The organism is Croceicoccus sp. Ery15 (assembly GCF_020985305.1).
In the GTDB taxonomy this organism is placed as follows: domain Bacteria; phylum Pseudomonadota; class Alphaproteobacteria; order Sphingomonadales; family Sphingomonadaceae; genus Croceicoccus.
Genome location: NZ_CP087588.1, coordinates 284,433 through 339,834 on the forward strand (window position 1 = coordinate 284,433; position 55,402 = coordinate 339,834).

Consider the following 55,402-nt stretch of genomic DNA (forward strand, 5'->3'; position numbering starts at 1 on the left):
CATCGGCCAGAACCACTTCCATGCCACATTGCATGATGAAGTGATCGCCATAAGGCGTGTAGCCGGCACCGTGTTCGAGCGCGTTGCCCATCACGCCACCCCAGCCCGGAGCCGCCGGATCAACCCAAAGCTTGCTGCCGATCTGGCGCAAATGGCGGTGAAGCTGATAATAGGAAACGCCTGGTTCGACCAGCGCATAGCCGTATTTCTCGTTGACTTCGAGAATGCGGTTCATCCGCTTGAGGTCGAACATGACATAACCGGACTGGCGCGGGGCCGGGCCGCCATAGGCGAAATTGCGGCCGTTGCCGAATGTCCAGATCGGCAGCTGGTAAGCGTTGAATACCTTCAGCGCCTGCTGAATCTGTTCCATGTTGGCCGGTGCCACAGCAGCCGAGGGCAGCAACTCGCCATCGGCTAGCGGTGAATAGGCATCGCGGTAGGTCGACAGCGGAAGCTCATCGACAAAGACCCATTCTTTGCCGACGATCGCGGCCAGTTCGTCAAGTGCCTTGCGAAAGGTCGGGGCATCGACGCCTTGGGGCATGCGCGTGCTCACGAGTGTTGTACTCCCGCTTCGAATGCCCATGAAACGAGCATGCCGGGGCTCTTGCCATCGAGGCCGCAATGTCCTGACTGGCACCGCAGTTCGGCATCCTGGCGATCGCCGACGAGCGCATCCTGCATGTGGTGGGCAAGAACGCTGGGCCAGCCGACGCTGGCCCGCGCAAGCAGCTTCGGCGCGCCAACAGTCTGGTGTTCCCAGCGCAGCTTGCGGTATTGATGGGTCCACTGCAGTAGCGGGCGGGCGCCGCCGGCCACCAGGATCTGCTCGGCGATCATCGCCGCGGGATCGGAAGTAAGGCCGACCAGCACGCCTTCAATCGCTTCAAGTTCATGCAGCAGGCCGTTGAGCGAGCGGTCGATCCGGATCACTCTTGCGGCTCGCCCCGAGTTGACGAAAGTTTGGGCAAAGAGCCTGCTTTCGGGAACTTCCGTCTCCTCGATGACGATGATCTTGCGCGGCCGCTGCGCCAAAGCGCTGCGGCCGATTCCCAGACCGGCAACGACAGCACCCACGGCGCCACCGCTCATGACCGTGCGACGGCTGACATCCCACGCCATTCTCAATTCCCTTCCATTTGCCCAGCACCCGAAACAAGGCTTGCCGCCTCTTTGCTAAGGCCTTGCCAGCGTTTCTCCGACTTCGCATGAAGCCCGAACAGATCCAGTACCCGCATGCAGCTGTGATCGACCACGTCGGCCAGCGAGCTCGGCCGCGCATAGAAGGCCGGCACCGGGGGGAAGATCACCGCCCCCATTTCGGTGCAGGCCGTCATGTTGCGCAGGTGCGCCAGGTTGAGCGGCGCTTCGCGGGTGATCATCACCAGGCGGCGCCGTTCCTTCAGCATCACGTCGGCCGCGCGGGTGATGAGGTTGTCGGACAGGGCGTGCGCCACCGCGCCCAGCGTGCGCATCGAACATGGCGCGATCGCCATGCCTTCGCACACGAACGAACCGCTGGCGATCGAGGCGCCGACGTTGCGGACGTTGTGCACCACATCGGCCAGCGCTTCGAGCCGAGCCTTGCCTTCGGGCAGTTCCTCGCGAATGTTGAGCAGCGCCGCCGGAGACATCACCAGATGGGTTTCCCAACCGCCCGTCTCGCGCAGCAGCTCAAGCAGGCGAAGACCATAGACCGAGCCGGTTGCGCCGGTAATCCCCACGACCATGCGCTTCAAGGCAGGAGACTTTCCTGCGCGTTTTGGGCGGTCAAGGTCGCGTAAGGCCTAGCCTTGAAGGGCATGCTGAATTCCATCTCCCGATCTTTTGTCGACATCATACAATGCATTCCGCATTGAGCAACAAAAATCTTGATTCCTTGGGACCGCATTCCGCTTACACCGGACTCTCGGGCCGGACCCCAACACTGATAGTCTTCATCTCCAGGAATTCTTCAATACCGTGTCGCGAACCTTCTCGGCCCAGTCCCGATTCCTTGATGCCGCCAAACGGGGCGGTCTCGGTCGAGACGATGCCGCTGTTCAAGCCGACCATCCCGGTCTCAAGGCCTTCGGAAACCCGCCAGGCGCGGTCAATGTCGCGGGTGAAGGCATAAGCCGCCAGCCCCGAGTGCGTGGCGTTGGCAAGCGCCAGCGCTTCGGCCTCGGTTTCGAAACGGAACACCGGGGCAACCGGCCCGAAGGTCTCCTCGTCCGCCAGTCGCATCGCCGGGCTCGCTCCGGTCAGTACGGTTGGTTGGAAGAACAGATCTCCGGCCTCGTGTCTCTTGCCGCCGGTGACCAGCTGGGCACCTTGCGCCGCGGCATCGGCGACATGCCCCTGAACCTTGGCCAAGGCTGATGCGGTGATTAACGGTCCCTGGTCGGTTGCGCCTTCAAGGCCGTTGCCGACCCGGAACGCGGACACCCTGGCGGCCAGCGCCTCGACGAAGCGGTCATGAATGCCGCTCTGCACGAGGATCCGGTTGGCGCAAACGCAGGTCTGTCCGGTGTTACGGAATTTCGAGGCGATCGCCCCCTCGACAGCCTGATCGAGATCGGCATCGTCGAACACCAGCAGCGGGGCATTGCCGCCCAGTTCCATCGAAACCCGCTTGAGCGTGGCAGCGCATTGTGCGGTCAACAACTTGCCAATCGCGGTCGAACCGGTGAAGGTGAACTTCGTAACATCGGGATGGCTGGTCAGGACCGATCCGATTGCGGGCGCATCCCCGCAGACCACGTTGAACACGCCGGGCGGAATGCCCGCTTCGAGGGCGAGCTTCGCCAGAGCGAAAGCGGTCATGGGGGTGAGTTCGGACGGTTTGAGGGTCACGGTGCAGCCCGCCGCCAGTGCAGGCGCGACCTTGCGGGTGATCATCGCGGCGGGAAAGTTCCACGGCGTAATGGCGCCCACCACGCCGACTGGCTGACGGATCACGACGATCCGCCGGTCAGCGCTGGCCGGAATGACCTCGCCATAGACACGGCGCGCCTCTTCGGCGAACCACTGGATGAAGCTTGCGGCGTAATCGACCTCGCCCAGCGCTTCGGCCAGCGGTTTGCCCTGTTCGGCGGTCATCAGCAAACCAAGATCGTGGCGATGGAGCCGGACCAGCGCCAGCCAGTCATGCAGCAGGCGCGCGCGTTCCTGAGCGGGCCGCTTGCGCCAATCGATGAAAGCGCGGGCATTGCTTTCAATTGCCCGGCGCGTCTGGGCAGCGCCCAGCTTGACGACATTCGCCAGCGTTTTGCCGGTTGCCGGGTTAGTGACCGCGTAGGTAGAGCCGGCACAGATCTCGGCGCCGTCGACAAGCGGTTGGCCGGTCAGGAAATCGCTGCGCTCGAGCGGGGGGATCGTAACGCCCAAGACATTGCTCCTTTAGCCGCAAGACAAGTTGCCAATACCAAATTTGGGCGGCGAGGTGTCTCGCAGGCTCTTGGTCGGTGCCACCAGAAGGGTGAGGGCGGCGGCGGACCGCCGCCCCCGGGGGTGGTAAGTGTCAGTACTTATAGGCGAGCTTGAGGAACCATTCACGCGGGCGTGAATAGGTTGCCACCGCTGTCCCGGCGACGAACGGATCGACGTAACCGCCCTGGATATAGCGTTCGTCGGTCAGGTTGGTCACACCAGCGGTCACGGTGAAGTGCTCGCTCTTCTCGGTGAACGAAGCACTGGCGCCGAAGACGCTGTAGCCAGGCTGGCGCAGTTGCGGGCTGTTGATCGCATCCTTGAAGGTTTCGCTCTGGTACGACCAGTCTCCGCGCAGCGCCAACCTGCCCATGTCGCCTTCATAGACGTCGGCGTTGAACGAGGCCGATCCGGTCCATTCCGGCACGAAGGCGAACTTCGAGTCCAGGTTCACGGGGAACGCCAACGGATCAATGGAGCGGTAATAGGCATCAAGATAGCCAACGCCGAAGGTCAGGCTTAGCCAATCGGTCGGACTCGCCTCGCCTTCGACTTCGAAGCCTTTGATGCGGCCGGAACCGGCGTTTCGTGCCCGGGGGGCGATGCCTTCGCTGACGACGACCTGGATGTCATCGTAGTTTGACATGAACGCGGCGAGGTTCAGGCGCAGACGGCGATCCAGCAGCTCGGTCTTGAGGCCGAGTTCGTATGATTCCACGAATTCGGGCCTGAACTCCGGCGCAACCTGATCAGCCGGGAAGACCCGCTGCGTGAAGCCGCCGTTCTTGAAACCCTTGGAATAGGAGGCATAGACAAGGATATCGTCGGTGATCTTGTAGTCAGCCGAAATCGCCGGGGTCCATTCCTTGGCCTTGACGGCAACCTGGACCGCCGGCATGCTGTGGTTTCCACCAGGGTTAGTGGCGGCTGGTTCGCAGCCTCCAGGCAGCGGGAAGCCGAACAGCGGGCTCGCCGGATCGGTCACCAGCAAGGGCTCTGGCTGGCCGGTCACGCACTGGCTGAAGGCGATGAACACGCCTTCGGGGTAAGGGATTATGCCGGCCTGCCCAAGCGGAGCAGTGTAATCAACATTGATGGTCTGGAACGAAGGATCGAACCGCTTGGTCTCGTCGGTATAGCGGATGCCCGGCGTGATCGAAAGGCGATCGGTCACCTCGATCGTTGCCTGCAGATAGGCAGCATAGCTGTCGTTGTCGATCTTGCCGCCGCTGAAGAAGTCAGCGAAGCCGAACAGCAGGTTGTTCTTGTCCTGGCCCTTTTCCTTCAGATAATAGCCGCCCAGAACGAACTTCACCCGATCATTCAGGACACTGCCGGTCAACTGCAGTTCCTGCGAGGCCTGCCACAGGTCGATATTGTTTGTCAGGGTGAGGTAGGGATGTGGCGTTCCGTCGAAGTCGAACTGGATCGTGGCCTTCTGATCGCGATATGAGCTGATCGACTTCAGGGCGATGTCACCGAAATCATAATCCAGCGTCAGGTTCGTGCCCCACAGGTCGAAATCCGACTGGTTCTTGGCCCCGGACCAGGTTGAATCGATATCGCCGGTGATCCACTGCGTGGTGGCGCAGCGCGGATCGTTGACCGGTGCTAGCTCCCCGTCCGCACCGCAGAAACCTGCGCCGCCCTGCAACTTGTTCCAGGCATAAGTCGAACTGGGGAAAACCACGGTTCGGCCATTCAAGTCGACAACCTGCAGCAGGTTGGGCGATTCGAAAAGGTCGACCAGCGTCGACGCAGCCATTTCTTCGCGCCGGATATTGATATCGCCGCTCAGGTTGACGGTCAGCTTGTCGGTCGGCTCCCACTTGAACGCAATGCGTCCGCCGAAGCTGTCCTTGTTGCCCTGGCGGCCGCCGTCGAACAAACGCTTCTGGTAGCCGTCGCGGGTTTCATAGGACGCGACGGCCCGCATTGCGAGAATGTCGCTCAGCGGCACGTTGACCATGCCCTTGAAATCGGCGCGGTTGAACCGGCCGGTCGCCGCTTCGAGCTTCATGTCGAAATCGTACTGCGGTTCGACCGAATTGACGACGATCGCGCCGCCGATGGTGTTCTTGCCGAACAGTGTGCCCTGCGGCCCGCGCAGGACCTGGACGCTCGCAATGTCGGCCATGTCGAGCAGCGCGCCAACCGAGCGGGCGACATAGACGCCATCGACATAGACGCCCACGCCCGGGTCGACGGTGATATTGAAATCGGTCTGGCCCACGCCGCGGATGAACGAGGTGATCGAGGCGCTCGAACCCGAAATGTTGGCGACCGGCGAGATGTTCACGTTCGGCGCGAATCTTGCGACTTCAGCCACGTTGGTGATCTGGCGTTCCTCGAGCATTCCGCCGGTCATCGCGGTGATCGCGACCGGCGTTTCCTGCAGGTTCTCGGCCCGCTTGCGCGCAGTCACGATGATCTCTTCGAGGCCGCCGGTCTGTTGCTCCTCGGCCTGAGGCTCACTTGTTGCGGCGTCCTGCGCATGCGCCGCCATCGGTGCGAGCCCGATTGATCCGACGATCGCCGAGGCGCTGGTGCGCAGGACGACCTTCCGGAAATTGAACGATTGGTTTGTCATTGGCGTCATTCTCCCTCTTGTTATGTCACTTTACAACTTGGTCTCGATTGAAATTCCAATCTTACGAGGTTGTTCATAGAACCCGTCGGTGCTGAGTGCGCCGGGCCGGACCGTCTGCAGCACCTTCTCGTTGGTGAGGTTGGTGACCCACAACCCGATCTTGAATCGCTCGCTCTCGGGCGTCCAACTGACCGACCCGTTGATGAGCGTGTAGGACGGTTGCGAGAAGAGGTTCGCGAAGTCGTAATAGACCCGTGAGCTCCAGGACAGGTTACCTGCGAAAGTGATACGACCATCGCCGACGTCACTGCCCCAGTCGATGCCGAAGTTGCCGGACCATTCGGGGGCCCGGGTCATGACATTGTCCGAAGCGTCGAATGTCACCACGTCGTTGCCGCCGTCGGCGCGCGGAAAGAAGCCCTGGGCATCGGGGAAATCCTGATAACGGGCGTGGGTATACGCTACCGCGCTCCGCAGCGTCAGGTCTGCTACGGGACGGACGAAAACCTCGAACTCGCCGCCGTAGATTTCCGCGTTGGCGGCGTTTTGCAGGATGTAACTAGGACCGATGGCGTCTTTCGCCTGTAGCTGGAGATCCTGGTAATCGTAGTAGTAAATCGACAGGTTCGTCCGCAACCAGTCGAGCGGATCGGATTTGATGCCGAACTCTGCGGCGCTGATATTCTCGGGATCGACCGCCGTCGCGCTCGCTGCGGCCATATTGAACACCCCGCTCTTGAACGCGGTGCTGTAAGTGGCGTAAACGCTGGTGTTATCGGTGATCTCGTAGCGAACGCCGAGTTTGTAGTTGAACTTGTTGAAGGTCTCTTCGGCGTCGTTGACGACGACGTTTCCATTGATTTGCTGTGTAAAATTGCGCGTTTCGGTGGTGTAGCGGGCGCCGATTGTCAAGAACAGGCCGGAGAGCAACTCATAGGTTCCTTCCGCGAAGCCCGCGAATGAGCGGCCTTCAAGCTCAGGTTCCACCGTGGGACCACTAAGAGGAAGATCGGGACTTGCGGCAGTCCATGGCTGGAGGAAGGCGTTCCCCCCGAACTGATAGAAATAGCCCCCGACGAGCCACTGGAATGGACCCGGATCAGCCGAATTTAGCTTAATCTCTTGGCTGATGGATTCGACATTGAACTCTGCTAGGAAATTGCCGAGCTCGATGTTCGAGGCGTCGGAATCGGTGTCCTGATCCCAGCGCAGCAACATGTACCCTGTCGTCGTATCTAGCGCGACAGACCCGAGATCGAGCCGTGTGTGGAGCGCCGCCGAGTAGCGCTTTAGGTCGAGAGTCGGCTCCTTCGTGAGCGAAGCCTGCCAAGCGTCCGTCGGAAGGATGACGCCGGCGAACCTGCGGCCTGCCGTATTGCCATCAAGCGGCTGAGGAGAGTTCGTGGTGCCTTTTTGATCGAAATACTCTCCGGTCAAGATAATGTCGAGGGCGTCGCTGGCTCTAAAAAGTACCTTGCTGCGGAGATCGATGACCCGCTGGTCACCCAAGCCACCTCCCCGTATCAAGTCGGTAATGTATCCCTCATTCTTACGGTAAAGTCCGGCGAAATCGGCTGCGACCGAGTCGCTTAAAGGACCGGTGACATAAAAACGGGCATCGTAATCTCCCGCATCATTCCGCATCCGCCCCAAGCGCGCCGTCGCTTTACCCCGGAAATTAAAGCTTGGATCGGGCGTGATTACATTGATCAGCCCGCCGGTCGCGTTTCGGCCGAATGTGGTGCCTTGCGGTCCCCGCAGGACCTCGACACGCTCGACCTCGACCAGGTCGATCCAGTTCGCAGCCGATTCCGGTTGATAGACGCCGTCCACATAAGTCGCTATATTGGGTTCGTCGCCAATTGAGATACCCGTCGAACCGACGCCGCGGACGACCGGCTGGAACACGCCCATGTTGCGGCTGCCGACGAAACCGGGCACCACCTGCGTCAGCGTCCTGACCGTGGAGACGTCGGCAGAGGCCAACGCGTCGCCAGTGATCGCGGTCACCGCCACCGGCACGTCTTGGAGCCGCGCTTCGCGACGAGTGGCGGTGACGACGATGTCGCCCAGACCGGTTTGATCTTCGGCCTTTGCTTCTTGCGCTTCAGGGGTGTCGGCATCCTGCGCCAGAGCCAGGTGCGGCGTCAGCGCCGTTGCCGTGAACAAAACGATCGAATACGCTTTTCTGTTTTTCACTCTACCCTCCCAAGTTTTACTAACTTTGAAATTATTCCTATTGGTTCAAGTATTCAGAAAGAAAATCCAACCTGTCATTTCCCCAGAAAATCTGGTCGTCGACAAACATCATTGGGGCACCGAACACGCCGCGCTGGATCGCCTGGCTCCGGGCCTTGCGATATTCGTTCTGTCCGATCGGAGAATCGACGAATGCCAGCAGCGCATCGGCATCGAGGCCTGCCGCTGTCGCGCAAGCGGCGAGTTCGCCGCGGTCACGCGGATCGATGCCCTGGCCCCAGATCCGGCGATACGCGTCGGTCACGAACTGTTCAGCCCTGCCGTGCTTTCGGGCGTACAGGACCGCGCAATTCCAGTGTGCGCAGTCGAAGCTGGCCGGAAAGTTGAGGGGCACGCCATAGCGCTCGGCCCAACGTTCGAGATCGGCTTTCATCACCTTGATCTTGGGCAGGACCTCGCGGTTCGAGGGTCCATAGTTGCCGGCGGCAATCTTGGCTTCGGGTATGTCGATCGGCCAGTAGTCGACCTCGCACCCCGCCGCCCGGGCGATTTCCGGCAGCTTGAGCTGCGCAAGGTAGCTGAACGGGCTGATGAAATCGAAGTAGAAGTCGATCGTGCGGGTCATGCGGGCTCAAGGTCGAATCCGACCATCTCCCGATAGTTGTCCCAGAAGCCGATGATCGCGCCCTCGGTGACGAGATGGTCGGCATCCTCCGCTCGGCCGCCACCCATCGCGATGTAGGACGTCGCGCTTGCCTCGCCGACGATGGCGTCCTGGACAATTTCCACCGCTTCGCCGTCTTCCATCGAAATGAGCCCGGCGGGGCCGATCAGGTTGGCTTGCTTGAGCCGGATGGCCTGCATTTCCGCATCGTCGTCCTGGTAGCCGAAATGGGTCCAGACGAGCTCGAATTCATCCGGCCCGTAGGTCACCGTCTGGCGCACCGCGAGCGTGTTCTGGATCTGCTGAAGGACCAGATTGGGGTAGACCGCAAGGATCACCAGCGTGACGTTATCCGCGAACTCCTGCCGACCTTTCAGCAGCGACATGTCCTGCAGCTTGAATTCGGTGTCGAAGGTGCGCGCATCGCCATAGGCCTGCTTGTCGGCGGCATCGTCGTTGCTGGCCGCGATCGAATAGAGCAGCGAGTGGCGTTTGTTGGCATCCATCAATGCCTCACCTGTCTGGGTCGAGCGATAGAGACCAAACGTGTTGTGGAACAGGTGCAGCAGGCTGGCGTGGTAGGGATCGCGGGTGTTCTCGGCGTAGAGCTTCCAGTTCCCGCGTATCCGCTGGCGCTGGTCGCCCAGCACGGTGATCGGCTTGCACATGATCCGCTCGATCTGCTCAACCACGATCGGACCGAGGAAATCGCGGCAGGATTCGACAGTTTCGGAGAAAGAGGCAAACACCAGACCGCCAACGGTTTCGGTGCGCAGCTGGCGAAGATTGTGCTGGGACATGTCGAAATCGCCCGGCATCCCGCCCTGTCCCTTAAGGCCGCGGCGGAAGGGAACCCCGATCAGGTTCCCCTTCAGATCGTAGGCCCATTGGTGGTAGACGCATTCCAGGCTTGCGCGGTTGCCGCGCATTTCGCGGCAGACCAGGGCACCGCGATGGGCGCAGCGATTGACCACGACATGCAACGAGCCGTCGCTGTCGCGCGTGAGGATCACCGGTGTTTCGCCCACGAAGGTCGATTTGAAATCACCCGCCTGCGGAACTTCAGCCTCAAGTCCGACGAAGGACCAGCAGTTACCCTTGAAAATGTTCTCCTGTTCGCGATCGTAGTACTGGCGATCGGTGAAAACGCGGTACGGAACCCGGCATCCTGCAGTGGACGGGGCTTGATCGAAGGCGTCTGTTTGCTGGCGAATGGACATAATTGGGTGCTTTCAACTTTGCAGCTAGATCGGGCGGACCATCATCGTATCGATGAGGTGGGTGTCGAAGATCGCGGTCTTGGAAAGGAAGCGCGGGGCAGCCCCGGAAACGTCGATTTCATCGACATATTTTCCGGAATTGTAGATCGACGTCTGACCGTCGTTGCGCGTCATCAGGACCACATAGTTGGTCTGTGCGGTGACGATCTGCCCGCTCGTCGACTTCACGCGGGTCGGACCGAGAATATGCCGGTAGCTGTGCGCGGGAAAAATGTTGGCGCGGCGCAAAGACACGATGCGATCGACCAGCATGCCGCGGCTGTCGCAGAACACCGCGGCCAGATTCAGCGAACGATTGTGGTTCTCCGCAGAGATCACACTGTATCGACAATTTTCCTCGAACAGGTCGGGCCATTCTTCCAACCGGTCGTCATCGATCAGTTCCGCGTGAAGCGCATTGACCTGCGCAGCGGCATGCTGTAACTGCATCTGCTCAAGGGTGGGAAGGCCCATCATGCCGCCCCTTCGGGCTTCGTGATGCAGACCCAGCCATCCTCGATTTCGACCGGATATGAGACGATCGCCACCTGGCAGGGAAAGGCATTGGCCGCCCCCGTCTTGATGTCGAACGAGCCGCCGTGAAACGGACATTCGATGACATCGCCGTCCTGGTACCCGTCGGTAAGCATGGCATTGCCGTGGGTGCAGAGATTGTCGGTAACGAAGATCTCGCCATCGACATTGTATACAGCGAGCGCAGGCATCCCTTCGGCGAAGGCCGCGACCGGCTCACCGTCCTTCACGTCGGCGACTTCACAAAGGCGTAAGTTTTTCGACATGGTCGATCTGTTTCCCTGTCAAGAACTGATTCAAATTGAGATTGTCAGAGCAGCGGAATGTCCATCCCGTATCCGGCTGCCTCGTTCCCGTGCCCGAAGATGTCGCGGGTGTAGTATTCCTGCTGGCTCGGCGCCTGGCGCGCACCCCAGCCAAATTCCCACAGCCAACCCGACGGGTTAGCGCAGTAAAAAGTCAAGGCCTGGTCGTTGGCGTGCTTGCCCAGCTGGAGCGCGACGTCGATCTTCTTCTCACGCACAATGTCATGGGCCATCCCGAGATCGTCGAGATCGGTGTATTCGAACATCAGGTGGTTGATGCGCTTTTCCATCGGTCCGAGGCCGAAGGCTACCGAGTGCTGGCGCTCGTTGCAGTGCATGAAATAGGGCTGGGCGACCATGCCGTTGGGCAGGTGGAGAAGGTATTCAACCGACCCGCGCAGGCCGAGCAGTTCATAGAACTGGGCCGCCGCCTCGACATCGTCCTGGCGCAGGATGCAGTGCCCGATCCCTTGCGAGCCGGTCAGGAACTTGCCGAACATCGGGCGTCCGGGATGAAACGGCTTGTGCGTATCGACCTGGGGGCCGAAGAAAATCTCGGTCGGGTTGCCGCCCGGATCGGCCAGCTTGAGCAGCCCGAGAACCCGGCGTTCGCGCGCCTCGGCTTCGGTGCCCACGGTGAAGGGGATTTTCGCCGCGCTCAGCTTTTCCTGCATCGCGGCGAATTCCTGCGGCCCGGCCACGCGCCAGCCCATGTAGGCCAGGTCATCGCTGCCATCAGCGTGCAGGACGATGCGGTGATGCCAAAGGTCCATCCGCAGATAGAGCCGGTCCCCTTCGCCTTCATCGACGACTTCCATGCCGGCGACTTCGGCGGCGTAAGCGCGCCAGGCAGCGAGATCGGAAACGGTAAGACCAAGATAGCCGAGTTCGGTGACGACCGACATAGTTCAAATTCTCCCAATTCACCCCAAAGCGGGGACATTTTGCGTTTTTCTGGTTGCGATTTTCTGGCCGCCTTGCTTCGATTCGAGCCGCCAGTTTCAGCCAATTCTGCGTAATCACCTACCAGTTTCTGCACAATCACCTACCAGAACGTTTTTCATTGTGCAATACGTTGCACGAAATGATGGGATGCGGTAGTAGCCTTGTGCGATCTGCGGTTGATTCGCGGAGGTATGGGGTACCCGACGCACAGAACGGGAGAGGATTGATGGAACTCACTGAGAAAATCGGCGGCAGGATTGCCGACTTGCAGGGCTTGAAAGAGCGCATGCGCGCTTGGCTCAAGAAGGATCACGAGCGCGGGATCTTCCAGCTGGACCGCGCCGCTTTCACCGAAGCTGCGCTGTTTGAGCTCGAGATGAAGTACATCTTCGAGCGCAACTGGGTCTATCTGGCGCATGAGAGCCAGATCGCTAAACCTAACGATTTCATCACGACCAAGATCGGGCGCGTTCCTATCCTGGTCACCCGTGACAAGACGGGAGAGGTCCGAGCCTTCGTCAATGCGTGTTCGCACCGTGGCGCGCGCATTTGCCGCGAGCGGGCCGGGAACAAGCGCAACCACATGTGCCCGTTCCATGGTTGGACGTTCTCGTCCGGGGGCGACCTGTTGGACGTCACCGATGAGAGCATCGGGGGCTATCCGGAGGCATTCAATCGCGCTGATTTCGGGCTTCAGCCGGTCGCCCGGGTGGAAAGCTACCGTGGCTTCATTTTTGGCAGCCTCTCCGCCGATGTCGTCCCGCTGGTCGATCACCTCGCCGGCGCGCGGGATTTCATCGATATCTTGGTGGACCAGTCGAAGTCCGGCGCAATGGAAGTTTTGCCCGGAACCAACCGCTACCGCTATCACGGCAACTGGAAGATGCAGGTCGAGAACGGGCTCGACGGTTATCACGTCATGACCACGCACGCCAACTACTTCATGACGGTTCAGCGCCGCGTCGAAGGCGTTTCGAAGAACGAAACCAAGGCGATTAGCTTCGACGGCTTCACCGCGCGCGATGGCGGGTCGTTCTCGTTCCACAACGGACACACTGTGTTGTGGGCCGACTATGCCAACTACATGGATCGCCCCAATTTCGAGATCCTCGACTGGCTCGAAGAGTCCTACGGCGCCGAAAAGGCCAAGTGGATGAACAAGCGCATCCGCAACCTGCAGCTGTTTCCCAACGTCTTCCTGATGGACCAGACCAGCACGCAGATCCGCATCATCCAGCCGCTGGCGGTGGATGAGACCGAAGTCAGCACGGTGTGCATCGCCCCGGTCGGCGAAAGCGCCGAGGCGCGGGCCCTGCGGCTGCGTCAGTATGAGGATTTCTTCAATTCGACCGGCATGGCGACCCCGGACGACCTGACCGAATTCAACAACTGCCAGACCGGCTTTGGCGCCGGCGAAGGCCGCTACAACGAGATGTCGCGCGGTTCGACGCGCTGGGACACCGGCCCGGGCAAGTTCGGCGAGCCGCTCGATTTAAATGTGGTGCTGAGCAGCCCGGCGGTTGCCGACGAAGGCCTCTATGTGGCGATCCATGACGAGTGGCTCACGCTCATGGAAAAGGCCATCGACAGCGAGTGCAGCGAGCTTGCCGCCTTCCTTGAGCGTTCGCTGGAGAAGGCATGATGACCGCATTCCATTCGCGCTGGCTGGCGGTTTCCCGCTTCATCGGTCAGGAAGCCATGGCGCTTGACGACAAGGACTGGGATGCCTGGCTGGCGCTCTATCACGAAGATGCGGAATACTGGGTTCCAGCCTGGGACGATCACGAACGGCCGACTGCGGATCCGCAGAACGAAGTCTCGCTGATCTACTATCCCAACCGGGGCGGGCTTGAGGATCGGGTGTTTCGGATCAGGACCCGGCGCTCGGCGGCGAGCACGCCGCAGCCACGCACGGTTCACCAGTTCTCCCTGCTGTCTGCTGAGGAGAGCGATGGCCAGGTGCATGCGCGGACGTCTTGGACCACGGTTTCGGTGCTGGAAGGAAAAGTCGCCACTCTCAGCGGGTGGGCCTTCTATGACCTCGAATCTCGGGATGATACGTTCGTGATCCGCCGCAAGAAGACGGTTGTCGTCACCGACCTGTTCCAAGAAATAGCCGATGTCTACAGCCTCTGAGCGGGTGCGCCCCGTCGTCGGGACGATGATCGGCGATCCCGCCGGGATCGGACCGGAAGTGGCGGTCAGGGCGCTGGCCGACGGTGCCGTCCACGCGGATTCGATCCCCGTGCTGGTCGGGTCTGCTGCGGCGGTAGAGCGGGCGCTCGATTTCACTGGCATCAAGGCACGGCTGCGGGTGATGCGCAGCTTCGAAAAACCCAGCGACGATCCCGCGATCATCGACGTTATCGATACCGGCGCGCTGCCCGATGGCGTTCTGCCCCTGGGCGAGGACACCGAGGCCGCCGGGCACGCCACCGCGCAATGGCTGGATGAGCTCGACGCGTTGGCCCGCGACGGTTCTTTCGCCGCCACGATCATGGGGCCGATCAGCACTGGTTCGCTTAAACTGGCCAAGAAGCTCGACAGGGTCATCAGCCCGACCCCGGGCGAAAGCTATCTGGTGCTGCTGACCGGGCCGCTCAGGGTTGCGCATCTCACCGACCACATGTCGCTGCGCCAGGTGATCGACGTCATTTCAGCCGATCTCGTCGCCACGGCGGTGGGGCAATTGCACGAAGCCATGCGATCGTGGGGCATCGCCCGCCCGCGGATCGCGGTTGCCGGCCTCAACCCACATGCCATGGGTGACGAGGATCGCCTTGAGATCGCACCCGGGGTCGAAGCGGCGCGGGCCAGGGGCATCGATGTCGAAGGGCCGATCGCGCCCGATTCGGTCTTCCGCCAGTGCATCGAGGGCCGTTACGACATGGTCCTCGCGATGTTCCACGATCAGGGCCACATCGCTGTCAAGACCTGGGGCTTTTCGGGCAACAGCGTGATCATCATGGGGCCGCCGTACCTGCACATGTCGGTGGCCCATGGCACCGCCTACGACATCGTCGGTACCGGCAGAGCCGATGCCGCGATGATGCTGAGCGCGATGCGCATTTGCGGACGACTCGCTTCGGGCCGCGGTTTCGAACAAGCTTAGGAGGAAAGAACATGAACGCCAAAACCATGCCTGTCGCTGCGGGGTCGGAGCCGAATGCGGTCGATTACGCAGTCTATCACAGCCAGGCGATCTTCACTGCCGAACAGGAAAACATCTTTCGCGGACAGACCTGGTGCTACCTCGGCCTCGAAGCCGAGCTGGCCAACAGCGGCGATTTCCGTTCGACCCATGTCGGCAATACTCCGGTGGTGGTGACGCGGGCAACCGATGGCACCATCCATGCCTGGGTAAATCGCTGCGCCCACAAGGGCGCAACCGTGTGCCGCTCGCTGCGCGGTAATCAGGCCGACGGGGCGTTCGTATGCGTCTATCACCAGTGGGCCTACGACGCGACCGGTGCGCTTGTCGGCGTGCCGTTCCGGCGGGGGATGAAAGGCGTGGGCGGGTACCAGGCCGATTTCGATCCAGCCGAGCATTCGCTGGAAAGGCTGCGAGTGGAATCCTTTGCAGGCATGGTGTTCGGCACATTCAGTCCGGCCATTGCCCCGCTTGAAGACTTTCTCGGTCCGGTGATGCGCAAGTATATTTCTCGCGTCTTCCAGCGCCCGGTGAAGGTGCTGGGTTATGCGCGGCAGTTCATGGCCGGCAACTGGAAGCTCTATTCGGAAAACAGTCGTGACAGCTACCACGGGGCACTGCTTCACCTGTTCTATCCGACCTTCGGCATATACCGTCAGAGCCAGGAAAGTGCAGGCGAGCTTTCGGAAGAAGGCTTCCACAACGTGTTCACGGTGTCGAAGCCCAAGGGCGATGTCGACTACGGCTCGTTCGGTGACGAGGCCAACCGCGAGATGCAGGGTGAGGCCAAGTTGCAGGACGAGCGCCTGCTGGCATTCCGCCCGGAGATCGCTGATGATGTCGGACTGCACATCCAGTCGATCTTCCCGTCTGTCGTTGTCCAGCAGATCCAGAACACGCTCGCCACCAGGCAGATCGTGCCCCACGGGACCGACAGGACCGAGCTGGTCTGGACCTATTTCGGTTATGCCGACGACGACGAGGAAACGACCCGCCACCGGCTGCGCAACCTTAATTTGGTTGGGCCATCCGGGCTGATCTCGATGGAAGACGGAGAAGCGGTGGAGCTGTGCCAGCAGGGGACGATCGGCGCCGAAGGCAAACGCAGCTTCGTCGAAATGGGCGGCGACGACGTGCGCCAGTATTACGCGCCGATGGGCATGGATGAAAATTCGGTGCGGGGGTTCTGGAAGGGCTATCTCGGGCTGATGGGCAATGCCCTGGCCGATCTCGCAGCGGAGGGCCGGGCATGAGCGCTGCAGCCGAAGTAGCGCAAGTCGCGCAAAGTGCGATCGACGATTTCAACGCGGCTTACGGGCTTTGCCTTGATGATGACCGGCTCGAGCAATGGCCCAACCTGTTCGTGGATGATTGCCTCTACCAGGTGATCGCGCGAGAGAATGTCGATAACGGCTTGCCAGCGGCGGTGATGTATTGCGACAGCAGGGCGATGCTGGTCGATCGGGTGGTCGCGCTGCGCAAGGCAAACGTCTTCCCCGAACATTTCAACCGGCACCTGATTGGGCGTGCGGTAATCACCGGCGTGGAAGGCGACGAGGTTTCGGCTGAAGCCAGCTATGTCGTCTTCCAGACCCGTAATGATGGTGAAACGCGCATCTACAATGCCGGCAAATATGTCGATCGGTTCGATCTTAGCGGTGGAACCGTTCGACTGAAAAGCCGGACCTGCATCTATGACACGCTGCGCATCGCCACGCTGTTGGCGACCCCGATCTGAGCCAATCCCCAATTTCCTGTTTTCCCCAGAAGGAGACTATCCATGAAGCTGTTCATTAGCCCTGGTGCCTGTTCGCTCGCTCCGCATATCGCCCTGCGCGAAACCGGCGCCACTTTCGATGCGGTGAAGGTCGATCTGGCGACCCGCAAGGTCGAGACCGGAGACGATTTCCTGACGGTCAACCCGTCGGGCAAGGTTCCGGCGCTGACCCTCGACAGCGGCGAAACCCTGACCGAAAATCCCGCGATCCTGCTTTACATCGCCGACCAGAAGCCGGAAGCCGGCCTGGCGCCGCGCGACGGCACCATGGACCGGTACCGCCTGCTCAGCCGGCTGAGCTTCCTGGGTTCGGAGTTTCACAAGGCCTTCGTGCCCCTGTTTACGCCCGGCACCAGCGATGAAGCCAAGGCAGCCGCTACGACCGCAGTCAAGAATCACTTGACCGCGCTCGATAAGGATCTTGCCGGCAAAGAGCACTATGTGGGCGCCGATTTTAGCGTGGCCGACATCTACCTGTTCGTGATGCTGGGCTGGCCTGCCCATGTCGGGATCGACATGAGCGCCTATCCCGCGCTGGGCGCCTATTGCGGTCGGATTGCGCAGCGGCCTGCGGTTGGGGCGGCACTCAAGGCTGAAGGTCTCATCTGATCGAAGAGCGCGGGGCGGCGGCGATTGCCGTCGCCCACGTCGTTCTTCATTTGCAAATGCGTTTCAAATAGTGCAATGGATGAGGCTGCTGGCGACAGAGACGGCGATTCGGCGTTCAGGTCCAGCCGAATGCAAAATCATCGAGGCGGGAAAGGATCGGAGGGTAGAATGGCAGACGCGACTTTGGACACGACCCGTCCGGAAATTGGCAAGTCGCTGGTTGTCGGCGGAAGCTCGACCAATTACCACGACGTCGGCGAAGGCGACCCGGTGCTGCTGGTCCACGGATCGGGCCCCGGTGTGACAGCCTGGGCCAACTGGCGGCTGAATATGCCGATCCTCGCCGAGGATTTCCGGGTCATCGCGCCCGACATGTTCGGCTTCGGCTATTCGGACAGCAAGGGCCGGATCGAGGACAAGCAGGTCTGGGTCGATCAGCTCGCCGGCTTTCTCGACGGGCTGGGAATCGACAAGGTTTCGATCGTCGGCAATTCTTTCGGTGGCGGGATCACACTGGCGTTCATGATTGCCCACCCCGATCGGGTCGAGCGCGCCGTTCTCATGGGACCTGCAGGGCTCAACTTTCCGATTACCCCTGCGCTCGACAAGGTCTGGGGCTATGAACCCTCGGTCGAAGCGATGCGCGAATCGCTCAAGTACCTTGCCTGGGATCACAGCCGCCTGACCGAGGATCTGATTCAGTCGCGCTATGTCGCCAGCGCCCGGCCCGAAGCACATGAACCCTATCATGCAACGTTCGGCGGCGCCGACCGCCAGGCCAACGTGGCGATGCTCGCCAGCCGCGAAGAAGACATCGCCGCGATTGAGCACGAAACCCTGATTTTGCACGGTATTGCCGATCAGGTAATCCCGCTGGATTCGACCGTGCGCCTCGCCACGTTGTTGAAGCGGGCCGACCTCCACCTTTTTGCCGAATGTGGCCACTGGGTCCAGATCGAGCGGATGGCGAGTTTCAATCGGACTGTCGCAGAGTTCTTTAAAAGTGGCCTCAAGGCCTGATCGGAGAGGAGTAAACGTCATGGCTCTAACAGGTGTCATTCGTCCTGGTTACGTGCAGCTCAGGGTTCTCGACCTGGACGAAGCCATTTCCCATTATCGGGATCGCATCGGCCTGAATCTTGTCAGCCGTGACGGCGACCGCGCTTTCTTCCAGGCCTTCGACGAGTTCGATCGTCATAGCATCATCCTGCGCGAGGCCGATCATCCCGGCATGGACGTCATGGGCTTCAAGGTCGCCAAGGATTCAGATCTCGATCACTTCGCGGAACGCCTGCTCGATTTCGGTGTGCATGTCGATGTGGTCCCGGCTGGCGAAGATCCAGGGGTTGGCCGCAAGATCAGGTTCAATACGCCCACACAGCATGTGTTCGAACTTTACGCCGAAATGGAACTTTCGGCCACCGGTCCGGCGACCAAGAACCCGGATGTTTGGGTGGTTGAGCCACGCGGGATGCGCGCTACCCGCTTCGATCACTGCGCGCTGAACGGCGTGGACATTGCCGCCTCGGCGAAGATCTTTGTCGATGCGCTCGATTTCTCGGTGACCGAGGAATTGGTCGATGAGGGCAGCGGCACCCGCCTAGGCATTTTCTTGAGCTGCAGCAACAAGGCGCATGACGTCGCCTTCCTCCACTATCCCGAAGACGGCAAGATCCACCATACGTCGTTCAATCTGGAATCGTGGCACGACGTCGGTCACGCAGCCGACATTATCAGCCGCTACGACATTTCGCTCGATATCGGGCCGACGCGTCACGGGATCACCCGCGGCCAGACGATCTATTTCTTCGATCCCTCGGGCAATCGCAACGAAACCTTCAGCGGCGGTTACATCTATTATCCCGACAATCCGCAGCGCATGTGGCAGGCAGAGAGCGCCGGCAAGGCGATCTTCTACTACGAGAAGGCGCTCAACGACCGCTTCATGCAGGTGAACACCTGATCATGGACGGGGTGGTTTCGGTCCGGACGGTAGGCCACGAACTGGCGCTCAAGGCAGCGGCTGCCGCCGTCGCTACGGGTGCGGCGGCGGGCTGTCCGGTCGTTGCCGCGGTGGTCGGTGCCGGGGGAGATCTGGTCGCGTTCGTCCGCGCCAGCGGCTCCCCTTCGCCATCCGCAAAGATCGCGCAAGATAAAGCTTACAGCGCCGCCAGCTTCCGCGTCCCGACGCCGGATCTCTATGCGATGGTTTCCGGCAATCCGGCCCTGCGCGACGGAATCGTCGCGCAGCCGGGATTAGCAATGTTCGGCGGCGGCCTGCCGATCGAAATCGCCGGTGTATTCGTCGGTGCGATCGGTGTTTCCGGCGGGAGCGAAGCGATGGACGTCGAATACGCCAACGCCGGTCTCGCTGCGATCGGCGCAAGGCAATTCTGACGCACCATGGCCTCCGGCCAACTTAGGTATTATGCTCCAATGACCTCAACTTCCTCCTCACCGGTCACCGAAACTATCCTGAACTTCATTGACGGTTCCTATCGCAAAGGTAGCGAGGGTAAGTCGTTTCCCAACGTCAATCCGGCCACCGGTTCGCAGATCGGGCTTGTCCACGAAGCAAGCCAGGCCGACGTCGCAGACGCCGTGGCTGCGGCCAAGGCAGCGCTTACCGGGCCATGGGGCAAGATGACCACGGCCGAGCGGGTCAAGCTGATCGCCGCCGTGGCGACCGAGATCGAACGCCGAGCGGATGATTTCCTGGCTGCCGAAGTGGCCGACACCGGCAAGCCGCGCCACGTTGCCTCGCACATCGACATTCCGCGCGGGGCCGCCAACTTCCGCATGTTCGCGGATGTCGTCTCGACAATGCCGGGCGAAAGCTTCAACACATCGACCCCCGATGGCGGCCAGGCGCTCAACTATACCGTGCGCAAGCCCAAGGGTGTGGTCGCGGTGGTCTGCCCGTGGAACTTCCCGCTGCTGCTGATGACCTGGAAGGTTGGCCCGGCGCTGGCCTGCGGCAATACCGTGGTGGTCAAGCCGTCCGAGGAAACGCCTCGGACCGCTGCCCTGCTGGGCGAAGTAATGAACGCGGTGGGCATGCCCAAGGGTGTCTACAACGTCGTCCACGGATTCGGTCCGGGTTCGGCCGGCGAATTCCTCACGTCCAACCCCGATGTCGATGCCATCACCTTCACCGGCGAGACCGGCACCGGACAGGCGATCATGCAGAAGGCCGCGATCGGCGTTCGCGACATTTCGTTCGAACTCGGTGGCAAGAACCCGGCGATTGTGTTCGCCGATGCCGACCTCGACAAGGCGGTCGAGGGTCTGTCGCGCTCGGTCTTCCTGAACACGGGGCAGGTCTGCCTCGGAACCGAGCGGGTCTATGTCGAACGACCGATCTTCGACGCCTTCGTGGCGCGGATGGCGGCGGCGGCGCAGGGCTTCAAGCCGGGCGTGACCGGTGATCGCGCCTATCTCGGCCCGCTGATCAGCGCCGAGCACCGCGAGAAAGTGCTGGGTTACTATCGCCGTGCGGTCGAGGACGGGGCCACCGTGGTCACCGGCGGCGGCGTTCCCGAAATCTCGGGTGCGGAAGCCGGTGGCTTCTTCGTGGAACCGACGCTGTGGATCGACGTCGCCCACGGCGATACCGTGATGCGCGAGGAAATCTTCGGACCGTGCTGCGGTATCGTGCCGTTCGACAGCGAGGACGAGGTGATCGCACTTGCAAACGATACGGTTTACGGCCTGTGCGCCTCGATCTGGACCGAAAACATGTCCCGCGGACACCGCGTGGCGGCGGCGATGGACGTGGGGGTGTGCTGGGTCAATTCCTGGTTCCTGCGCGATCTGCGCACGGCTTTCGGCGGGTCCGGCCATTCCGGCATCGGCCGGGAAGGCGGGGTGCACAGCCTCGAATTCTACACCGAGATCACCAACATTTGCGTGAAGCTGTAAGACGATGACAATTGACTCCAAGACTATCGAACAAGCGGCCTTGGCCCTGCGCGGCGCGGCCGAAACGGGGAAGCCTGTCAGCCCGATCCGCGACCTGATTTCGGCTGGTGGCGTCGAAGCCGCCTATGCCGTGCAGGAAGCCAACACCAAGCACTACCTCGCCAATGGACGGCGCCTGGTCGGCCGCAAGATCGGGTTGACCTCGATCGCGGTCCAGCGCCAGCTTGGGGTGGATCAGCCCGACTATGGGATGCTGTTCGCTGACATGGACGTGCCGGAAGGCATCCCGGTGTCGCTCGACCAGGTGATCCAGCCCAAGGTTGAGGCCGAGATTGCGATCGTCGTTGGGCGGGATTTGCCCCACCCCGACATGACGACCGCCGAAATGATTCGCGCGGTCGAATATGTCGTTCCGGCAATCGAGATCGTGGACAGCCGCGTCGCAAACTGGGACATCAAGATCTGGGACACGATCGCCGATAATGCCTCGAGCGGGCTGTTCGTGCTCGGCGCGGTGCCGCGCAAGCTCGACGGGCTCGATCTGCGCAGCTGCGGCATGGTCATGGAAGCCAAGGGTGAGCCGATTTCGGTCGGTGCCGGGATCGCCTGTCTGGGCAGCCCGATCACCGCCTCGCTGTGGCTGGCGCGGGTGATGGCCAAAGCGGGGCGTCCGTTACTCGAAGGCGATGTAATCCTGTCGGGCGCGCTCGGGCCGATGGCCGGGGTTGCACGCGGCGATGTGGTCGAAGCCCGGATCAACGGACTCGGAACGGTCCGCGCCGCGTTCGCCGCTGACTGAATTCAAATTGGAGGCTGGTCAAATGGCCAAGATGAAGTGCGCAATTATCGGCTCCGGCAATATCGGGACCGACCTGATGATCAAGCTGCTCAAGGGTTCGGATACACTGGAGCTAGCGGCGGTTGTCGGGATCGATCCGGCCTCCGAAGGGCTGGCGATGGCCAGCGAACGCGGCGTCCCGACGACCCACGAAGGAATCGAGGGCCTGTGCCGGATGCCGCAATATGCCGATATCGGCATCGCCTTCGATGCGACCTCGGCCTATGCGCACAAGGCGCACGACGAAATCCTCGCCCGTGACGGCAAGCTGATGGTCGACCTTACCCCGGCCGCGATCGGCCCGGCGACCATTCCCCCGGTCAACCCGGCGGTCGATGCCGCGGTGCGCAACATCAACATGGTGACCTGTGGCGGGCAGGCGACGATCCCGATCGTCGCGGCGGTCTCGCAGGTCGCCAAGGTGCACTACGCCGAAATCGTCGCGTCGGTTTCGTCGCGCTCCGCCGGTCCCGGCACCCGTGCCAACATTGATGAGTTCACCCGCACAACGGCGCGGGCGATCGAAACTGTCGGCGGCGCGGCCAAGGGCCGGGCTGTGATCATCCTTAATCCCGCCGAACCGCCGATGATCATGCGTGATACGATCTTCACGCTGTCGGAAATGGTCGATGAGGACAAGGTGCGCGATTCGGTCCTGGCTATGATTGCAAGGGTGCAGTCGTACGTGCCGGGCTACCGGCTCAAGCAGGAAGTACAGTTCGAACGCTTCGGTTCGAACCGGCCGCTCAATATCCCCGGCTACGGTGAATTCGAAGGACTCAAGACCAGCGTGTTCCTCGAGGTCGAGGGCGCGGGCGATTATCTGCCCAACTATTCCGGCAACCTCGACATCATGACCGCTGCCGCCAAGGCGGCAGGCGAGAGCCTGGCCAAGACTCATATGGAAAAGACTGCAGCATGACCTTTGATCCAACATCTGATCGGCTCTACATCCAGGACGTGACCTTGCGCGACGGGATGCACGCCATCCTGCATATGTATGGCACCGACAGCGTCCGCACGATCGCTAAGGCGCTTGACGAGGCAGGGGTGGATGCGATCGAGGTCTCGCACGGCGATGGCCTGAACGGTTCGACCTTCAATTACGGATTTGGCGCCCATACCGACTGGGACTGGATCGAGGCTGCCGCCGACGTAATCAAGAACGCGGTGCTGACAACGCTTCTGGTGCCCGGTATCGGCACCGCCGAAGAACTCAAGCGGGCCTATTCGATGGGAGTGCGCTCGGTCAGGGTCGCGACCCACTGCACCGAGGCCGACGTCGGCAAGCAGCACATCGGCATCGCGCGCGATCTGGGCATGGACGTATCGGGCTTCCTGATGATGAGCCACATGATCGAGCCCGAGGCGCTCGCCCAGCAGGCGCTGCTGATGGAAAGCTATGGCGCGCATTGCGTCTATGTCACCGACAGCGGCGGGGCGCTCGACATGGATGGCGTGATTGCACGTCTCCAAGCCTATGACCGGGTGCTCAAACCTGAAACTCAACGCGGCATCCACGCGCACCACAACCTGTCGCTGGGCGTGGCCAACTCGATCGTCGCCGCTCAGGCCGGCGCGGTGCGGATCGACGCCAGCCTTGCCGGGATGGGCGCGGGCGCCGGCAACGCGCCGCTCGAGGTGTTCATCGCCGCGGCCAACCGCAAGGGCTGGAAGCACGGCTGCGACGTGATGGCGCTGATGGACGCGGCGGACGACATCATACGCCCGCTTCAGGACCGTCCGGTGAGGGTCGATCGCGAGACGCTCAGCCTGGGCTATGCAGGCGTCTATTCAAGCTTCCTGCGCCATGCGGAAAAGGCAGCGGAACAGTACGGAATCGATACCCGCGAGATCCTCGTCGAATTGGGCAACCGCCGGATGGTCGGAGGCCAGGAAGACATGATCATCGACGTTGCACTTGATCTGATCAAAGCCAAGGCGAACTGAGATGGACAGGCTTGCACGCTACGCCGAAACCCTCGACACCGCTGCTCGCGAGGCGAATGCTACGCCGCAGATCACGCCTGTAGATACGGAGTTCTCCGTTACCGAGGCGTACCAGGTGCAGAAGCTCTCGGTCGATCGACGCCTGTCGCGCGGCGAGCGACGCATCGGCGTGAAGATGGGGCTGACCAGCCGGGCCAAGATGCAGCAGGTCGGTGTCGATGAGGTGGCTTGGGGGCGGCTGACCGATGCCATGCTGATCGAGGAGGGCTCGGCCATGTCGCGCGCTCGCTACGTCCATCCCCGGGTTGAACCCGAAGTGGCTTTCCTGATGAAGGCACCTCTGGTCGGCAAGGTGACGGCCGCCGCAGCACTGGCGGCGGTCGAGGCGATCGCCCCTGCAATGGAGATCATCGACAGCCGATACGAGAATTTCAAGTTCGCGCTGGAAGACGTGATCGCCGACAACACTTCCTCGTCGGGGCTGGTGATCGGATCCTGGCACGATCCCCGGATCGATTTTTCGAATCTGGGCGTGATCCTCGAAATCGATGGCGAAGTGGTACAGGTCGGGTCGACCGCGGCGATCCTTGGCCACCCCATCCGTTCGCTGGTTGCTGCGGCCCGGCTGGTTGCCGAATCGGGCGAACAGATCAACGCCGGTGACATCGTCATGGCGGGGGGCATTACCGCAGCGCCCAACCTGGCACCGGGTCAGACTGTGCGGACGACAGTGCAGAATCTCGGCGCGGTCATGTTCCAGGTGGAAGACTGACATGCCGATCATTGAGGTCAACCTGCTCGAAGGGCGTCCGCCCGAAGCCAAGGAACGACTGATCCAGGCGCTGACCGACGCGGCCATCGACGCGATTGGAGCGCCGCGGGAATCGGTTCGGGTCATCCTGCGTGAAATGGCGCCGGCCCATTTCGCGGTAGGCGGGCAGAGTCTTGCAGCCAAGGCCGCCGGTGCGAAGCAAGTCAAGGTCGAAGAAGATTGGTCGGATGACAGCTGATTCACATCAAATCACATTGGTCGGTGGCGGACAGTTCCCTTGCCGGGGGGATGAACCCGTACTGACCGCGATGGAACGTAGAGGGGCTGACCACATAAGCATTGGATGTCGCGGTGGTGGTTGCGGAGTTTGCCGAGTTCGCGTCGTCGAAGGCAAGTACCGGACAGGGAAGATGAGCGCCGCCAAAGTTTCCGCGACAGACCTGCGCCAAGGCTATGCGCTCGCCTGTCGGCTCTACCCATTGGATAACCTACTGATCGAAGTTTCATGAATTGAAGGGAGAATTGTGATGGCTACGCAGTTGAAAAGTGCAGAAAACGAATACGGGATCAAGTCCGAGTACGGCCACTATATCGGCGGCGAGTGGATCGCCGGGGACAGCGGCAAGACCATCGATCTGCTCAATCCCTCGACCGGCAAGGTGCTGACCAAGATTCAGGCCGGCAACGCCAAGGATATCGAACGCGCGATTGCCGCCGCTAAGGCGGCGTTTCCCAAGTGGTCGCAGAGCCTGCCCGGCGAGCGCCAAGAAATCCTGATCGAGGTTGCGCGTCGTCTGAAGGCACGCCATTCGCACTATGCCACCCTCGAAACTCTCAACAACGGCAAGCCGATGCGCGAATCGATGTATTTCGATATGCCGCAGGCAATTGGCCAGTTCGAACTGTTCGCTGGTGCAGCTTATGGCCTGCATGGCCAGACGCTCGATTATCCCGACGCGATCGGCATCGTCCACCGCGAACCGCTCGGCGTCTGCGCGCAGATTATCCCATGGAACGTGCCGATGTTGATGATGGCGTGCAAGATCGCGCCCGCGCTGGCCTCGGGCAACACTGTCGTTCTGAAGCCGGCCGAAACGGTCTGCCTTTCGGTGATTGAATTCTTCGTGGAAATGGCTGATCTGTTGCCGCCGGGTGTGATCAACGTCGTCACCGGCTATGGCGCGGATGTGGGCGAGGCGCTGGTCACCAGCCCCGATGTCGCCAAGGTCGCCTTCACCGGGTCAGTAGCGACTGCGCGCCGGATCATCCAGTACGCCTCGGCCAACATCATCCCGCAGACGCTCGAACTCGGCGGCAAGTCTGCACATATCGTTTGCGGCGATGCCGATATCGACGCGGCGGTGGAAAGCGCTACCATGTCGACCGTGCTCAACAAGGGTGAGGTCTGTCTGGCCGGTTCGCGCCTGTTCCTGCACCAGTCGATCCAGGACGAGTTCCTGGCCAAGTTCAAAACCGCACTTGAAGGCGTCCGCCAGGGCGATCCCCTCGATATGGCAACCCAGCTGGGTGCCCAGGCGTCGAAGATGCAGTTCGACAAGGTAGAAAGCTACCTGCGCCTCGCAACCGAGGAAGGGGCCGAAGTTTTGACCGGCGGCAGCCGCGCCGATGCTGCAAATCTGGCGGGTGGCAACTTCATCAAGCCGACGGTGTTCACCAATGTGAAGAACACAATGCGCATCGCGCAGGAGGAGATCTTCGGGCCGGTGACCAGTGTCATCAGCTGGAACGACGAAGCCGACATGATGCAGCAGGCCAATGCCACCACCTACGGCCTGGCCGGCGGCGTGTGGACCAAGGATCTTGCCCGCGCCCACCGGATCGCGCGCCAGCTTGAAACCGGCACGGTCTGGATCAACCGCTACTACAACCTCAAGGCCAACATGCCGCTGGGCGGTTACAAGCAGAGCGGCTTCGGGCGTGAATTCAGCCATGAAGTGCTGAATCACTACACCCAGACCAAGTCGGTGGTGGTCAACCTTCAGGAAGGCCGCGTCGGGATGTTCGATCAGTGATCGAGAACCCGCGATCTTCGGGAGGAACGATGTGACTGCAAGGCTTGAAGGACAAGTGGCGCTGCTAACCGGCGGCGCCACCGGGATCGGTGAGGCGGTCGTCGCGCGCTTTATCGAAGAAGGCGCCAAGGTTGGCGTCCTGGTCAGGGATGCCGCCCAGGCCGACTTGGTGCGTACGCGGCATGGCAACGCAGTAGTCGTGATTGAGGGCGATGTCCGCAATTATGTCGACAACGAAAAGGCGGTCGTCGCAACCGTGGCCGCGTTCGGCAAGCTTGACGTGTTCGTCGGCAATGTCGGGATCTGGGATTTTATGACCCCGCTTGCGGACATGGAACCCGAAAAGCTCTCGGAAACGCTGGACGAGATCTTCGGCGTCAACGTAAAAGGCTACTTCCTTGGTGCCCGTGCCGCAATTCCGGAGTTGCGTAAGACCAAGGGCAGCATCATCTTTACTGCCTCGACTTCAAGCTTCTACACCGGCGGTGGCGGTACGCCCTATGTGGCGTCGAAGCACGCCGTGCTGGGCCTGATCCGCCAGCTCGCCTGGGAACTAACCCCCGACGTCAGGGTCAACGGCGTGGCGCCAGGCGGCACCCGAACGCCGCTGGGCGGTACCCATGTGGGCGGAACAGCCGATGTTCACATGGAAGATATGGAAGGGCTCGACGCGATGATTGCCGGGATGACGCCGCTCGCGCGGATCGCCGAACCGGATGATCACTCCGGCCTCTATGCCTTGCTGGCCTCGCGTCGGGACTCGGCCTACATGACAGGAACGGTTTTGCTCAGCGACGGTGGAATCGGCATTGGCAAACGCCCCGGAAGCTGAAGCGGCTTAGATCTCTCCACCCTTGGCGGGTGCTCGCTTCGTCGAGCGCCCGTCCTTTTTACGTGCGATTGCTGCGATCGAGAAAGCGGTCAGCCGAAATGGCCGAACGTGAGATGCCGGCGGCGAGCAATTGCGCTTCGGCAAAGTCGATCATCGCCGGTGGGCCACACAGATAGGCTTCGTGCGCCGCCAGATCTGCAACGCCCGCAATCTGCTCGGTGATCAGCCCACGCGCCCCTGCCCAGTCGCTGTCTGGCTCTTCATCCGACAAGGCCGGGACGAATTCGAAAGGGGCCATCCAGCGTTGACGAAGGGCCGCAATTTTGTCGAGGGCATAGAGATTGGACTGACGGCGCGCACCGTACAGCAGGTGCACCGCCCGGTCTGCGCCCCGGTCAAGCGCCTGCTCCAGAATCGAGATAATCGGCGCTAGACCACTACCCCCGGCGATGCAAAGAATGGGGGCAGTGCTGTCCTTGAGAGCGAATTGCCCATAGGGGGCGGCAACCTTCAGCTCCATTCCGGTGCGATCGGTGCAGAACAGCCAGTCGGTAAATGCGCCGCCCGGAACGTGCCGGATGTGAAAATGCAGTTGCTGGGTGGGGCCGCCAACCGTCGCGAAGGCGAATGAATAACTGCGTGCACCTTCGATGCCGGGAGCGGTCAGATCAGCGTATTGTCCGGGAGTGAAGGCCAGTGGCCGATCCAGTTCGATGGTCAGCCCGATGATATCCTCGCACAGCCGTTGTGCAGCGACGATGGTGCCGCGATATGTAGCAATGGCGATCCCTTGCGAGAGTGGCGCATCAACCGCGATTGTCAGATCCGAGCGCGGAATGGCCTGGCAGGCGAGGCGAAAGCCGCTGCGCAGTTCGTCGCCCTCAAGTGCAAGGGCCGACGGGCTCAATTCGCCGATCTTGCCAGACACGAGCTTGAACTTGCAGGTACCGCACGAGCCGACCTTGCAATCGTGCGGCATGGCCAAACCCGCGTCCAGCATCGCTTCAAGAAGTGTCTTGCCCGCCGGTATGTCTAGCGTGGTCGGCGATCCTTCCACGGTTACGGTGTTCATCTTGGATTTGCGCAGGAAAGAAAACATTGTCGGGTTTGTCCGAAATGGGCGGGCGGAATCCGCAGTTGCGGATTGTCGCCCGAATGAGGGTGGACGATTGGCCTGGCGTTCAAGTGCTGGCCAGCCAGCGCGGCCAACCAGCCTGTGCGTTGGCCTGATCCGCCAGCTTGCGTTCGCCGGGGGTGGCGAAACATTCGTCCCAGTCCTTGAGGCGCGGTTGCGCGATGAAGCGGAACCAGACCGGCGGGATCAGTCCGGCGGCGAAGCACAGGAACAGTGAGGGCATCTGCGGTGCCTGCGGTTCGGGCTTCAGCGCATAGAAGGGGATATGCCCGTCAAGGTGATGGTTGATGTGGTTTGTGATTTCCGCACCGATCGGCCGGACGATCGCTCCGAGATGGTTCCAGGCGTGATGGAGCTCGATCGGCGCCCCTTCGACCCGGATCAGGCCATAGTGCTGGAAATAATTGAACCCTTCCACGAACATCTTTGCCAAAAGCATGGCACCGATGGCAGTCAACGCAGCGGCAAGCCCCGCCGTCAGACCCACATAGGCGACAATGCCGCCCGAAAGCAGCGGAAACAACCACATCACATTCCGCCAACCGAGCCGAGGATGGCCCAGCTTGCCGAGGATTTCGACCGTCTTCTCCCATGAGTCCTTGTAAGAACCCCAGGTCGCCTGGAACACGAAGCTGTAGATGGTCTGCCCGCGCCGAGGGGTATCGCTTTCCTTTGCCGTGTCGAGATGTACGTGGTGGGTGACGATATGGGCGATATCGCGATTGGGGTCGCCGTAGAATGCACTCAGACACTTGGCGACATAGCGTGGAAACCAGTGGCGGCGGTGCATCAGCTCGTGCGCTACCGGCAGGGTCGGCACCGCCGAGAGCCAGCCCAGGCTGAGCAGCGATCCGGCCAGTTGCCAGCTTGAATTGTCGGCGCCGGTGATCGGGTTGATCGCGGTCGCAACCGATCGGGCAAAGGCCCAGACGAGCAGGATCATCAGGGGCAGTTGCAGGTACATCGCGATGTCACCGAGCATGGCGGCGCCCTTCGCGCGGACTTTGTGATCGGGCGGCAGCAGCAGGTCCAGAGCCATTAGAACCGGGAATGTAGCCGCGCCCAGCCAGACGTAGCTACCGCCGAGCATGAATCCGATAACGCCCGCCAAGGTCATGACTGGGATGAGAAAATAGCGTAGTCCGTCCTTCGGATTTCTCCCGAGTTATTTTGCTCTGGCCTTGACCGTCGAGGCAAGGGTGAGGGCGGCGGCGGTGCGCCGCCCTCGGGTATAGGGTCTTAGTATTTGTAGGCGAGCTTCAGGAACCACTCGCGCGGACGCGAGAAGCTTGCGGTGGCGGCGCCGCCGATGTCGAGATCGACGTACCCGCCTTGGATGTATCGTTTATCGGTCAAGTTGGTGACGCCGCCAGTCACGGTGAAGTGATCGCTCTTCTCGGTGAACGAAGCACTGGCGCCGAACACGCTATATGCTGGCTGAAACAATTGCGGGCTATTTACCGCATCCTTAAAGGTGTCGCTTTGATACGACCAGTCACCACGAAGCGTCAGTTTGCCGGCTTGCCCTTCATAGACATCCGCATTGATAGCTGCCGAAGCTGCCCATTTGGGTACGAAAGCAAATTTCGAATCCGTGGTGACGGGGGCGGCTGATAAGTCGATGTCGGTGTAATAGGCATCCAGATAACCTACACCAAAGGTCAACTGAACCTGATCGATTGGAGCCGCTTCGCCCTCGACCTCAAATCCCTTGATCCGGCCGGCACCGGCGTTGCGAACCTTCGGAGCGATCCCTTCGTTCACAGTGATCTGCATGTCGCTGTAATCGGAAAGGAACGCCGCGATGTTCAGGCGCAGGCGCCGGTTGAACAGTTCGTTCTTCAGGCCGATTTCGTAGGATTCGACGAATTCCGGCGTGAACGAGGGGGTCGCGATTTCAGCCGGGAAGATGCGCTGGCTGAACCCGCCGTTCTTGAAGCCTTTCGAATAGGACGCATAGATCAGCGAATTGTCGGTTATCTTGTAGTCCGCCGAGATCGCCGGGGTCCACTCCTTGGCCTTGGCCGAAACCTCGATGGCCGGCATCGTGTGGTTGCCGCCCGGGTTGGTCGCCGAAGGCGTGCAGTTCGGTAGCGGGAAACCGGCCAGCGGGCCTGACGGGAACAGGTTGGCCGCCGGGTTTGCCTGTCCGACGAGGCACTGGCTGAACGCGACGAATGCGCCCTGCGGATAGACCGATGCCAGCACTGGATCGAGTTGCGAGCGGTCGTTGAAGATCGTCTGCACAGACGGGTCGAACCGCTTGGTCTCGTTAGTGTAGCGGATGCCCGGCGTGATCGAGAACCGGTCGGTCAAATTGAAGGTGGCCTTCAGGTATGAGGCATAGCTGTCGTTGTCGATGTCGCCGCCACTAAAGAACTGGGCAAACCCGAATTCCATCGGGGTGTAGTCAGTGCCCTTTTCCTTGAGATAATAGCCGCCCAGAACGAACTTCACCCGGCCAGCCATCAGGCTTCCGGTAAACTGCAGTTCCTGCGAGGCCTGCCACACATCGATATCGCTCGCGATCCGCAGGATCGTATGCGGAGTGCCGTCGAAATCGTATTCCATGTGCGAAGTCTGGTCGCGGTAGGCCGAAATCGACTTCAGGCTGAAATCGCCGAAATCGTAATCGAGCGTGAGGTTGGTGCCCCATAGATCGAAGTCCGACCGGTTGACGCCGCCAGCCCAGGTGGTGTCGATGTCGCCAGTGATCCAGCGGGTGCTGGCGCAGGCCGGGTTGCCGGTCGGCGCAAGGGTACCCGGAACGCCAAACCCGCCCCAAGGTGCTCCGCAGCTGCCATCGGTGACGCGGATCTTGTTCCAAAAATACATCGAGCTGGGCGCGGCGATCTGGCGGTTGGTGCCCCCAGGGGGGCGCTGTTGGGAATCTCCACAAAACGCAACGGAACCGGCTGGTCTCGCAGTTCGATCAATGAGATAGCCGTTTGTTCCTCGCGCCGGATATTGATATCCCCGCTCAGGTTGACGGTCAGCTTGTCGGTCGGCTCCCACTTGAACGCAATGCGTCCGCCGAAGCTGTCCTTGTTGCCCTGGCGGCCGCCGTCGAACAAACGCTTCTGGTAGCCGTCGCGGGTTTCATAGGAAGCAACCGCGCGCATTGCGAGAGTGTCGCTCAGCGGCACGTTGATTATGCCCTTGAAATCGGCGCGGTTGAACCGGCCGGTCGCCGCTTCGAGCTTCATGTCGAAATCGTACTGCGGTTCGACCGAATTGACGACGATCGCGCCGCCGATGGTGTTCTTGCCGAACAGTGTGCCCTGCGGCCCGCGCAGGACCTGGACGCTCGCAATGTCGGCCATGTCGAGCAGCGCGCCAACCGAGCGGGCGACATAGACGCCATCGACATAGACGCCCACGCCCGGGTCGACGGTGATATTGAAATCGGTCTGGCCCACGCCGCGGATGAACGAGGTGATCGTGGCGCTGGAACCCGAGATGTTGGCAACCGGCGAGATGTTTACGTTCGGCGCGAATTTTGCGACTTCGGCCACGTTGGTGACCTGGCGTTCCTCGAGCATTCCGCCGGTCAACGCGGTGATCGCGACCGGCGTTTCCTGCAGGTTCTCGGCCCGCTTGCGCGCAGTCACGATGATCTCTTCGAGGCCGCCGGTCTGTTGCTCCTCAGCCTGAGGCTCACTTGTTGCGGCGTCCTGCGCATGCGCCGCCATCGGTGCGAGCCCGATTGATCCGACGATCGCCGAGGCGCTGGTGCGCAGGACGACCTTCCGGAAATTGAACGATTGGTTTGTCATTGGCGTCATTCTCCCTCTTGTTGATGTATTTTTATTTATAAGCGTGGATAGACTAAACGTAGATATTCAGATTCTTGCTCAGCATCACGTTGTGCTTGAGGATCGCACGGCGTTTGACCAGTTGAAAGCTGTTGCCGACCTGGCGCCAGATATCGATACGGTTGCCGATCAGCGAATCCTCGTCGCGTTCGTTGCGATTGCGATAGGCATAGAAGTCCGAATAGACCCGGAACTCGTCGGCGTTTTCGGTAAGCTCCACCTCGACGTTGGTGATGATATGGGTGCAGCGCGTCGCCGGATCCTCCGACCAGGCCGTTCCGGTCTCGAGCCGCGAAAGCCGCTTGAGGATTTCGGGCTTGCTGTCGTTGTAATAGGCCATCCGGGTCAGGTCGGTCACCTGATCGGTCTTGTCCCGGCGGTAGCGGGTTTCGATTCCCGGCATGTGGTAATGCAGGTCTTCCGCCAGCATCTCTGCCCAGTCGGCATAGTTCTCGGTGTCGAGCAGGCGCGCTTCGCGATAAAGCGTCTGGGCCAGCGCGTGGGTCAGTTCGAGCGATGCGGCAGTGCCTTGGCGTGTGCGCTCGAGGGTTGCGGTGTCGGTCATGGTTGTGATTCCTCTCAGAGCGCGAACAGGCCGGGCAGGTCGCGGGTTTCGGCCACGTTGCCAAGCCTCGGTTCGGGGCGTGTCGGCATCTTACCGAACTCGTCATGGGTCATCATGTCGAGCCAGCGCTGGTAGAAGCCGCGCTGGTTGGCGTCGTTGTACTGGCCGCGATAGACGATGCCCGGCAGGGTATCATGTTCGATCTGGCGGCCGATGCCGCAGCGATAGTGCAGGCGCTCGTGCCTGGTGACGACTCCGCGGTTGACGGTGGTGCAGTTTTCCCAGTTCTCCCCGTCATCCATCTCGAAGGTGCCACCGGGGCCGAAGGTCTGCATGACGCCCTTGGTGACTTCTTCCTTGATGTCATCAGGCATGTTCTTGTTGACGATCACCCAGGTCTTCAATTCGAACTGCATCGGTCCCTTGGGCTGCCATTGGCGGAAGGTGGAGATGCCGGGCAGGAACGAGACATTGGGGAAGATTGAGGCCGAGGCGACCGAGCCGAAGATCTTGGAGCGCATCTCGCCCAGGCGTTCAGCCATCTTGGGGCGGATCTTGTTGTAATAGTCCATGACCTTTGGACGGCCGAGCAGGACGAGATCGCCAACGCCCTCGGTGCCGAATTCCCAGCCGTGACCGTTCACGCTGGCATGATAGGAGTATTCCATGTCGATCGGCGGGAAGGGCATGCCATCGTTCATCGAACGGCAGCCGGAATCGTGCGTCCAGCCGGCGTGGTAAGCATCGCCGATGAAGTTCTCGACCCCGAACTTCCAGTTCGCGCTCATCACCGATTTGATGCAGCCGCCAATGAATTCGGTGCCGCCTTCCTCGTTGTCGAGGATCATGTCGAGATACCAGCGGAAATCGCCCAACCATGCCTCCAGGCTCGGCGCATCGCCGTTGAAGGTGGCGAACACCAGGCCCTTGTAGCTGCTGACCTTGGCGACGTTCTTGAGGCCATGGTTCTTGAAGTCGATATCGCCATTGTCGTAGCAATATTCCTCGTGCATGCCTTTGAGGTCGCCTGCGGTGTCAAAGGCCCAGCCGTGGTAATTGCAGACGAACCGACGAGTGTTGCCGGCATCGGCGAAGCAGACCTTGTTGCCGCGGTGCGGGCAGGAATTGAGCATGACCCGGATCGAACCATCGGCCTGACGCGCGACGATCACCGCGTCTTCGCCCATATGGGTGGTCAGGAAATCTCCGGCCTTGGGGATCTGGCTTTCGTGGGCGACGAACAGCCACGACCGGGCGAAGATCCGGTAAAGCTCTTCCTCATAAATATCGGCGTCGGAAAAGATCCGCCGGTCGAGCCAGCCTTCCTTGAGGTCCATGTAGCGTGAATAATCCGGCTCGCGGCCGATCCGTTCGAAGCGCATGGTTTAACCTCCCAATTGTGATGTTTGAAATTGCAGTTCAGAAGAAGGCGTTGAGATTGCTGTCGGGCAGCACGGAATGGTCGAGCACGATGTCGCGCGCCGCGAGCAGCCAGGCCTGGCCTTCGCCGCGCCACAGGTCGGTGCGCGCGGCGGTGAGCACGCGGGTGGTGCCGTCGATCCGGTTGCGGTGCATGATCAGCACCGAATGGACCCGCACCTCGTTCTCCGCAGGTCTGGCCACTACCTCGACGTTGGAGATGGCGCGGCGAATGAAGTTGGGCGGGTCTTCGGCCCAAACGAAGCCGGATTTCAAGCGATCCACCCGCAGCTTGAGACGGCCAAGATCCTCGTTGAAGATCACGCCCGGGCCGACCGGCAAGGGGGGCGAACGATCCGCACGAAACCGGCGGCTCTTCAATTCCATGCGATAGCAGATGTCTTCGTTCAGCATGGCCAGCCAGCCGTCGAAGTCTTCATTGTCGAGCAGCCGCGCCTCGCAGTGGAGCGCCTGGGTGACCGCGACGATTACCTCGACCGGGGGAGGCGACAGGGGCCGGTCAAGCATGTTCGGCCTCCTGCGCTGTCAGCGAGTTGATGTTGTAGGTGGGCACCTCGGCCCAGGTTTCCGCCATCATGTGCTCTTGCCAGCGGCGGTAGAAATAACGCTGGTTGTGTTCGCTCACCAGGCCGGCGGCGATATCGCCGGGCAAGCCCTCGCGCTTGCCCGAGCGGCCCAGCGCCATGTTGGTGTAGACATCCATTTGCGCCGTGCGCCAGCCGCGCGACTGTTCAGTGCAGGCGGTCAGATTGTCGCCATCGTCGTTGTCGAACAGGCCTGCCAGGCCGAAGGTCAGGCACTGATTTTCGAGGATCTGCGCTTTCACCGCCTCGGGCATGTCGTTTTCGGCCATGGCCCAGGTCCACTGCTCGATCTGCCCGGGACCCTTGGGATGATAGACCCGGAACCAGTTGAGGCCGGGCAGCAGTTGCAGGTTGGGGAAGATGGTAATGTTGACCTGCGCTCCCCAGACCTGCTTGCCACGCACCTCGCCCAAGCGGTCGATCACCGTCTGGCGGTTGGCTTCCAGGTATTCGAGGATCGGTTTGGGATCGGGATAGAAGGCATAGCCGGAAACGCCGTCGAGCGCGCTCAGGACCATGTGCCCGTTCATGCCGGCGACCGACAGTCCGCCATCAAGATCGACGCCCGAATTGCCGACGTTGAGCCCCGTGAGGTCCATGGACTGCACGGCTGACATCGCGCCGGCATGGGCCCAGCCAAGGTGATAGCCATCGCCGCAGACGTTCTCGACCGGCAGCTTCCAGTTGGTGCCTAGCACCATCTTCTGGGTTTCGCCGAGCAGCGCTGATCCGCCCGGCATGGCATCCAGCCAGACATCGAGGAAAAATTTGGCATCGCCCAGATAGTCTTCGAGGCTGGGCGAATTTGCGTCCCAGCAGCCGAAGACAAGACCCTTGTATTCGGACACTTTAGTCACGGGAACCAGCCCGAACTTGCTGCGGTCTAGCTTACCAAAATAGGCCTCGTTTTCCAGCGGAACCCCGGCGAGCGCCCCATCGGGGGCAAACGACCAGCCGTGGTAGTTGCAGGTAAACGCCCTTGCGTTGCCGCGGTCGGCGCGGCAGACGCGGTTCCCGCGGTGGGTGCAACTGTTCAGGAACGCCTTGATCGACCCGTCCTTCTGGCGAATGACGATGACATCGTCTTCGCCCATGAACGTGCGGAAATAATCGCCTGTTTTGGGAATCTGGCTTGTATGGACTAGAAACAGCCAGCAGCGTCCAAAGATCCGTTCCAGTTCTCACCCGAGATGGGCCGCATCTGGCGCGATGGCGAGCGTTGCGTCTTGCTAAGCAATTCTGCCCTTGCCGGGCTTCGGGGACACATGGTTTCCCAGTTAGGACTGGACGCGGCCAGCAAGTTCTTCTGGGAGCTCGGCTTTGCCGAAGGTGCGCGGTGTGCAGTCGGCGCGAAGGAACTACGACCCGATCGAGACTTTCTCGATGCATTTGCCGTAGGACCCCAGGCCCATGCTTTGACCGGTTTTGGCTGGACCCAGATCGAAGCGCTCGAAAACGACAAGTCCCGCGGACACTTCGAAGGACGGTTCCTGGTCCACGATTCAATCGAAGCCGCCATTCACCTCAACGCCGAAGGCCGCGCCACCGATCCGGTCTGCTGGATGCAGACTGGCTTTGCCAGCGGTTTTGCCACTGCATTTGCCGGCCAGCCGATCATCATGCGCGAACTGGAGTGTGCCGGTATGGGCGATGCGGCATGTCTGCTGCATGCCAAGCCAGCCATGGAATGGTCACACCTTGACAGCCCGGAAAAATCGGCCTTGCCGCTGGAACCGCCGGTCCTGGATTCCGGCGAAAACAGCATGGCCGTTGGCGTATCGGCTGGCTTCATTGCCGTGAAGACGATGATCGAGCGATCGGCGCCAAGCGACGCAACCTTGTTATTCACGGGAGAAACCGGGGTCGGCAAGGAGGTGCTGGCGAAATTCGCGCATCGCTTGAGCCGGCGGAAGGAAGCTCCTTTTGTCGCGCTCAATTGCGCCGCCATTCCTGAAGGGTTGATCGAATCCGAGCTTTTTGGCGTGGCCAAAGGCGCTTTCACCGGGGCCGTGGCTGCGCGACCGGGTCGCTTCGAACTTGCCCATGGTGGGACGCTCTTCCTCGATGAGATATCCACTCTCTCGCCTCTGGCCCAAAGCAAGATCCTGCGTGTGATCCAGGAAGGCGAATTCGAGCGTGTCGGCGACACGCGAACCATTAAGGTGGATGTTCGCCTGATGGCCGCTGCCAACGCCGATCTGACTCAGTCGATGCGCGATGGCCTGTTTCGCGCCGACCTGTTCTACCAGATTTCGACCTTGCCGATTTGGGTGCCGCCGCTGCGCCAGCGCCGCGAAGACATACCCGGGCTGATCGAGCATTTCCGTTTTCGTTTCTCGCGTCGTCACCAACGCGCGGTAGCTGGGTTCACCACGAGGGCGATCAATGCCTTGCTGGTCTACGATTACCCCGGCAACGTGCGCGAACTCGAGCGAATGGTGGAGCGGGCGGTGTTGCTCGCCGATGATGGGCAGGCGATCGACCTCCGGCATCTGTTTCTGGGTAACGATTTACCCGATCTAAAGCCGGCCATGGGATTGGCTAGTGACGGCAAGATTATGCCTGTTACCGATATCCATGATCGTTCGGAGTTGATTCGCCAGGTGCTCGATTTGATTGTCGAGGGTGGCGAAACTCTGTCGAACGTGGAGGGCCTCGTCATCCGGGAGGCGGTGGAAGCCTCGGGCGGAAATTTTGCGCGAGCCGCCCGTACTTTGGGGCTGTCGCGTCGTCAGTTGGCGTTGAGAATGGAAAAGATCGGACCCACTGGCCGGACATAGCGCAATCACACATTTGCAACGCATTACATAATGTGCAAAGATATGGAAGGAAGGTGGTCGAATGACAGCCGGCTGTTCCGGTATGCTTTCAAAGTTGGGAGAATTGCATGAAATCGATAGCCGTGGTCGGAGCAAATCTTGCGGGTGGCCGCGCGGTGGAGTCCTTGCGCCAGGCTGGCTTTGATGGCCGGATCACCCTGATCGGCGAGGAACCCTGGCGTCCCTACGAGCGCCCGCCGCTGTCCAAGGAAGTGTTGTGGGATCCGGCCAACGTACCGGACAACTTCTTCCTCCACGATGAAGCATGGTACGCGGACAACCGTATCGACATGCGGCTCGGGGTGCGGGCAGAAGCGCTCGATCTGACCGCAGGCGGCGTCCGCCTGGGCGGAGGCGAACTGGTCCAGGCAGATCGCATACTCCTCGCGACCGGCGGCTCGGCGCGCAAGCTCAACATGGAGGGCACCGATGCCGCCAACGTGCATTATTTGCGCACCCGCGACGATGCCACGCGAATGGCGGCGGATCTCAAGGATGGGGCCCGCATCGTCATAATCGGCATGGGCGTGATCGGCGCGGAAGTGGCGGCCAGCGCGATCAAGTTGGGCTGCCGGGTGACGGCGATCGAGCCGTTCGCGGCGCCGATGATCCGGGCGCTCGGGCCGCAATTTGGACAATGGTTGGGCAATGAACATCACCAGCGCGGCGTCGATACCCGCTTCGGACGCGGCGTGAACGCGATGAGAGTCCTAGATGGTCGGGTGACTCAGGTCGAACTCGACGACGGGTCGCTGGTGGATTGCGATGCCGTTGTGGTCGGGGTCGGCATCGTGCCGGAAACCAGCCTTGCCAAGGACGCAGGCATCGTCACCAATAACGGCATTATCGTCGATAGGCAGTGCCGCACCAGCAATGAGAATGTCTTTGCCGCCGGCGACGTCGCCGAACAGGACAGCTTCTTCGGCGGTCATATCCGCCAGGAAACCTACCAGAACGCTGCCGACCAGGCCCAGGCAGCAGCGCTCGCGATGCTCGGGCAGGACGTCGATTACTGCAAGCCGGCTTGGTACTGGAGCGATCAGTTCGATCTCAACATCCAGTTCTGCGGCCATATCCCGGCGCAAGCCGAGGTAACCCTGCGCGGAGACATGGCAAGCAACCAGTTTACCGCATTCTTCCGGTCAGGCGAGACGATCGAGGGCATCCTGACTGTCAACCGCGCCCCGGACATGGGCATCGGCAAACGGCTGATAGAGCGCCGGGCCAAGGCGTCGGCCGGGCAGCTGGCCGATGCCGATGTGTCGCTCCGCGAAATCCTCAAGCAGGCTGGTTAGGCTCGCAAGGCGGGCGGGATCAGCCGATCCCGCCACCTGCGACGTAGAGCGTCTGGCCGGTGATGTAGGACGCCTCGTCAGCGGCGAGAAAGCAGATTGCGGCGGCCAGTTCCTCGGGCTCGCCGAAGCGGCCCAGCGGGGTATCGCGCAAGGTCTGCTCCATCACTTCGCCAAAGCCCTTGCGGTCCGCGTCGGAGGGCGGGGCAGGATTGCGTGGGGTGACACGGGTCACGTTGACCCCGCCGGGAGCCACGCAATTTACCCTGATGCCACAATCCTCCAATTCCAGAGACAACGCAGCGGTCAGCGCCGCCACGCCGCCTTTCGCAGCCGCGTAGGGCACGCGATTGACCCCGCGCGTTGCCACCGAGCCGATGTTGACAATCGCGCCGCGACCTGCCGCGCGCATGTGGGGCAGCACTGCATGGCAGCACCACAGCGTCGGCCACAGCGATCGATTAATCTCGGCGACGATTTCTTCGGTGGTGTATTCCCAATAGGGCTTGGCCCATATCGTACCACCTACATTATGGACGGCCACGTCGATCCGCCCGAATTTATCGCTTACAGCGTTATACAGGGCAGCGGCTCCAGCCTGTTGCTCAAGGTCGTGGATGGCGGGGTGCGCGTCGACAGATTCGGCCATAAGTCGCGCAACCGCATCCAGTGTCGCCTGTTCTGCACGATCGGCAACCACGACCGTGGCCCCTTCTCGCCCTAGGCGCTGGGCGGTAGCAAAGCCGATCCCCTGGGCTGCTCCTGTGACAACTGCGATCTTGCCTGCAAATCTGCCGTTCGCGTCTGTCATCCCTGATTTCTCCCAACCCACACCGCATCCGGCCGGACGCGTGCAATCCTAGTGGCATTCGGCCTCATAAATCCGTATTCCACCTTTGACAAGTCAATAGGCAATGCGTTACACATTGGCTAATGTTTGAAGAGTATTTGGGAGATGTTTTGTGGCGCGTGAACTGCTGACTGCTGCTGATGTGAGGGGTGCCTGGGCGATCGTGCCGACGCCGGCCAAGGAAGGTGCTTCCGACTGGCGTGCCACCGATACTGTTAATGTCGACGAAGCAGCCCGCATGGTCAACGGCCTGATTGAGGCCGGGGTCGACGGCATTCTCAGTATGGGGACGCTGGGCGAGGCCGCGACCATGACACTTGACGAAAAGCTCGTCTTTATGAAGACTATCGTCGATGCCGCCGCGGGCCGGGTGCCGGTGTTTGTCGGCACAACCTGCATCAACACCCGCGACACCATCGCGCTGACCCGCCAGGCAGTCGATATCGGCGCGACCGGGACGATGCTGGGCGTACCGATGTGGTGCGCGCCGAGCGTCGATGTCGCGGTCCAGTTCTACAAGGATGTCGCTGAGGCGGTGCCCGATATCAATATTGCAATCTATGCCAATCCCGAAGCATTCAAGTTCGATTTCCCGCGCCATTTCTGGGGTCAGGTCGCCGAAATTCCGCAGGTTGTCACTGCCAAGTACATCGGCGTCGGCACACTGCTGCCCGATCTGGCCGCGATCAAGGGGCGGATCAAGCTGCTGCCGATCGATTTTGATTACTATGGCGCGGCGCGGATGGACGATTCGGTCGATGCCTTCTGGACCAGCGGCGCGGTCTGCCATCCTCTCGTCAGTACGACATTGCGGGATCTCGTCGCCCAGGCCCGCGCCACCGGCGACTGGAGCAAGGCCAAGACATTCATGGGGCGGCTCGCGCCCACGGCAGCAACGCTGTTTCCCAACGGCAGCTTCAAGGAATTCTCCACCTACAACATTCCGCTGGAAAAGGCGCGGATGACCGCCGGTGGATGGATGAACGCCGGACCTTGCCGTCCGCCCTATCACCTGTGTCCCGAAAACTATCTCGAAGGTGCGCGTAATTCGGGCAGGATGTGGGCCGAACTGGGCAAGGCGCTCGAGGCGGAGCGTTGAAATGAGCTGAATTGCTGCAATCAAACCTGTGGGGAAACGAGGATGGCTGAAACAACACTGACCTGGCCCAAGAACTATAATGAAGTTCCCAAGGCGGCCTTTACTCGGGCGGATCTCTACGCTGACGAGATCAGGCGGATTTTTCACGGCCCGGAATGGCACCCGATTGCGCATGAAAGCGAATTGCCCAATCCCGGTGATTTCAAGACGATGCGGCTGGCCGGAATCCCGCTTCTGATCTCTCGCGACGAGGCCGGCGTGGTGCGGGTGTTTTACAACGCCTGCTCGCACCGCAGCAACCAGCTCGAAACCGCAGTGATGGGCAACAAGACCGAGTTTGAGTGCCCCTATCACCGCTGGCTGTTCAACGCCAAGGGGAACTTGGTCGGCTGCCCCAACCCGCGCGAATTCCTGCCCGGCTTCGACAAGGCCGATTACCCCTTGGAGCAACCGCGTTTCGAACTTTTCTATGGTCTGATCTTCGTCACGTTTTCGGCCGAGACTGAGCCACTTGACGAGTTCCTCGGCGAAGCCGGCGAAACACTGCGCGAACTGATGGCCGGCGACGGACGGCTGAAGCTGCTCGGCTATCAGAAGGTTCGCTACGACAGCAACTGGAAGGGCTACAACGACAACGACGGCTATCATGCCCCGTTGCTGCACGCGGCGTTCAAGATGCTCAACTGGCAGGGCGGCAAGGGGCGGCAGTATACCGCCACCAAACGCGGCCATGTCTGCTTCGAATCGGCACTCTCCGTGGCGAGCGGCCCCAGCGTTCTGAAAGACAAGGATCTGATTTCCTTCAAGGGGCAGGATCCATCGGTCGGGTCGCGGATCGTCCAGCTGTTCCCCACCTTCGTCTCGACCAAGCACCTCGATGTCATCAATCTGCGCTTTGCCAACCCGGTCGACGCAGAGACTACAGAAGTTCACTACGCCTATTTCGCCCACCAGGACGACGATGCGGACATGGTTCGCCACCGCTTGCGGCAGAGTTCCAACCTGTTGGGTCCCTGCGGGCTGATCAGTATGGAAGACGCCTCGATCTTCCACCGGATCCACATCGGCAGTCACACGCCGGGCAACGCTATCTTCCAGAAAGGCGTGCGTGATCCGGGCAAGCTGGAATCGGAGTTTCTGCAGAACGATGAAAGCGGCAATCTGCCCCGCTGGGAATATTACCGCTCGGCGATGGGTTTCGAGAGGGCAGAGGCATGACGGCCACCACTCCCGAGCTGGAAAAAGCGATCGACCGATTGCTGCTGGCCGATGCCAACGCGCTTGACAGCAAGGACATGCCGGGCTGGCTGGCGAACTATGCCGAGGAAGAACAAGCATCCTATTATTGCCGCGCGGTCGAAAATAGCGAGCACAACCTCGAGCTCGGATTCATGTTCGACGATTGCCGGGCACGGCTCGAAGATCGCGTCACCTATGTGAACGAGATCTGGGCCGGCACCTTTCAGGACTACCGCACCCGTCATTTCGTCCAGCGCGTCAGCCATCGCCAGGTCGATGCCCGAACGGTGGAAGTGGTTTCGAATTTCTCGGTGTTCATGACGCCGATGGATGCCGGCGTCACCCAAGTCCTGGCCGCCGGCCGCTATCTCGATACAATGCGACTGTCAGACGATGGTGGCGCCAAGTTGCTGTCCCGCCGCGCCGAGCTCGATACATCGGTTCTCCCCCGTTATCTGGTCTACCCGATTTGAGTTGCTACACTCTGTCTTCAGCCCGAAAATGCGCTTAAACCAACGGGGGTAAGGATAGATGATCATCGACGCGCATGCCCATCTGGTTGCTCCGGCATCGCTTTATGTGCACAGAAGCAGTCTGATTGTTTCGGGGGGCAATACGGAGAGAGCAATAGTGTCCGTCGTCAGAACATTTGGCGCAACTCGCGGCGTAGATTAGCGGAGTGCGGGCCTCGTCTGGGGGTTTCTTTGGTTCCGTCGGGCAGGATGCCGAGCGCGATGTAGACCGCCTTGTTGCGAACGAAGCCTTCGTCGCGAACCTTCACGCGGATCGCGTCGAAGAACACCAGAGGATAGCAATCATCGAGCGGCCGGCCCTGCCATTCGGTCACCGTTTCCAGCACGGCGTCGGTGATCGTGGAGATCAGATCCGGCGCACGTTAATGCCGTACAGCTCTTCCAGGTGCCCCCGGATCTCACGCACCGTCATGCCGCGTGCGTACATCGAGATGATCTTCGTATCGAAGTCCGGGAAGTGGCGCTGATACTCGGCGATCAGCTTGGGATCGAATGTACCCGAACGGTCGCGCGGAATATCCAGCGTCACTTTCGACGTGCCGGTCAGCATCGTCTTCTTCGAGCTGCCGTTGCGCCGATTGGCGACGCCGGCCTCCGCTTCCGATTCGAGATGATCGTCCAGTTCTGCCGTCAGCATCCGTTCCGACAGTGCCTTCTTCAACTCGTCAATCAGTCCGTCCCGGGCGAATAACTCTTGCGGGTCACGTCCGTCCAGCTGGTCCAGTAACTCCTTGTCGATTGCCATATCGATGGTCCTTTCCATTCCATCTATATGACCTCGCGCACAAAATTACTGACAGTCCCCGACCGGAACGCCGGCACGCTTGCCGCTGTTCACCTCGGCCTTCTTCACCCACTCCAGCAGCGTGTGACCCGAGCAGTCAATCATGGCCGCTATGGATGTGATCGCTGCCCAACGGGAGGGATGCTCGCTCTCTTGATCCAGCGCCAGGCGAACAGCCCGTTCACGCACCTCAGGTGAAAACTTGTTCGTTGTCTTGCTCATCGTAGACCCTTCCTCTCAGGAGTTAGGGCCTCCGGCAATCCCGGGGCGGTTCAAGAACGTATGGCCCGCCCCGTCTGCAAGGACTATTTTGAGGCTGGCAACTGACTGGTCTGCATCAACGTATACGGCATATCAGCGTTGCGCTGTCGCCAAGATGGAGCTTCGCACGCTCTGAACCTCATAATGGGGGTGGCAGCAAAGTGCCGTTCTTGGTACCAGGCTTTCAGGGCGTCGATTTACCGTCAGGCCATCTTCAAAATTCCTCCCGCAGACATCGTGGTCACACAACCGGTCGAGGACCGGTGACCAGGATACTCAGATCGGCATTGCAGCACGGTCGATCGACAACGTGTCTCCGCGACGCAGTGTGACCCAAGCGATCCGGGCCAGCTTGTTGGCCAGTGCCACCGTCACCGTGTTGTAGTGGCATCTGGCAAGCAGGCCGAGCAGCCAGCTCCCCAGCGGCGTCTCGCTCTTGGCAAGCGATGGCAGTGCAGCTCTTGCACCATGGATCAAAAGGGTTCGCAGGTACCTGTTTCCGCGTTTGCTTATTCCTCGAATCTTCGGTTTCCCGCCTGTCGTGTATTGCTTCGGTACCAAGCCCAGCCAAGCGCTGAGATCACGGCTCCGTTCAAAGGTCGACGCATCTCCGACTGCGGCTGCCAGGGCTGTCGCATTGAGCGAACCGATCCCTGGGATCGTCAAAAGCCTGCGCGCCAGTTCATCGGTTCGGGTGAGTTCTAGAAACTCCATATCAAGCGCCGCGATCCTGTCGTCCAGCGTCTTCCACTCCTCGCGTGTTTCCATCATGAACCGACGGATCCGACCCTCGGGAAGACGATCCGTATCGGCTAGCATCGCATCGAGTGCCCTCTCGAACTTCTGGCGGCCTTGGGGCGCTACGATCCCGCGTTCCATTAGGATCGCTCGCGCCTGATTTATCAGGTTCGTACGCGCTCCCACGAGCTGCGACCGCACGCGATGGAGCGACTGAACATCGAGCTGATCCTGGGTCTTCATCTCGACGAACCGCATGGTCGGTCGCGTTGCGGCTTCCGCGATCGCCTCTGCGTCGCGATCATCGTTCTTTTGCGCCTTTACGTAGGGACGGACATATTCCGGCGACATCAACCAGACGGTATGGCCTTGAGCCGCCAGCAACCGACCCAGATGATGCGCCCCGCAACAGGCCTCCATCGCGATCACGCATGGCGCCAGCTTCGCTGTGAAGCCTGGAATTGTGGACGGGCGCATGCGTCTGCTCAGCACGACTTTGCCAGTCGTATCAAGCCCGGCAGCACTGCAGCTGTTCTTGCCCAGATCGACTCCAAGTGTACAAATAGTCATGGCTCGCTCCTTTCCTTTTCACCAACAACCGCATCCTATCAGATGCTGGAAAAGGGGCGGGCCATTCCATAATTGGTGGCGGGAAACGAGAATGAAGATAGTGTATATCGATCGCTCGATGTCGGCGTTCAGGAGCCCAACTCGTTTTCGCGGGACATGTTCCGCAAAGGTCATGACAAAGCTGACGCAGGTTTATCCCGATGCGGAAATTGTCTACCGCGACCTCGCCGCTGATCCGCTTCCGCATCTTCGCGCGCATACGCTTCCGGCTATTTTCGGGCAGGCTGAAAGCGAAGACTGAGACACGGCGACCGAGCCTGGTCTGAGCAAGGAAGCTCTTGCGCAGTTCATGGATGCCGACGTTGAATAGCCCCTAGATTTGTGGACGCCTTCTTTCCTAAATTTGAGGACAGGAGGCGACGATGGGGAAAGCTAATTTCAGCGACGAGTTCAAGCGTGATGCGGTGGCCCAGATCACCGAGCGCGGCTACCGGGTGACCGAGGAGCGCGACATCCTAAAAAACGTATGGCCCGCCCCGTCTGCAAGGGTAAAATTGGATGGCGTAGTGGGTCTGCATCAACGTATCCGGTCTCAGGTCTGCTGACCTGGCCAAGATGGGTTCCGCGCGGCAGGAGCTTCATAAAGCCATCGGTGACAAGCACCACATTTTTAACCAGGCTTTCCCGTCCGCCGGTTCGACCGTTATGCCATCTATCTCACCTCCACAGACATTCTGAGCGCCCAGCCTCGACTGACCGCAATTCCGTCAGATGGTTGCCTCCTGCGATCGATACACGTCACCGCGCCGGAGAACGGCCCAGGCGATCCGCGCCAGTTTGGCTGCCAGTGCGACGACCGCAACGTTGGGATGCGCGCGAGCAAGTAGATTGCGTAGCCACGCTCCTATCGCTGTTTGTTGCTCGGCAAAGTGCCTCATCGCGGCCCGTGCCCCATGGATGAGCTGGGTCCGTAAATAACGATTCCCACGCTTGCTGATGCCCAGCATTTTGGTTTTACCGCCGGTCGAGTGTTGTCGCGGCGTCAGACCGAGCCATGCGGCCAGATCACGCCCTTTGGCAAAGGCGCTGGCATCGCCCACTGCAGCGACCAGCGCCGTGGCATTAATCACACCGATGCCGGGAATTGTAACCAGGCGCCGCGCCAGATCGTCCTCGCGAGTTAGCGCCACCAGTTCGCCGTCATAGGCCGCTATTCGCTGGTCGAGCTGGGTCCATTCGTCGCGCAGGTCCTGCAGAAGATGCAGCATCCTGGCACTGATTGGCGGATCGTCCGCCATGAGTTCGTCGAGCCGATTGATTAGGGGACCACGGCGCTTTGGCAGAATGATACCCCGCTCCAGCAGCATCGCGCGTAACTGGTTGGTCAGCCGGGTCCGCTCTGCAACCAACCTTGCGCGTGCGCGATGCAGAATTTGCAGGTCGAGCTGGGCTTCGCTTTTCGGTGTCACCAAGCGCATTGTTGGTCGGGTCGCGGCTTCAGCAATCGCTTCGGCATCGCGATCATCGGTCTTCTGCGCCTTGACGTAGGGCTGAACATATTCGGGCGACATCAATCGCACCGAGTGACCATGCGACTGGAATATTCGGCACAGAAAATGCGCGCCGCAGCATGCCTCCATCGCCACCACGCATCGCGGCAGCTTCGATACGAACTTAATCAGACCCTGTCTCGTCATCCGTCGACGCAACACGACTGCGCCGGAATCATCAAGGCCAGCAACGCTGCAACTGTTTTTGCCAAGATCAACGCCCAGAACACTGATTGCCAAATTCGTCATTGCTCGTCTCCTCTTCCATTCCGGCGCCGTTATAGCGCCGGTCGTTGAGGGGCGGGCCATCCCATAAAGCCACCGCGTATTTGACCTTTGGCCACTTCGTTCCGCCAGGGATGCAAAGTGAGATACGCGTTCGTTGCCGAGCATCGCACGCTGTTCCCGGTGCGCGCGATGTGCCGGTGTCTGCGCATCCAGCCCAGCGGCTTCTACGCCTGGTTGAAGAACCCGTTGAGCAGACGGGCGAAGGAAGATGCTCGGCAGACCGAGCTGCTCCGGCAGGCATGGGAAGACAGCGGCAAGGTCTATGGCTATCGCAAGCTGCATGACGACCTGCTCGATCAGGGCGAGACTTGCTGCCCGAACCGCGTGGCGCGTCTCGCCAGTCTGGCGGGTATTAAAGCGAGGATCGGCTACAAGCGCAGGCCGGGCAGCTATGGTGGCAAGCCATCCAGGGTGGTCGACAATACGCTGGCCCGCCAGTTCGATGTCGCGGCACCCGACAAGACATGGGTGACCGACATCACCTACATCAGGACGCAGGAGGGCTTTGCCTATCTGGCGGTGGTGATCGACCTTTACTCCCGCCGAGTGGTGGGCTGGTCGATGCAGAACCGCCAGATGATCCAGACCTGGCGATCAAGGCAGGCAGACACCTATGCGAGGAATTGCTCGAACCCCTTCAAGACCATTGGGGCAGGATTGCGATCCGGTCTGCGTATCGCTCGTGTGAGGTAAATGGCTTTTGCAATGCGATGCAGCGCAAGAAGAAGGCCGGCTACACCTGTGCTTCGAACGAGAGCAATTTCGCGGGGCACATCTGGGATCGCCTCGATGTGAACGGACACATGGGGGCGATGGCTTGTGAGGTCGTTCCCAGTTTCTGGGCCAATCACCAAGAGCAAGGCGATTGGCAGATACTCGCTCGATGGATCCACGAGCACCTCCCTTACTCAACGCTCTATTTCTTTCCGACCTATTGGGCATTCAATATCGGCTGGCATGAAAGCCCCAAAAAGAGCATCAAGAGCTACGCAGAGCCTGCCGGAACATTCACTCCCTGACGGAGAAGCAAATCAAGATTCGAGTCCCAAAAAAGGCATCGAACCAATGCATTAGACGGTTTTTGCGGGCCTTTTGCGGGCCTTTGCCTCAGACCGAATTGCTTAAGTATCTGAATATAAATCGGAAAAGAGCTCGAATGTGATGCCTCTTCTGGACCTACTCAATTCTCGGCGGTCTTGCGCTAATCACAGGCGGCCTCCTAATCTCAAATCATTTAATGCGGGCTTATGGAAAGCGCGCGAGGATCAAGAAGATCACCGCGCAAATGGACCATTTCCTCGAACAGATCGAGGGGCTCTCGGAAGCAGTCGGCGCCTCCGGCACGCCGGCCCCGATCGTTGACCAGAGCCCTTATCGGATCATCACCGCAGACCGTGATGCCGATCTTCGATTGAGCCTCTTCAGCCGGGACGGATCGATAAGCTGGCCGCTGATTCTAGATGGAAGCTTTCATATCGAGGGCGATACCCTTCCCGACCTTCAAAGCTTTGCACATGCAGTGCTTGTCGATGGCAAGGAAGGCCTTTTCATCGAGCACGACGGCAGTCAAACAGGCATGATCGGATATGGGCTGAAGGGCCCCAATGCGGCTGGCTATCAGTTGGAGCCCAAGCTCGCCGAAGCTATCGGCATCGAAGCCAATGGGGGTGTAACCCTGAAATCCCTGGTCAGGTCGAACACCTGATCAGAGGGAAAAAGATGGACCAGCCGCTTCACCAACTCGTCATCATCGAACTCAACAAGATGCGGTCCGGCCCTGGCTTCTCCGATCGTCAGCGAGCACTCTACGATTTCGCCATCTACATTCGTGACGCTTACCCGCTCTTTACGGGCCGAGAAGCGATGAAGATCGACAATCTCGTCGCTCACGCGATCTACACCGATCTCGATGCCGCGCCCCAAGTGCTGCACGAAACGGCCTGGCACATGCTCCAGAGCGCTATCGGCCTGCGAAACGAAATCGCGGACGCCAGAACAGATGGATCGATGTCGGCCTTGCGCGCGGCAACCGTCGCCTATGTCGAGAAGCGCCAGCGCGGCATCGACATGGAAGGGGAAGAAGCGGGCCGCATCATCAACGCTCTCGTCAAGCAATCGGCCGAACGGCATCCGCGCCTTGGGCTTTCCTACGGTTATATCGGGAACATCTGGCATGCTCCCTACAAGGATGATCGCAGCTTCCGCGTCTTCACCAAGGTGAGAGCTGCCAATGCACCGAACAGCAGCATCAGCTTTGGCGCGCACTCGATCGAAAACCTCGGCCACCTTGCAATCATGGCTGAAAAAGAATTCCAAGAATGGTGCGCCCACCTTCAGGAGCGGCTGGACGCCGGGGAACTGAGAGCGATCTGAGGCGAGTTAGGCTTGCTGAAAGGAAAATCGATGCTCGCGCATGTGAACCCTGCTTGGCTGATTGCCGCAATCCTGCTCGTAGCAGTCCTGCTGCGAACATGGTGGGTCCGCCGTCACTACGTCGCCGTTTCCTCTTCTGCCATCGACTGGAACGACGGTGACACGATTTACTACACCTCGTCCGGTCGCCGGAGCGTCAAAATCCGTTGTAGTGGGTTCGATGCTCCCGAAATGGATCAAGCGCACGGAAGAGCGGCACGCGATTTCTTGCGCGATCGTATCAATGCTGCTGGCGGCATCAGCCTCCTCCCGCGCGAAGTCGACCGCTTTGGCCGGATCGTCGCAGATGTTCGCTTGGGCATGGACGGGAAGGGCGGCGATCTCGCTTCCCTGATGATCCGCAGCGGCTGGGCGCATTCCTACCAGGAGCGCGCTATTGATCGCTTCATTGGAACGCTGCCAGCTCGCATTCTGGGTCGTGGCCTCTGGAAGAACAGTCTCTTCGGCCTTCGAGTTACAAGGCCTTCCACTCACCGCTACAAAAAAGCGTATTGGGGCTGATTTTTCCTAGGTTTCGTGGACAAAGCTTGACTGTGGACTCGGACCTTGATTCAAGGCTGGCTTTTGGAGGCAGCCTTGGGCGAGCGGATTGGCGTTACGGACGAAGAGTGGGAAGTGATCGGGCCGCTGCTGCCACCTGAGCGGGGTCGTGGCTGCCGTCCGGCGCAGGACAACCGCCCCTATTTCGAAGGCATGATGTGGATCGCGCGGACCGGAGCGCAGTGGCGTCACCTGCCGGATGAGTATGGCAAGTGGAACAGCGTTTTCCGGCGCTATCGACGATGGGTTACGACCGGCGTGTTCGATGCCATGCTGGAGACGCTGGCGGAACTGGCGGGGCGCGACACAGCCGCCGACATGATCGATAGCACCGTGGTCCGGGCACATCATTGTGCCGTCGGCATAAAAAGGGGACTCAGCAAACCGAGGCGCTTGGCCGATCGCGCGGCGGCTTCACCACCAAGCTCCACGCAAGGTGCGATGCCAGAGGCTTGCCCCTCGGCTTCGTGCTGACACCGGGGCAAGCGCACGATGTGCAGGGCTTCGCACCGCTGTTCCGCATGATAACTGACCGGATCGAGGCCTTCCTGGCTGATCGGGGATACGATGCCGATGCGATCCGCGAAGAGATTGAGGCGGCGGGCGTCGAGGCGGTGATCCCGGCCAAGGCGGGCCGGCGTAATCCCGCCGCGCATGATCGCGCGAAATACAAGTGGCGCAACCTGATCGAGCGACTGTTCAATAAACTCAAGAACTGGCGACGCGTTGCGACCCGCTACGACAAAACCAAGGAATCCTATCTCGGCTTCGTCGCGCTCGCCTCAGTCAAACTCTGGATACCCTTTGTCCACGAAACCTAGAACCACGCTTTGTGCCAGCACTGCTTCATCCTAAAATGTGAGCAGGTCTTTGAAATCCCCACCAACAGGCGGTCCCCTCATTTCCGCTTGGCCGTGTTCAAGACCTTGGCTCGGCTTCGGCGCTCTTTCTAGTCCTTTGGGCGACGGGCCGAGCCAAGCAATCCTACTTCTGGACTGCCCGGCGTTTATGCTTCTTCGCCTGGCAAGCCCGCCCACCTCAAACAACTCGGGGACAAGACCGGGCTGCCTCTGACCAGCGAGTCCACGACCATGTAGCTTTCACGCTTGGTCACGGGGTCGTATTGTGCAGCAGGACGAACGGGTTAGCGAAGAACAGGCGCCTATCGGGCTATTCTGTACCCGATGTGCGAACCATGCTGGCGAACTCGACGCAGGCGGGCTCCTGTTCTGTGACGTGCTGGACCTTTGCGAGATCTGGATGTGCGAGGAATGTCTCAACGCACCCAGTGCAAAATCCAGCTTCAGGTTTTCCTGATCGATCCGCGAAGCGGGCAAATTCGATCGAAGGAATGGAAAAATGGCCAACCCGAAGAAGAAAGAACTGCGTCAGCCCGAAGCCATGCGCAATCCCATGCGCGCACAGCTTTTCGACCCCAGCTGCCGTGCCTCGCGCCGCACTGTCGAACGCAACCGCAAGGCTTACACCCGCAAGGTGAAGCACCGGGACGGCGCGCTCTATTGAGCGCGCCCATTCCAGAACTTAACGAGGACCAGTATGCACCCCTTCTTTCAGATCTCCGTGGCGCTCGCATTTGTCGCAACAATTACGTCGGTAGCAGAACCGGCATGAAGCTGAGCGCAATTGCCGTCGTGGCAGGGGCCGCCCTCATCCTCGCTGGATGCGAGATGGGTTCGGACCCCGAGGGGCCCAACGAGGCATTCCTCGTTCTGCGTGCTGACGACGGGGCCATTCGAGACTTCTATCTCGGCGGCTACGACACGATGTCCGAGTGCCATGATATCCTTGCCTACGAGATCGAGACCGCGGAACAGGATCGCAACAGCGAGTTCTGGACCAATCCCGACTTCACATACGGAGGCTACCCCTCGGACGGTTGGACCAGGAACGTCATCGTTGAAGCCAAGTGCGTCGATCGCAAGGGCACTAAGCTTGGCGACAATCCCTTAGGTAAATCGGGACTGGGGCAGGGTGGCTTAGGAAAGTCTGGCCTAGCCCGTCTTATTCACGGGGTTGGCTACGAAGGGTTGGCGGGAGTGGCATAAGCCTCTGATCTGAATTAGGAACTGGGTGTCTACACCGGCCCTGCTGCAGGGCAGAAAATGCCACAGGCCACACCCGCCATGAACGACGATATCGCAAGCCCCTTCCGATTCCCAGCGGTCGACCGCAAGAAAGTCACAGCCGCGTTCGACGGTGGTCGGCTCACTTCGGACGGCGGCGTTCTGTTGCTGTCGCAGGCCGAGCGCGCGATGGGTATCTGCCAGCGGCTTGCGACTTGCATTGCCGATCCGCGCGATCCTGCGCGGGTGATCCATCGCCTCGACGACATCCTGCGTGCCCGCGTGTTCGCGATCGCCTGCGGCTATGAGGATGCCGACGATCTCGATGCCCTGCGCGACGATCCGGGCTTCCGCCTGGCCCTGGGCAAGCTGCCGGGATCGGGCGCGGGGCTGGCCAGCCAACCGACGATGAGCCGGTGGGAGAATGCACCGATCACGCGCGAGTTGGCGAAGATGCTGGCCGCGATGATCGACATCTACTGCGCCAGCTATCCGGCCCCGCCGGCGGCGGTGACGCTGGATATCGATGATACCTGCGATGTCGTCCATGGCTATCAGCAGTTGTCGTTCTGGAATGGTCATCATGGCGAGCGTTGCTTCCTGCCGATCCATGTCTACGACACCGCCACTGGCCGGCCGGTGGCGATGCTGCTGCGCACCGGCAAGACACCGTCTGGTGTTGAAGCTGCCGGTCACATCCGGCGCCTCGTGCGCCACATCCGCCGGCAATGGCCCGAAACGCACATCACCATCCGCGGCGACGGGCACTATGGGCGGCCCGAGGTCATGGCCGTCTGCGAGGGTTGCGGCGTCGACTACGTGTTCGGCCTGCCGACCAACGCCGTGCTACGCGCCGATCCCGAAATCGTCGTTGCCGCCGATGCCTGTGCGGTCAAACGCGCTCAGCGCCAGTACCCGGTCCTGCGCACCTATGCCGAGACCCGCTACGGGGCCAAAAGCTGGAAGTGCCAGCGCCGCGTCGTCGCCCGGATCGAGGCCAGTACGATGGGCATGGACATCCGCTATGTCGTCACTTCGCTGACCGAAGGCTCGGCCGAGCACATCTATGATACGCTCTACTGCGCGCGCGGTCAGGCCGAAAACCTGATCAAGCTGCACAAGACCCAGCTGGCCAGCGATCGCACCTCGTGCCGCTCTCCCAACGCCAATCAGATGCGCCTCATCCTGCACACCGCCGCATACTGGCTCCTGTGGCGCATTCAGCAGGAAATCCCCAAGGCAGCCTCGCTCGCGACCGCCGAGTTCGCAACGTTGCGCCTCAGGCTGCTCAAGGTCGCTGCCCGCGTCATTGAGAGCGCCACTCGCATCCGTGTCGCCTTCGCGTCAGCCTGTCCCGATGCCTCCGTTTTGAAAGCCATCGCCACCAATCTCAGGCCTGCACCTACTTAGGCGGTGCGGCTGTGCCGCCGAACTCCGAGCTCCATTCCATCAACCTCGAAAAGCCCATTGATCCTGACGCGGTGAAAAATGCCGTCGAAGACGCTCGCCCGGACTACGCCGCCAACGTCAGATCAAGGCCCATCCACTTCGCTGCTGCGGCCTCATGAATAAACCGGGTTAATGCGCCTTGCGAGCCGGCTGGGCCATTGCAGTCCGAAAATATTCGAACGTCCGCAGAAGTCCGCCATGCAGCGGAATTGCCGGTTCCCAGCCCAGTTCTCCTTTGGCCAGGCTGATATCCGGGCGCCGACGCTGCGGATCGTCGGGCGCGGCAGGCAGGCAATTGATCGCGGTGTCCACGCCGCCGTACTCCAACACCAATTCGGCCAGTTCGCGGATCGTGAATTCGCCCGGATTGCCCAGATTGATCGGCCCGGTTCCGGCAGTATCGGAGCGCATGAAGGCGAGAAATCCGGCGATCAGATCATCGACATAACAGAATGATCGGGTCTGCTCTCCGTCACCATAAATCTCGAGCGGCTGTCCATTGAGGGCCTTCACGATAAAATTCGAGACAACGCGGCCGTCGTCCGGGTCCATGCGCGGACCATAGGTATTGAAGATACGCACCACCCTGATCTCGACACCGAAGCAGCGGTGGTAATCGAAGCATAGCGCCTCGGCAGCCCGCTTGCCTTCGTCATAACACGCGCGCGGACCGACCGTGTTCACGCAGCCCCTATAGCCCTCGTGCTGGGGATGCATCTCGGGATCGCCATAGACCTCGCTGGTCGACGCCTGAAAGAAACGCGCTCGGCTGGTTCTCGCGACATCCAGCAGATTGCGGGTTCCCACAACGCTGGTCATCATCGTGTGGACAGGGTTCGCCTGGTAACGTGGCGGCGACGCCGGGCAGGCGAGGTTCCAGACCTCGTCGACTTCCATTTCGGGAAGCGGATCGCAAACGTCATGCTCAATGAAGGAAAACTTCGGATTGCCGACAAGATGCTGAATGTTCTGGAACCGTCCTGACAACAAATTGTCCAAGCAGAAAACTTCGAGCCCCTGCTCGATAAGGCGGTCGCACAGGTGGCTACCAAGAAAACCGGCACCACCAGCAACCAAAGCACGATTCTTGACGACTCGCATCACCCGCACCCCCACGATTTGAGTGTAGCCTGGGTTAAAAACCAGACTGCGGCGACCCGACTGGAAACTTACGTCACGAATTTACATTAGAGCGGTTTTCGACCGATTTGAATCGATGAGGGATTCCCACCAGGTGTGATTTCTGATTCAGAATCCGTGCTGGTGAAGGAGGCCAGCATGGATGGGCCAACCTCTTTCGATGGATTTGCGTTCTCGGCTTCTGGCGGCAGTGGATGGCGGTATGAGTTGCCGCGCTGCTGCGGCCCGGTTTGGCGTTGCGCCTTCGACGGCGATCCGCTGGCGGGTGCAGCGGCGCGAGACGGGCGCCTTCGCGCCGAAGCCGCAGGGTGGCGACATGCGATCTCGCCGGGTCGAAGAGCGTGCGGGGGACATCCTCGCCATCTGGGAAGAGCGCAAGGACATCTCGCTTGAGGAACTTC

Annotated in this window: 56 protein-coding genes and 4 pseudogenes (2 of these 60 only partly in view); 35 read left to right on the forward strand and 25 right to left on the reverse strand. The window is 60.7% G+C overall.

What is annotated here, in order from left to right:
• From LOZ77_RS01465 to bphC, 11 genes are all read right to left on the reverse strand, one after another.
• Positions 1 to 559: the 5' end (the start) of an FAD-binding protein gene (locus LOZ77_RS01465; protein ID WP_066762374.1), read on the reverse strand. It extends 1,001 nt beyond the left edge of the window; 559 of the gene's 1,560 nt are visible here — the first part of the coding sequence; it begins with the start codon at positions 557 to 559; its stop codon lies off the left edge, out of view.
• Positions 556 to 1,125, reverse strand: a complete 570-nt coding sequence (locus LOZ77_RS01470) for a hypothetical protein (protein ID WP_066762372.1) — start codon at positions 1,123 to 1,125, stop codon at positions 556 to 558. The genes LOZ77_RS01465 and LOZ77_RS01470 overlap by 4 nt, the downstream gene beginning before the upstream one ends.
• Positions 1,126 to 1,127: 2 nt before the next feature.
• Complete coding sequence (locus LOZ77_RS01475; protein ID WP_276306934.1) at positions 1,128 to 1,733, reverse strand: UbiX family flavin prenyltransferase; 606 nt, start codon at positions 1,731 to 1,733, stop codon at positions 1,128 to 1,130.
• Between the two features lie 166 nt (positions 1,734 to 1,899).
• Positions 1,900 to 3,372, reverse strand: coding sequence for an NAD-dependent succinate-semialdehyde dehydrogenase (locus LOZ77_RS01480; protein ID WP_098108429.1), 1,473 nt, complete (start codon positions 3,370 to 3,372; stop codon positions 1,900 to 1,902).
• Between the two features lie 133 nt (positions 3,373 to 3,505).
• Positions 3,506 to 6,004: a TonB-dependent receptor gene (locus tag LOZ77_RS01485; protein ID WP_230280490.1), complete on the reverse strand. Its 2,499-nt coding sequence runs from the start codon at positions 6,002 to 6,004 to the stop codon at positions 3,506 to 3,508.
• A gap of 30 nt (positions 6,005 to 6,034) precedes the next feature.
• On the reverse strand, positions 6,035 to 8,203 hold the full coding sequence (locus LOZ77_RS01490) for a TonB-dependent receptor (RefSeq protein WP_230280491.1): 2,169 nt from the start codon (positions 8,201 to 8,203) through the stop codon (positions 6,035 to 6,037).
• Positions 8,204 to 8,240: 37 nt separating this feature from the next.
• The gene (locus tag LOZ77_RS01495; protein ID WP_230280492.1) at positions 8,241 to 8,828 is read right to left on the reverse strand and encodes a 2-hydroxychromene-2-carboxylate isomerase; all 588 of its coding nucleotides are present in this window, start codon (positions 8,826 to 8,828) and stop codon (positions 8,241 to 8,243) included.
• Entirely contained in the window at positions 8,825 to 10,087 is a 1,263-nt protein-coding gene (locus LOZ77_RS01500) for a Rieske 2Fe-2S domain-containing protein (RefSeq protein WP_179406821.1), read from the reverse strand. Before LOZ77_RS01500 ends, LOZ77_RS01495 begins: the two co-directional genes overlap by 4 nt.
• A 24-nt stretch (positions 10,088 to 10,111) precedes the next feature.
• Entirely contained in the window at positions 10,112 to 10,603 is a 492-nt protein-coding gene (locus LOZ77_RS01505; protein WP_098108433.1) for an aromatic-ring-hydroxylating dioxygenase subunit beta, read from the reverse strand.
• Entirely contained in the window at positions 10,600 to 10,926 is a 327-nt protein-coding gene (locus LOZ77_RS01510) for a non-heme iron oxygenase ferredoxin subunit (RefSeq protein WP_066762489.1), read from the reverse strand. The genes LOZ77_RS01505 and LOZ77_RS01510 overlap by 4 nt, the downstream gene beginning before the upstream one ends.
• A gap of 44 nt (positions 10,927 to 10,970) precedes the next feature.
• Positions 10,971 to 11,870 (reverse strand): biphenyl-2,3-diol 1,2-dioxygenase, encoded by a 900-nt coding sequence (gene bphC, locus LOZ77_RS01515; RefSeq protein ID WP_066762492.1) that lies wholly within the window; start codon positions 11,868 to 11,870, stop codon positions 10,971 to 10,973.
• A gap of 266 nt (positions 11,871 to 12,136) precedes the next feature.
• Between bphC and LOZ77_RS01520 the strand changes: the two genes are divergently transcribed.
• The 18 genes from LOZ77_RS01520 to hcaB all read left to right on the forward strand — a co-directional run bounded on the left by LOZ77_RS01520 (position 12,137) and on the right by hcaB (position 27,793).
• Positions 12,137 to 13,552: a Rieske 2Fe-2S domain-containing protein gene (locus tag LOZ77_RS01520; protein ID WP_098108434.1), complete on the forward strand. Its 1,416-nt coding sequence runs from the start codon at positions 12,137 to 12,139 to the stop codon at positions 13,550 to 13,552.
• Positions 13,549 to 14,046 (forward strand): aromatic-ring-hydroxylating dioxygenase subunit beta, encoded by a 498-nt coding sequence (locus tag LOZ77_RS01525; RefSeq protein WP_230280493.1) that lies wholly within the window; start codon positions 13,549 to 13,551, stop codon positions 14,044 to 14,046. Before LOZ77_RS01520 ends, LOZ77_RS01525 begins: the two co-directional genes overlap by 4 nt.
• Complete coding sequence (locus tag LOZ77_RS01530) at positions 14,030 to 15,022, forward strand: PdxA family protein (RefSeq protein WP_098108435.1); 993 nt, start codon at positions 14,030 to 14,032, stop codon at positions 15,020 to 15,022. The genes LOZ77_RS01525 and LOZ77_RS01530 overlap by 17 nt, the downstream gene beginning before the upstream one ends.
• Before the next feature lie 11 nt (positions 15,023 to 15,033).
• A complete protein-coding gene (locus tag LOZ77_RS01535) occupies positions 15,034 to 16,314 on the forward strand; it encodes an aromatic ring-hydroxylating dioxygenase subunit alpha (protein WP_066762497.1) in 1,281 nt (426 codons plus the stop codon).
• Positions 16,311 to 16,799 carry an aromatic-ring-hydroxylating dioxygenase subunit beta gene (locus LOZ77_RS01540; protein WP_230280494.1) on the forward strand — a complete coding sequence of 163 codons (489 nt, stop codon included), beginning with the start codon at positions 16,311 to 16,313 and terminating at the stop codon, positions 16,797 to 16,799. The genes LOZ77_RS01535 and LOZ77_RS01540 overlap by 4 nt, the downstream gene beginning before the upstream one ends.
• Positions 16,800 to 16,841: 42 nt before the next feature.
• Positions 16,842 to 17,447 (forward strand): glutathione transferase GstA, encoded by a 606-nt coding sequence (gstA, locus tag LOZ77_RS01545; protein ID WP_066762507.1) that lies wholly within the window; start codon positions 16,842 to 16,844, stop codon positions 17,445 to 17,447.
• A 168-nt stretch (positions 17,448 to 17,615) separates the two neighbouring features.
• On the forward strand, positions 17,616 to 18,467 hold the full coding sequence (locus LOZ77_RS01550; RefSeq protein ID WP_066762510.1) for an alpha/beta fold hydrolase: 852 nt from the start codon (positions 17,616 to 17,618) through the stop codon (positions 18,465 to 18,467).
• Between the two features lie 19 nt (positions 18,468 to 18,486).
• A complete protein-coding gene (locus LOZ77_RS01555) occupies positions 18,487 to 19,410 on the forward strand; it encodes a catechol 2,3-dioxygenase (protein WP_066762511.1) in 924 nt (307 codons plus the stop codon).
• Between the two features lie 2 nt (positions 19,411 to 19,412).
• Positions 19,413 to 19,844, forward strand: a complete 432-nt coding sequence (locus tag LOZ77_RS01560; RefSeq protein WP_010891019.1) for a heme-binding protein — start codon at positions 19,413 to 19,415, stop codon at positions 19,842 to 19,844.
• A gap of 39 nt (positions 19,845 to 19,883) precedes the next feature.
• Entirely contained in the window at positions 19,884 to 21,368 is a 1,485-nt protein-coding gene (locus LOZ77_RS01565) for a 2-hydroxymuconic semialdehyde dehydrogenase (protein ID WP_066762512.1), read from the forward strand.
• A 4-nt stretch (positions 21,369 to 21,372) separates the two neighbouring features.
• Positions 21,373 to 22,167, forward strand: a complete 795-nt coding sequence (locus tag LOZ77_RS01570) for a fumarylacetoacetate hydrolase family protein (protein WP_010891017.1) — start codon at positions 21,373 to 21,375, stop codon at positions 22,165 to 22,167.
• Positions 22,168 to 22,189: 22 nt separating this feature from the next.
• Positions 22,190 to 23,128 (forward strand): acetaldehyde dehydrogenase (acetylating), encoded by a 939-nt coding sequence (locus LOZ77_RS01575; protein WP_066762514.1) that lies wholly within the window; start codon positions 22,190 to 22,192, stop codon positions 23,126 to 23,128.
• Positions 23,125 to 24,156 carry a 4-hydroxy-2-oxovalerate aldolase gene (dmpG, locus tag LOZ77_RS01580; protein WP_010891015.1) on the forward strand — a complete coding sequence of 344 codons (1,032 nt, stop codon included), beginning with the start codon at positions 23,125 to 23,127 and terminating at the stop codon, positions 24,154 to 24,156. The genes LOZ77_RS01575 and dmpG overlap by 4 nt, the downstream gene beginning before the upstream one ends.
• A 1-nt stretch (position 24,157) precedes the next feature.
• Complete coding sequence (locus LOZ77_RS01585) at positions 24,158 to 24,928, forward strand: 2-keto-4-pentenoate hydratase (RefSeq protein WP_066762516.1); 771 nt, start codon at positions 24,158 to 24,160, stop codon at positions 24,926 to 24,928.
• A 1-nt stretch (position 24,929) separates the two neighbouring features.
• Positions 24,930 to 25,166, forward strand: a complete 237-nt coding sequence (locus LOZ77_RS01590) for a 2-hydroxymuconate tautomerase (protein WP_066762519.1) — start codon at positions 24,930 to 24,932, stop codon at positions 25,164 to 25,166.
• Complete coding sequence (locus tag LOZ77_RS01595; RefSeq protein ID WP_255671148.1) at positions 25,156 to 25,437, forward strand: 2Fe-2S iron-sulfur cluster-binding protein; 282 nt, start codon at positions 25,156 to 25,158, stop codon at positions 25,435 to 25,437. The genes LOZ77_RS01590 and LOZ77_RS01595 overlap by 11 nt, the downstream gene beginning before the upstream one ends.
• Before the next feature lie 18 nt (positions 25,438 to 25,455).
• Entirely contained in the window at positions 25,456 to 26,961 is a 1,506-nt protein-coding gene (locus LOZ77_RS01600; protein WP_230280496.1) for an aldehyde dehydrogenase, read from the forward strand.
• Positions 26,962 to 26,992: 31 nt separating this feature from the next.
• On the forward strand, positions 26,993 to 27,793 hold the full coding sequence (gene hcaB, locus LOZ77_RS01605) for a 3-(cis-5,6-dihydroxycyclohexa-1,3-dien-1-yl)propanoate dehydrogenase (RefSeq protein WP_188823272.1): 801 nt from the start codon (positions 26,993 to 26,995) through the stop codon (positions 27,791 to 27,793).
• Positions 27,794 to 27,851: 58 nt separating this feature from the next.
• Here the strand turns inward: hcaB and LOZ77_RS01610 are convergent, their stop codons facing one another.
• The 8 genes from LOZ77_RS01610 to LOZ77_RS01645 form a co-directional block, all read right to left on the reverse strand.
• Positions 27,852 to 28,865, reverse strand: coding sequence for a 2Fe-2S iron-sulfur cluster-binding protein (locus tag LOZ77_RS01610; protein WP_230280497.1), 1,014 nt, complete (start codon positions 28,863 to 28,865; stop codon positions 27,852 to 27,854).
• Positions 28,866 to 28,974: 109 nt separating this feature from the next.
• Complete coding sequence (locus LOZ77_RS01615; protein WP_230280498.1) at positions 28,975 to 30,045, reverse strand: alkane 1-monooxygenase; 1,071 nt, start codon at positions 30,043 to 30,045, stop codon at positions 28,975 to 28,977.
• A gap of 122 nt (positions 30,046 to 30,167) precedes the next feature.
• Positions 30,168 to 31,643: a TonB-dependent receptor gene (locus LOZ77_RS01620; RefSeq protein ID WP_230281949.1), complete on the reverse strand. Its 1,476-nt coding sequence runs from the start codon at positions 31,641 to 31,643 to the stop codon at positions 30,168 to 30,170.
• Positions 31,535 to 32,704, reverse strand: a complete 1,170-nt coding sequence (locus LOZ77_RS01625) for a TonB-dependent receptor (RefSeq protein WP_230280499.1) — start codon at positions 32,702 to 32,704, stop codon at positions 31,535 to 31,537. The genes LOZ77_RS01620 and LOZ77_RS01625 overlap by 109 nt, the downstream gene beginning before the upstream one ends.
• Positions 32,705 to 32,756: 52 nt before the next feature.
• A complete protein-coding gene (locus LOZ77_RS01630) occupies positions 32,757 to 33,308 on the reverse strand; it encodes a 3-phenylpropionate/cinnamic acid dioxygenase subunit beta (RefSeq protein WP_066762541.1) in 552 nt (183 codons plus the stop codon).
• A gap of 14 nt (positions 33,309 to 33,322) precedes the next feature.
• A complete protein-coding gene (locus LOZ77_RS01635; RefSeq protein WP_066762544.1) occupies positions 33,323 to 34,690 on the reverse strand; it encodes an aromatic ring-hydroxylating dioxygenase subunit alpha in 1,368 nt (455 codons plus the stop codon).
• 37 nt (positions 34,691 to 34,727) lie between these two features.
• Complete coding sequence (locus LOZ77_RS01640) at positions 34,728 to 35,255, reverse strand: aromatic-ring-hydroxylating dioxygenase subunit beta (RefSeq protein WP_066762549.1); 528 nt, start codon at positions 35,253 to 35,255, stop codon at positions 34,728 to 34,730.
• Complete coding sequence (locus tag LOZ77_RS01645) at positions 35,248 to 36,510, reverse strand: aromatic ring-hydroxylating dioxygenase subunit alpha (protein WP_370638093.1); 1,263 nt, start codon at positions 36,508 to 36,510, stop codon at positions 35,248 to 35,250. The genes LOZ77_RS01640 and LOZ77_RS01645 overlap by 8 nt, the downstream gene beginning before the upstream one ends.
• A 12-nt stretch (positions 36,511 to 36,522) precedes the next feature.
• Here LOZ77_RS01645 and LOZ77_RS01650 point away from each other — a divergent pair, with 12 nt between their 5' ends.
• Positions 36,523 to 38,112, forward strand: coding sequence for a sigma-54-dependent Fis family transcriptional regulator (locus LOZ77_RS01650; RefSeq protein ID WP_066762552.1), 1,590 nt, complete (start codon positions 36,523 to 36,525; stop codon positions 38,110 to 38,112).
• A gap of 107 nt (positions 38,113 to 38,219) precedes the next feature.
• Complete coding sequence (locus LOZ77_RS01655; protein WP_230280501.1) at positions 38,220 to 39,446, forward strand: NAD(P)/FAD-dependent oxidoreductase; 1,227 nt, start codon at positions 38,220 to 38,222, stop codon at positions 39,444 to 39,446.
• A gap of 19 nt (positions 39,447 to 39,465) precedes the next feature.
• Here the strand turns inward: LOZ77_RS01655 and LOZ77_RS01660 are convergent, their stop codons facing one another.
• Positions 39,466 to 40,254 carry a 1,6-dihydroxycyclohexa-2,4-diene-1-carboxylate dehydrogenase gene (locus LOZ77_RS01660; RefSeq protein WP_066762559.1) on the reverse strand — a complete coding sequence of 263 codons (789 nt, stop codon included), beginning with the start codon at positions 40,252 to 40,254 and terminating at the stop codon, positions 39,466 to 39,468.
• 151 nt (positions 40,255 to 40,405) lie between these two features.
• Here LOZ77_RS01660 and LOZ77_RS01665 point away from each other — a divergent pair, with 151 nt between their 5' ends.
• The 3 genes from LOZ77_RS01665 to LOZ77_RS01675 are packed head-to-tail and all read left to right on the forward strand — an operon-like array spanning position 40,406 to position 43,104.
• Positions 40,406 to 41,392, forward strand: a complete 987-nt coding sequence (locus tag LOZ77_RS01665) for a dihydrodipicolinate synthase family protein (protein WP_066762562.1) — start codon at positions 40,406 to 40,408, stop codon at positions 41,390 to 41,392.
• 42 nt (positions 41,393 to 41,434) lie between these two features.
• A complete protein-coding gene (locus LOZ77_RS01670) occupies positions 41,435 to 42,610 on the forward strand; it encodes an aromatic ring-hydroxylating dioxygenase subunit alpha (RefSeq protein ID WP_066762564.1) in 1,176 nt (391 codons plus the stop codon).
• Complete coding sequence (locus tag LOZ77_RS01675) at positions 42,607 to 43,104, forward strand: aromatic-ring-hydroxylating dioxygenase subunit beta (protein WP_066762567.1); 498 nt, start codon at positions 42,607 to 42,609, stop codon at positions 43,102 to 43,104. The genes LOZ77_RS01670 and LOZ77_RS01675 overlap by 4 nt, the downstream gene beginning before the upstream one ends.
• Before the next feature lie 227 nt (positions 43,105 to 43,331).
• Here the strand turns inward: LOZ77_RS01675 and LOZ77_RS01680 are convergent.
• The 3 genes and pseudogenes from LOZ77_RS01680 to LOZ77_RS01690 form a co-directional block, all read right to left on the reverse strand.
• A pseudogene (locus tag LOZ77_RS01680) lies at positions 43,332 to 43,909 on the reverse strand (transposase); the annotation flags it as partial.
• A 63-nt stretch (positions 43,910 to 43,972) separates the two neighbouring features.
• A pseudogene (locus LOZ77_RS01685) lies at positions 43,973 to 44,170 on the reverse strand (IS3 family transposase); the annotation flags it as partial.
• Between the two features lie 315 nt (positions 44,171 to 44,485).
• Entirely contained in the window at positions 44,486 to 45,517 is a 1,032-nt protein-coding gene (locus LOZ77_RS01690) for an IS110 family transposase (RefSeq protein ID WP_066762568.1), read from the reverse strand.
• 91 nt (positions 45,518 to 45,608) lie between these two features.
• Between LOZ77_RS01690 and LOZ77_RS01695 the strand changes: the two genes are divergently transcribed.
• On the forward strand, positions 45,609 to 45,818 hold the full coding sequence (locus tag LOZ77_RS01695) for a hypothetical protein (RefSeq protein ID WP_230280502.1): 210 nt from the start codon (positions 45,609 to 45,611) through the stop codon (positions 45,816 to 45,818).
• A gap of 121 nt (positions 45,819 to 45,939) precedes the next feature.
• A complete protein-coding gene (locus LOZ77_RS01700; RefSeq protein WP_230280481.1) occupies positions 45,940 to 46,122 on the forward strand; it encodes a hypothetical protein in 183 nt (60 codons plus the stop codon).
• Between the two features lie 162 nt (positions 46,123 to 46,284).
• Here LOZ77_RS01700 and LOZ77_RS01705 read toward each other — a convergent pair whose 3' ends face one another.
• The gene (locus LOZ77_RS01705; RefSeq protein WP_230280482.1) at positions 46,285 to 47,316 is read right to left on the reverse strand and encodes an IS110 family transposase; all 1,032 of its coding nucleotides are present in this window, start codon (positions 47,314 to 47,316) and stop codon (positions 46,285 to 46,287) included.
• Positions 47,317 to 47,418: 102 nt separating this feature from the next.
• Between LOZ77_RS01705 and LOZ77_RS01710 the strand changes: the two are divergent.
• From LOZ77_RS01710 to LOZ77_RS01750, 9 genes and pseudogenes are all read left to right on the forward strand, one after another.
• Positions 47,419 to 47,931, forward strand: a pseudogene (locus LOZ77_RS01710) (IS3 family transposase); the annotation flags it as partial.
• 134 nt (positions 47,932 to 48,065) lie between these two features.
• Positions 48,066 to 48,374 carry a hypothetical protein gene (locus tag LOZ77_RS01715; protein WP_066766899.1) on the forward strand — a complete coding sequence of 103 codons (309 nt, stop codon included), beginning with the start codon at positions 48,066 to 48,068 and terminating at the stop codon, positions 48,372 to 48,374.
• A gap of 266 nt (positions 48,375 to 48,640) precedes the next feature.
• Positions 48,641 to 49,060 carry a hypothetical protein gene (locus LOZ77_RS01720; protein ID WP_230280503.1) on the forward strand — a complete coding sequence of 140 codons (420 nt, stop codon included), beginning with the start codon at positions 48,641 to 48,643 and terminating at the stop codon, positions 49,058 to 49,060.
• A 14-nt stretch (positions 49,061 to 49,074) separates the two neighbouring features.
• Entirely contained in the window at positions 49,075 to 49,728 is a 654-nt protein-coding gene (locus LOZ77_RS01725) for a hypothetical protein (RefSeq protein WP_230280504.1), read from the forward strand.
• Positions 49,729 to 49,740: 12 nt separating this feature from the next.
• On the forward strand, positions 49,741 to 50,289 hold the full coding sequence (locus LOZ77_RS01730; RefSeq protein WP_230280505.1) for a thermonuclease family protein: 549 nt from the start codon (positions 49,741 to 49,743) through the stop codon (positions 50,287 to 50,289).
• A 114-nt stretch (positions 50,290 to 50,403) separates the two neighbouring features.
• Positions 50,404 to 51,149: pseudogene (locus LOZ77_RS01735) on the forward strand (IS5 family transposase).
• Between the two features lie 538 nt (positions 51,150 to 51,687).
• Positions 51,688 to 51,852 (forward strand): hypothetical protein, encoded by a 165-nt coding sequence (locus tag LOZ77_RS01740; RefSeq protein WP_230280506.1) that lies wholly within the window; start codon positions 51,688 to 51,690, stop codon positions 51,850 to 51,852.
• 104 nt (positions 51,853 to 51,956) lie between these two features.
• On the forward strand, positions 51,957 to 52,394 hold the full coding sequence (locus LOZ77_RS01745) for a hypothetical protein (protein ID WP_230280507.1): 438 nt from the start codon (positions 51,957 to 51,959) through the stop codon (positions 52,392 to 52,394).
• Positions 52,395 to 52,472: 78 nt separating this feature from the next.
• Positions 52,473 to 53,822 (forward strand): IS1380 family transposase, encoded by a 1,350-nt coding sequence (locus LOZ77_RS01750; protein ID WP_169749280.1) that lies wholly within the window; start codon positions 52,473 to 52,475, stop codon positions 53,820 to 53,822.
• 168 nt (positions 53,823 to 53,990) lie between these two features.
• Here the strand turns inward: LOZ77_RS01750 and LOZ77_RS01755 are convergent, their stop codons facing one another.
• On the reverse strand, positions 53,991 to 54,977 hold the full coding sequence (locus tag LOZ77_RS01755) for a UDP-glucuronic acid decarboxylase family protein (RefSeq protein WP_230280508.1): 987 nt from the start codon (positions 54,975 to 54,977) through the stop codon (positions 53,991 to 53,993).
• 166 nt (positions 54,978 to 55,143) lie between these two features.
• Here LOZ77_RS01755 and LOZ77_RS01760 point away from each other — a divergent pair.
• The gene (locus LOZ77_RS01760) for an IS630 family transposase (RefSeq protein WP_230279141.1) occupies positions 55,144 to 55,402 on the forward strand (it continues 688 nt past the right edge of the window). Within the gene, positions 55,144 to 55,402 belong to an annotated coding region that runs on past the window's edge; the region does not span the whole gene.

What these genes read in the sequence shown, in the direction of transcription:
- LOZ77_RS01470 (WP_066762372.1), bottom strand. Translation starts at nt 1,125, where the DNA reads ATGGCGTGGGATGTCAGCCGTCGCACGGTCATGAGCGGTGGCGCCGTG.
- LOZ77_RS01475 (WP_276306934.1), bottom strand. Translation starts at nt 1,733, where the DNA reads ATGGTCGTGGGGATTACCGGCGCAACCGGCTCGGTCTATGGTCTTCGC.
- LOZ77_RS01485 (WP_230280490.1), bottom strand. Translation starts at nt 6,004, where the DNA reads ATGACAAACCAATCGTTCAATTTCCGGAAGGTCGTCCTGCGCACCAGC.
- LOZ77_RS01495 (WP_230280492.1), bottom strand. Translation starts at nt 8,828, where the DNA reads ATGACCCGCACGATCGACTTCTACTTCGATTTCATCAGCCCGTTCAGC.
- LOZ77_RS01500 (WP_179406821.1), bottom strand. Translation starts at nt 10,087, where the DNA reads ATGTCCATTCGCCAGCAAACAGACGCCTTCGATCAAGCCCCGTCCACT.
- LOZ77_RS01505 (WP_098108433.1), bottom strand. Translation starts at nt 10,603, where the DNA reads ATGATGGGCCTTCCCACCCTTGAGCAGATGCAGTTACAGCATGCCGCT.
- LOZ77_RS01510 (WP_066762489.1), bottom strand. Translation starts at nt 10,926, where the DNA reads ATGTCGAAAAACTTACGCCTTTGTGAAGTCGCCGACGTGAAGGACGGT.
- bphC (WP_066762492.1), bottom strand. Translation starts at nt 11,870, where the DNA reads ATGTCGGTCGTCACCGAACTCGGCTATCTTGGTCTTACCGTTTCCGAT.
- LOZ77_RS01520 (WP_098108434.1), top strand. Translation starts at nt 12,137, where the DNA reads ATGGAACTCACTGAGAAAATCGGCGGCAGGATTGCCGACTTGCAGGGC.
- LOZ77_RS01525 (WP_230280493.1), top strand. Translation starts at nt 13,549, where the DNA reads ATGATGACCGCATTCCATTCGCGCTGGCTGGCGGTTTCCCGCTTCATC.
- LOZ77_RS01530 (WP_098108435.1), top strand. Translation starts at nt 14,030, where the DNA reads ATGTCTACAGCCTCTGAGCGGGTGCGCCCCGTCGTCGGGACGATGATC.
- LOZ77_RS01535 (WP_066762497.1), top strand. Translation starts at nt 15,034, where the DNA reads ATGAACGCCAAAACCATGCCTGTCGCTGCGGGGTCGGAGCCGAATGCG.
- LOZ77_RS01540 (WP_230280494.1), top strand. Translation starts at nt 16,311, where the DNA reads ATGAGCGCTGCAGCCGAAGTAGCGCAAGTCGCGCAAAGTGCGATCGAC.
- gstA (WP_066762507.1), top strand. Translation starts at nt 16,842, where the DNA reads ATGAAGCTGTTCATTAGCCCTGGTGCCTGTTCGCTCGCTCCGCATATC.
- LOZ77_RS01550 (WP_066762510.1), top strand. Translation starts at nt 17,616, where the DNA reads ATGGCAGACGCGACTTTGGACACGACCCGTCCGGAAATTGGCAAGTCG.
- LOZ77_RS01555 (WP_066762511.1), top strand. Translation starts at nt 18,487, where the DNA reads ATGGCTCTAACAGGTGTCATTCGTCCTGGTTACGTGCAGCTCAGGGTT.
- LOZ77_RS01560 (WP_010891019.1), top strand. Translation starts at nt 19,413, where the DNA reads ATGGACGGGGTGGTTTCGGTCCGGACGGTAGGCCACGAACTGGCGCTC.
- LOZ77_RS01565 (WP_066762512.1), top strand. Translation starts at nt 19,884, where the DNA reads ATGACCTCAACTTCCTCCTCACCGGTCACCGAAACTATCCTGAACTTC.
- LOZ77_RS01570 (WP_010891017.1), top strand. Translation starts at nt 21,373, where the DNA reads ATGACAATTGACTCCAAGACTATCGAACAAGCGGCCTTGGCCCTGCGC.
- LOZ77_RS01575 (WP_066762514.1), top strand. Translation starts at nt 22,190, where the DNA reads ATGGCCAAGATGAAGTGCGCAATTATCGGCTCCGGCAATATCGGGACC.
- dmpG (WP_010891015.1), top strand. Translation starts at nt 23,125, where the DNA reads ATGACCTTTGATCCAACATCTGATCGGCTCTACATCCAGGACGTGACC.
- LOZ77_RS01585 (WP_066762516.1), top strand. Translation starts at nt 24,158, where the DNA reads ATGGACAGGCTTGCACGCTACGCCGAAACCCTCGACACCGCTGCTCGC.
- LOZ77_RS01590 (WP_066762519.1), top strand. Translation starts at nt 24,930, where the DNA reads ATGCCGATCATTGAGGTCAACCTGCTCGAAGGGCGTCCGCCCGAAGCC.
- LOZ77_RS01595 (WP_255671148.1), top strand. Translation starts at nt 25,156, where the DNA reads ATGACAGCTGATTCACATCAAATCACATTGGTCGGTGGCGGACAGTTC.
- LOZ77_RS01600 (WP_230280496.1), top strand. Translation starts at nt 25,456, where the DNA reads ATGGCTACGCAGTTGAAAAGTGCAGAAAACGAATACGGGATCAAGTCC.
- LOZ77_RS01610 (WP_230280497.1), bottom strand. Translation starts at nt 28,865, where the DNA reads ATGAACACCGTAACCGTGGAAGGATCGCCGACCACGCTAGACATACCG.
- LOZ77_RS01615 (WP_230280498.1), bottom strand. Translation starts at nt 30,045, where the DNA reads ATGACCTTGGCGGGCGTTATCGGATTCATGCTCGGCGGTAGCTACGTC.
- LOZ77_RS01625 (WP_230280499.1), bottom strand. Translation starts at nt 32,704, where the DNA reads ATGACAAACCAATCGTTCAATTTCCGGAAGGTCGTCCTGCGCACCAGC.
- LOZ77_RS01630 (WP_066762541.1), bottom strand. Translation starts at nt 33,308, where the DNA reads ATGACCGACACCGCAACCCTCGAGCGCACACGCCAAGGCACTGCCGCA.
- LOZ77_RS01635 (WP_066762544.1), bottom strand. Translation starts at nt 34,690, where the DNA reads ATGCGCTTCGAACGGATCGGCCGCGAGCCGGATTATTCACGCTACATG.
- LOZ77_RS01640 (WP_066762549.1), bottom strand. Translation starts at nt 35,255, where the DNA reads ATGCTTGACCGGCCCCTGTCGCCTCCCCCGGTCGAGGTAATCGTCGCG.
- LOZ77_RS01650 (WP_066762552.1), top strand. Translation starts at nt 36,523, where the DNA reads ATGGGCCGCATCTGGCGCGATGGCGAGCGTTGCGTCTTGCTAAGCAAT.
- LOZ77_RS01655 (WP_230280501.1), top strand. Translation starts at nt 38,220, where the DNA reads ATGAAATCGATAGCCGTGGTCGGAGCAAATCTTGCGGGTGGCCGCGCG.
- LOZ77_RS01660 (WP_066762559.1), bottom strand. Translation starts at nt 40,254, where the DNA reads ATGACAGACGCGAACGGCAGATTTGCAGGCAAGATCGCAGTTGTCACA.
- LOZ77_RS01670 (WP_066762564.1), top strand. Translation starts at nt 41,435, where the DNA reads ATGGCTGAAACAACACTGACCTGGCCCAAGAACTATAATGAAGTTCCC.
- LOZ77_RS01675 (WP_066762567.1), top strand. Translation starts at nt 42,607, where the DNA reads ATGACGGCCACCACTCCCGAGCTGGAAAAAGCGATCGACCGATTGCTG.
- LOZ77_RS01690 (WP_066762568.1), bottom strand. Translation starts at nt 45,517, where the DNA reads ATGACTATTTGTACACTTGGAGTCGATCTGGGCAAGAACAGCTGCAGT.
- LOZ77_RS01695 (WP_230280502.1), top strand. Translation starts at nt 45,609, where the DNA reads ATGAAGATAGTGTATATCGATCGCTCGATGTCGGCGTTCAGGAGCCCA.
- LOZ77_RS01700 (WP_230280481.1), top strand. Translation starts at nt 45,940, where the DNA reads ATGGGGAAAGCTAATTTCAGCGACGAGTTCAAGCGTGATGCGGTGGCC.
- LOZ77_RS01705 (WP_230280482.1), bottom strand. Translation starts at nt 47,316, where the DNA reads ATGACGAATTTGGCAATCAGTGTTCTGGGCGTTGATCTTGGCAAAAAC.
- LOZ77_RS01715 (WP_066766899.1), top strand. Translation starts at nt 48,066, where the DNA reads ATGCAGCGCAAGAAGAAGGCCGGCTACACCTGTGCTTCGAACGAGAGC.
- LOZ77_RS01720 (WP_230280503.1), top strand. Translation starts at nt 48,641, where the DNA reads ATGGACCATTTCCTCGAACAGATCGAGGGGCTCTCGGAAGCAGTCGGC.
- LOZ77_RS01725 (WP_230280504.1), top strand. Translation starts at nt 49,075, where the DNA reads ATGGACCAGCCGCTTCACCAACTCGTCATCATCGAACTCAACAAGATG.
- LOZ77_RS01740 (WP_230280506.1), top strand. Translation starts at nt 51,688, where the DNA reads ATGGCCAACCCGAAGAAGAAAGAACTGCGTCAGCCCGAAGCCATGCGC.
- LOZ77_RS01745 (WP_230280507.1), top strand. Translation starts at nt 51,957, where the DNA reads ATGAAGCTGAGCGCAATTGCCGTCGTGGCAGGGGCCGCCCTCATCCTC.
- LOZ77_RS01750 (WP_169749280.1), top strand. Translation starts at nt 52,473, where the DNA reads ATGAACGACGATATCGCAAGCCCCTTCCGATTCCCAGCGGTCGACCGC.